The sequence below is a fragment of the Nitrosomonas sp. genome, from assembly GCF_024282095.1.
Classification (GTDB): Bacteria; Pseudomonadota; Gammaproteobacteria; order Burkholderiales; family Nitrosomonadaceae; genus Nitrosomonas.
In genome coordinates this window covers 1-46,094 of sequence record NZ_JAMWZS010000024.1, presented here as the reverse complement: position 1 = coordinate 46,094, position 46,094 = coordinate 1, and the positions used below count along the sequence as shown (strand labels likewise).

General features: G+C 47.0%; 46 protein-coding genes and 1 tRNA gene. 20 read left to right on the top strand and 27 right to left on the bottom strand.

Annotated elements, in window-relative coordinates; all coding sequences use genetic code 11:
• The 4 genes from Q0K92_RS08490 to Q0K92_RS08475 all read right to left on the bottom strand — a co-directional run.
• The coding region (locus Q0K92_RS08490; protein ID WP_297325376.1) for an Hsp70 family protein at positions 1-801 on the bottom strand (801 nt) is incomplete at its 3' end.
• 68 nt (positions 802-869) lie between these two features.
• On the bottom strand, positions 870-1,466 hold the full coding sequence (grpE, locus tag Q0K92_RS08485; RefSeq protein WP_297325375.1) for a nucleotide exchange factor GrpE: 597 nt from the start codon (positions 1,464-1,466) through the stop codon (positions 870-872).
• Between the two features lie 134 nt (positions 1,467-1,600).
• Entirely contained in the window at positions 1,601-2,977 is a 1,377-nt protein-coding gene (gene purB, locus Q0K92_RS08480) for an adenylosuccinate lyase (RefSeq protein WP_297325374.1), read from the bottom strand.
• A gap of 273 nt (positions 2,978-3,250) precedes the next feature.
• On the bottom strand, positions 3,251-3,565 hold the full coding sequence (locus Q0K92_RS08475) for a hypothetical protein (RefSeq protein ID WP_297325373.1): 315 nt from the start codon (positions 3,563-3,565) through the stop codon (positions 3,251-3,253).
• Between the two features lie 352 nt (positions 3,566-3,917).
• On the opposite strand from Q0K92_RS08475, the gene Q0K92_RS08470 reads away from it, so the two are divergent.
• The 3 genes from Q0K92_RS08470 to fghA are packed head-to-tail and all read left to right on the top strand — an operon-like array spanning position 3,918 to position 6,373.
• Positions 3,918-4,415: a low molecular weight protein-tyrosine-phosphatase gene (locus tag Q0K92_RS08470; RefSeq protein WP_297325372.1), complete on the top strand. Its 498-nt coding sequence runs from the start codon at positions 3,918-3,920 to the stop codon at positions 4,413-4,415.
• Positions 4,416-4,421: 6 nt separating this feature from the next.
• Positions 4,422-5,528 carry an S-(hydroxymethyl)glutathione dehydrogenase/class III alcohol dehydrogenase gene (locus Q0K92_RS08465; protein WP_297325371.1) on the top strand — a complete coding sequence of 369 codons (1,107 nt, stop codon included), beginning with the start codon at positions 4,422-4,424 and terminating at the stop codon, positions 5,526-5,528.
• A 5-nt stretch (positions 5,529-5,533) separates the two neighbouring features.
• Complete coding sequence (gene fghA / locus Q0K92_RS08460) at positions 5,534-6,373, top strand: S-formylglutathione hydrolase (RefSeq protein ID WP_297325370.1); 840 nt, start codon at positions 5,534-5,536, stop codon at positions 6,371-6,373.
• A gap of 123 nt (positions 6,374-6,496) precedes the next feature.
• On the opposite strand, the gene rdgB is transcribed toward fghA, so the two are convergent.
• From rdgB to Q0K92_RS08440, 4 genes are all read right to left on the bottom strand, one after another.
• Entirely contained in the window at positions 6,497-7,099 is a 603-nt protein-coding gene (gene rdgB, locus Q0K92_RS08455) for an RdgB/HAM1 family non-canonical purine NTP pyrophosphatase (protein WP_297325369.1), read from the bottom strand.
• Positions 7,092-7,829 (bottom strand): ribonuclease PH, encoded by a 738-nt coding sequence (rph, locus tag Q0K92_RS08450; protein ID WP_297325368.1) that lies wholly within the window; start codon positions 7,827-7,829, stop codon positions 7,092-7,094. The genes rdgB and rph overlap by 8 nt, the downstream gene beginning before the upstream one ends.
• A gap of 24 nt (positions 7,830-7,853) precedes the next feature.
• Entirely contained in the window at positions 7,854-8,708 is an 855-nt protein-coding gene (map, locus tag Q0K92_RS08445; RefSeq protein WP_297325378.1) for a type I methionyl aminopeptidase, read from the bottom strand.
• Between the two features lie 63 nt (positions 8,709-8,771).
• Positions 8,772-9,371, bottom strand: a complete 600-nt coding sequence (locus tag Q0K92_RS08440; protein ID WP_297325367.1) for an SPOR domain-containing protein — start codon at positions 9,369-9,371, stop codon at positions 8,772-8,774.
• A 145-nt stretch (positions 9,372-9,516) separates the two neighbouring features.
• Between Q0K92_RS08440 and Q0K92_RS08435 the strand changes: the two genes are divergently transcribed.
• Positions 9,517-10,164, top strand: coding sequence for a c-type cytochrome (locus Q0K92_RS08435; protein ID WP_297325366.1), 648 nt, complete (start codon positions 9,517-9,519; stop codon positions 10,162-10,164).
• A gap of 70 nt (positions 10,165-10,234) precedes the next feature.
• Here the strand turns inward: Q0K92_RS08435 and hemL are convergent, their stop codons facing one another.
• Genes hemL through thiD form a run of 3 tightly spaced genes read right to left on the bottom strand, consistent with a single transcriptional unit; the run spans position 10,235 to position 13,183 of the window.
• A complete protein-coding gene (gene hemL / locus Q0K92_RS08430; protein ID WP_297325365.1) occupies positions 10,235-11,515 on the bottom strand; it encodes a glutamate-1-semialdehyde 2,1-aminomutase in 1,281 nt (426 codons plus the stop codon).
• A gap of 47 nt (positions 11,516-11,562) precedes the next feature.
• Positions 11,563-12,312: a thiamine phosphate synthase gene (gene thiE, locus Q0K92_RS08425; protein WP_366084225.1), complete on the bottom strand. Its 750-nt coding sequence runs from the start codon at positions 12,310-12,312 to the stop codon at positions 11,563-11,565.
• A gap of 4 nt (positions 12,313-12,316) precedes the next feature.
• Positions 12,317-13,183 carry a bifunctional hydroxymethylpyrimidine kinase/phosphomethylpyrimidine kinase gene (gene thiD, locus Q0K92_RS08420; protein ID WP_297325364.1) on the bottom strand — a complete coding sequence of 289 codons (867 nt, stop codon included), beginning with the start codon at positions 13,181-13,183 and terminating at the stop codon, positions 12,317-12,319.
• Between the two features lie 52 nt (positions 13,184-13,235).
• Here thiD and Q0K92_RS08415 point away from each other — a divergent pair, with 52 nt between their 5' ends.
• Together Q0K92_RS08415 and gloA are read left to right on the top strand one after the other, a co-directional pair.
• Positions 13,236-13,424 (top strand): rubredoxin, encoded by a 189-nt coding sequence (locus tag Q0K92_RS08415; RefSeq protein ID WP_110337009.1) that lies wholly within the window; start codon positions 13,236-13,238, stop codon positions 13,422-13,424.
• A complete protein-coding gene (gene gloA, locus Q0K92_RS08410) occupies positions 13,425-13,814 on the top strand; it encodes a lactoylglutathione lyase (protein ID WP_297325363.1) in 390 nt (129 codons plus the stop codon).
• A gap of 45 nt (positions 13,815-13,859) precedes the next feature.
• Here the strand turns inward: gloA and Q0K92_RS08405 are convergent, their stop codons facing one another.
• Both Q0K92_RS08405 and apaG read right to left on the bottom strand, forming a co-directional pair.
• A complete protein-coding gene (locus Q0K92_RS08405) occupies positions 13,860-14,564 on the bottom strand; it encodes an SAM-dependent methyltransferase (protein WP_297325362.1) in 705 nt (234 codons plus the stop codon).
• 57 nt (positions 14,565-14,621) lie between these two features.
• Positions 14,622-15,005, bottom strand: coding sequence for a Co2+/Mg2+ efflux protein ApaG (gene apaG, locus Q0K92_RS08400; protein WP_297325361.1), 384 nt, complete (start codon positions 15,003-15,005; stop codon positions 14,622-14,624).
• A gap of 149 nt (positions 15,006-15,154) precedes the next feature.
• Between apaG and rpe the strand changes: the two genes are divergently transcribed.
• Genes rpe through trpE form a run of 3 tightly spaced genes read left to right on the top strand, consistent with a single transcriptional unit; the run spans position 15,155 to position 18,091 of the window.
• Positions 15,155-15,832, top strand: a complete 678-nt coding sequence (gene rpe, locus Q0K92_RS08395; RefSeq protein WP_297325360.1) for a ribulose-phosphate 3-epimerase — start codon at positions 15,155-15,157, stop codon at positions 15,830-15,832.
• Positions 15,833-15,877: 45 nt separating this feature from the next.
• The gene (locus tag Q0K92_RS08390; RefSeq protein ID WP_297325359.1) at positions 15,878-16,606 is read left to right on the top strand and encodes a phosphoglycolate phosphatase; all 729 of its coding nucleotides are present in this window, start codon (positions 15,878-15,880) and stop codon (positions 16,604-16,606) included.
• Between the two features lie 12 nt (positions 16,607-16,618).
• Positions 16,619-18,091, top strand: coding sequence for an anthranilate synthase component I (gene trpE / locus Q0K92_RS08385; protein ID WP_297325358.1), 1,473 nt, complete (start codon positions 16,619-16,621; stop codon positions 18,089-18,091).
• A gap of 54 nt (positions 18,092-18,145) precedes the next feature.
• Here trpE and Q0K92_RS08380 read toward each other — a convergent pair whose 3' ends face one another.
• From Q0K92_RS08380 to Q0K92_RS08340, 9 genes are all read right to left on the bottom strand, one after another.
• Entirely contained in the window at positions 18,146-18,736 is a 591-nt protein-coding gene (locus tag Q0K92_RS08380; protein WP_297325357.1) for a CBS domain-containing protein, read from the bottom strand.
• A gap of 130 nt (positions 18,737-18,866) precedes the next feature.
• On the bottom strand, positions 18,867-20,336 hold the full coding sequence (dacB, locus tag Q0K92_RS08375; RefSeq protein ID WP_297325356.1) for a D-alanyl-D-alanine carboxypeptidase/D-alanyl-D-alanine-endopeptidase: 1,470 nt from the start codon (positions 20,334-20,336) through the stop codon (positions 18,867-18,869).
• Positions 20,333-20,641 (bottom strand): hypothetical protein, encoded by a 309-nt coding sequence (locus Q0K92_RS08370; RefSeq protein ID WP_297325355.1) that lies wholly within the window; start codon positions 20,639-20,641, stop codon positions 20,333-20,335. Before Q0K92_RS08370 ends, dacB begins: the two co-directional genes overlap by 4 nt.
• A 34-nt stretch (positions 20,642-20,675) precedes the next feature.
• Positions 20,676-21,551 (bottom strand): succinate--CoA ligase subunit alpha, encoded by an 876-nt coding sequence (sucD, locus tag Q0K92_RS08365; RefSeq protein WP_297325354.1) that lies wholly within the window; start codon positions 21,549-21,551, stop codon positions 20,676-20,678.
• Between the two features lie 36 nt (positions 21,552-21,587).
• A complete protein-coding gene (sucC, locus tag Q0K92_RS08360; RefSeq protein ID WP_297325353.1) occupies positions 21,588-22,754 on the bottom strand; it encodes an ADP-forming succinate--CoA ligase subunit beta in 1,167 nt (388 codons plus the stop codon).
• Between the two features lie 149 nt (positions 22,755-22,903).
• Positions 22,904-23,707, bottom strand: a complete 804-nt coding sequence (locus Q0K92_RS08355) for a formate/nitrite transporter family protein (protein WP_297325352.1) — start codon at positions 23,705-23,707, stop codon at positions 22,904-22,906.
• Positions 23,708-23,804: 97 nt separating this feature from the next.
• Positions 23,805-24,992, bottom strand: coding sequence for a radical SAM family heme chaperone HemW (gene hemW, locus Q0K92_RS08350; RefSeq protein WP_297325351.1), 1,188 nt, complete (start codon positions 24,990-24,992; stop codon positions 23,805-23,807).
• 22 nt (positions 24,993-25,014) lie between these two features.
• Positions 25,015-27,525 carry an FtsX-like permease family protein gene (locus Q0K92_RS08345; protein WP_297325350.1) on the bottom strand — a complete coding sequence of 837 codons (2,511 nt, stop codon included), beginning with the start codon at positions 27,523-27,525 and terminating at the stop codon, positions 25,015-25,017.
• Positions 27,526-27,627: 102 nt separating this feature from the next.
• Entirely contained in the window at positions 27,628-28,314 is a 687-nt protein-coding gene (locus Q0K92_RS08340; RefSeq protein ID WP_297325349.1) for an ABC transporter ATP-binding protein, read from the bottom strand.
• On the opposite strand from Q0K92_RS08340, the gene Q0K92_RS08335 reads away from it, so the two are divergent.
• Positions 28,313-28,960 carry an arylesterase gene (locus tag Q0K92_RS08335; RefSeq protein ID WP_297325348.1) on the top strand — a complete coding sequence of 216 codons (648 nt, stop codon included), beginning with the start codon at positions 28,313-28,315 and terminating at the stop codon, positions 28,958-28,960. The genes Q0K92_RS08340 and Q0K92_RS08335 overlap by 2 nt on opposite strands.
• Positions 28,961-29,002: 42 nt before the next feature.
• Here Q0K92_RS08335 and Q0K92_RS08330 read toward each other — a convergent pair whose 3' ends face one another.
• On the bottom strand, positions 29,003-29,998 hold the full coding sequence (locus tag Q0K92_RS08330) for an RluA family pseudouridine synthase (RefSeq protein ID WP_297325347.1): 996 nt from the start codon (positions 29,996-29,998) through the stop codon (positions 29,003-29,005).
• Between the two features lie 435 nt (positions 29,999-30,433).
• On the opposite strand from Q0K92_RS08330, the gene Q0K92_RS08325 reads away from it, so the two are divergent.
• Positions 30,434-32,998 (top strand): Rne/Rng family ribonuclease, encoded by a 2,565-nt coding sequence (locus Q0K92_RS08325; RefSeq protein WP_297325346.1) that lies wholly within the window; start codon positions 30,434-30,436, stop codon positions 32,996-32,998.
• 51 nt (positions 32,999-33,049) lie between these two features.
• Here the strand turns inward: Q0K92_RS08325 and polA are convergent, their stop codons facing one another.
• Complete coding sequence (polA, locus tag Q0K92_RS08320) at positions 33,050-35,776, bottom strand: DNA polymerase I (RefSeq protein ID WP_297325345.1); 2,727 nt, start codon at positions 35,774-35,776, stop codon at positions 33,050-33,052.
• A 15-nt stretch (positions 35,777-35,791) separates the two neighbouring features.
• Here polA and Q0K92_RS08315 point away from each other — a divergent pair, with 15 nt between their 5' ends.
• From Q0K92_RS08315 to Q0K92_RS08300, 4 genes are all read left to right on the top strand, one after another.
• A complete protein-coding gene (locus Q0K92_RS08315) occupies positions 35,792-36,511 on the top strand; it encodes a TIGR00730 family Rossman fold protein (protein WP_297325344.1) in 720 nt (239 codons plus the stop codon).
• A gap of 57 nt (positions 36,512-36,568) precedes the next feature.
• Positions 36,569-36,955: a DUF2782 domain-containing protein gene (locus tag Q0K92_RS08310; RefSeq protein WP_297325343.1), complete on the top strand. Its 387-nt coding sequence runs from the start codon at positions 36,569-36,571 to the stop codon at positions 36,953-36,955.
• Between the two features lie 80 nt (positions 36,956-37,035).
• Positions 37,036-37,986 carry a homoserine kinase gene (locus Q0K92_RS08305; RefSeq protein WP_297325342.1) on the top strand — a complete coding sequence of 317 codons (951 nt, stop codon included), beginning with the start codon at positions 37,036-37,038 and terminating at the stop codon, positions 37,984-37,986.
• Between the two features lie 45 nt (positions 37,987-38,031).
• The gene (locus Q0K92_RS08300) at positions 38,032-39,009 is read left to right on the top strand and encodes a BPSS1780 family membrane protein (protein WP_297325341.1); all 978 of its coding nucleotides are present in this window, start codon (positions 38,032-38,034) and stop codon (positions 39,007-39,009) included.
• Positions 39,010-39,030: 21 nt separating this feature from the next.
• Here the strand turns inward: Q0K92_RS08300 and Q0K92_RS08295 are convergent, their stop codons facing one another.
• Together Q0K92_RS08295 and Q0K92_RS08290 are read right to left on the bottom strand one after the other, a co-directional pair.
• On the bottom strand, positions 39,031-41,232 hold the full coding sequence (locus Q0K92_RS08295) for a UvrD-helicase domain-containing protein (protein ID WP_297325340.1): 2,202 nt from the start codon (positions 41,230-41,232) through the stop codon (positions 39,031-39,033).
• A 180-nt stretch (positions 41,233-41,412) separates the two neighbouring features.
• Positions 41,413-42,282: a phosphoribulokinase gene (locus tag Q0K92_RS08290; protein WP_297325339.1), complete on the bottom strand. Its 870-nt coding sequence runs from the start codon at positions 42,280-42,282 to the stop codon at positions 41,413-41,415.
• 303 nt (positions 42,283-42,585) lie between these two features.
• On the opposite strand from Q0K92_RS08290, the gene Q0K92_RS08285 reads away from it, so the two are divergent.
• From Q0K92_RS08285 to Q0K92_RS08265, 5 genes are all read left to right on the top strand, one after another.
• A complete protein-coding gene (locus Q0K92_RS08285; protein ID WP_297325338.1) occupies positions 42,586-43,119 on the top strand; it encodes a hypothetical protein in 534 nt (177 codons plus the stop codon).
• 14 nt (positions 43,120-43,133) lie between these two features.
• Positions 43,134-43,673, top strand: coding sequence for a hypothetical protein (locus Q0K92_RS08280; RefSeq protein ID WP_297325337.1), 540 nt, complete (start codon positions 43,134-43,136; stop codon positions 43,671-43,673).
• Between the two features lie 177 nt (positions 43,674-43,850).
• A complete protein-coding gene (locus Q0K92_RS08275; protein WP_297325336.1) occupies positions 43,851-44,372 on the top strand; it encodes a hypothetical protein in 522 nt (173 codons plus the stop codon).
• A 69-nt stretch (positions 44,373-44,441) separates the two neighbouring features.
• Positions 44,442-44,804, top strand: a complete 363-nt coding sequence (locus Q0K92_RS08270; protein WP_297325335.1) for an exosortase system-associated protein, TIGR04073 family — start codon at positions 44,442-44,444, stop codon at positions 44,802-44,804.
• Positions 44,805-45,222: 418 nt separating this feature from the next.
• Positions 45,223-45,298: transfer RNA gene (locus Q0K92_RS08265), tRNA-Lys, on the top strand.
• 248 nt (positions 45,299-45,546) lie between these two features.
• On the opposite strand, the gene Q0K92_RS08260 is transcribed toward Q0K92_RS08265, so the two are convergent.
• Entirely contained in the window at positions 45,547-45,837 is a 291-nt protein-coding gene (locus tag Q0K92_RS08260; protein ID WP_297325334.1) for a transposase, read from the bottom strand.
• Positions 45,838-46,094: the final 257 nt, after the last annotated feature.

Genomic DNA, 46,094 nt, shown 5'->3' with positions numbered 1-46,094 from the left:
TTCTGCGGCATCCTTTAAACGTTGCAATGCCAGCATATCTTTCTTCAGATCAATACCGGTTTCTTTCTTGAATTCATCAACCAGGTATTCAATCACGCGCGAATCAAAATCTTCACCACCGAGGAACGTATCGCCATTAGTCGCCAATACTTCAAACTGATGCTCGCCGTCAATCTCGGCAATTTCAATAATGGAAATATCAAAAGTACCGCCACCCAGATCATATACCGCTATTTTCCGGTCGCCTTCTTTTTTGTCCATACCAAAGGCTAGTGCGGCGGCTGTTGGTTCATTGATAATACGCTTCACTTCCAGACCGGCAATCCGCCCGGCGTCTTTGGTTGCCTGGCGTTGCGAGTCATTGAAGTAAGCAGGCACGGTAATCACAGCTTCCGTCACCGGCTCACCCAGGTAATCTTCAGCGGTTTTCTTCATTTTCATCAACACTTGTGCAGAAACTTCCGGTGGCGCAATTTTCTTGCCGCGCACTTCCACCCATGCGTCATTGTTGTCTGCTTTGATAATGCTGTAAGGCACCATCTTGATATCTTTTTGCACCATGTCTTCGTCAAAGCGGCGTCCGATCAAACGCTTCACTGCGAATAACGTATTCTTCGGATTAGTAATCGCTTGCCGCTTGGCTGAGGCACCTACCAACACTTCATTATCTTCGGTATAAGCAACAATAGATGGAGTTGTGCGCGTACCTTCCGAGTTTTCAATGACTTTGGGTTTGCCGCTTTCCATAACGGATACACAAGAGTTCGTGGTACCCAGATCGATACCTATGATTTTTGCCATGTTTGGATCCTTTTAAAGATTAATTCTGTCTATCAACTGATCTGAAAGTGGAGGTGTTTGAAAAAAATTCAAGTACCTTGTGCTTTTGAAACCGATACAAGTGCCGGGCGAATCACACGATCATGCAGTTTGTAGCCTTTTTGCATGACCTGAACCACCGTATTGGGAGGCAGTTCGGAATCAACAGTGCACATTGCCTGATGTTGATGAGGATCGAACTTCTCTCCCTTGGGATCAATCGCCTTGATGTTGAATTTATCAAGCACATTAATCAGTTGTTTTTGCGTTAGCTCCATACCATTCTTGAAATTCTCCAAACTTGCATTTTCAACCGCCAGCGCTGCTTCCAGGCTATCCATCACGGTCAGCAATTCAGCAGAGAAATTCTCAATGGCATACTTATGCGCATTAGTAACATCGGTTTGAGCGCGTTTACGAATATTCTCCGTTTCCGCCTTAGCCCGTATCCAGGCATCATGATGTTCAGCTGCTCTGATTTCAGCTTCTTTCAGTAAGTGCTCAAGATTAGGCGATGATGAATCTTTTTTTTGCTCAGTCTGAATAGTGGCATCATTGGTTATGCCAGGTATTTTGTTTTCATCGGCAGCATAGGGAATCTCCGCCTGATTCGACTCTGGATTATTTGAATTTTCTGAACTCTGCATCGTACCTCCTAATAATTATCTTGGCGATATGGTGGTCGCCTATCCGAATTTCAAGCATTTAACAGAAATTTATTTATATTGGTTTGAATTTAAAAATCCAGACATTAAATCAACAAATTATTCTATGGAGTTTTTTATCCTTCGATTCTTCGAGCCAGGATGCTTGCTTTGCCAATGTAATTACCGGGAGTCATCGTCAACAGCCGATTTTTTTCTGCATCAGGAATCGTCAAGCCAGCAATAAATTGGTGCAATGTTTCTTTAGTAATGCCCCCCTTGCCGCGTGTCAATGCCTTCAGTTGTTCATAAGGGTTAGCCACGCCATAACGTCTCATCACGGTTTGAATCGGTTCGGCCAGAACTTCCCAGGCATTATCCAGATCACTCAGCATTTGAGCCGGGTTGGCATCCAGTTTATTCAACCCTTTCAGACACGAATCATACGCCAGCAAAGTATGCCCTAACGCAACGCCCATATTGCGTAACACCGTGGAATCGGTCAAATCCCGCTGCCAGCGCGATATCGGTAATTTCTCACTCAAATGACGCAACAATGCATTGGCAATACCCAGATTGCCCTCCGAATTCTCAAAGTCGATGGGATTGACCTTATGCGGCATGGTTGAAGAACCCACTTCATCCGCTTTGGTTTTTTGCTTGAAATAACCCAATGAAATGTATCCCCAGATATCACGATTCAGATCCAACAAAATAGTATTGATCCTTGCATACGCATCAAATAATTCTGCAATGGTGTCGTGAGGCTCAATCTGAGTTGTATAGGGATTAAATTGCAGACCTAATTTTTCAACAAAGTGCTGTGCGAATTTTTCCCAATCCAGATCCGGATAAGCGGATAAGTGCGCGTTGTAATTACCGACAGCACCATTAATTTTGCCTAATATGTCGACTGCTGCCAGCTGTTTTTTACTGCGCTGCAGGCGATAAACCACATTGGCAATCTCTTTGCCTAATGTCGTCGGCGTTGCCGGTTGTCCATGCGTGCGTGCAAGCATCGGCACTTCCGCCAATTGTTGTGCCAGTTCGATCAAGCGGAGAATAATCTTATCGAGCGCGGGTAGCATCACTTGCTCCAGGCTGGCTCTCAACATGAGACCATGCGACAGATTATTGATGTCTTCAGAAGTACAGGCAAAATGAATGAATTCAGCCGCTTTGGTAATTTCAGCGTTATTGGCTAATACTTGCTTTAGCCAATATTCAATTGCTTTCACATCATGATTCGTGGTGGCTTCAATAGCCTTAATCGCTTCCGCGTCGGCAACTGAAAAATTAACCACCAAATTATCAAGCTGAGTATTGGTTGCAGTTGAAAAAGCTGGAATTTCAATAATTCCTGGCTCATTACTCAATGCCTTAAGCCATGCCACTTCGACTTGAACACGATAACGAATCAATGCAAATTCACTAAAATAAAGCCGCAACGGCTCGACCTTAGTGTGATAGCGACCATCCAACGGAGATAATGCGGTAATAGCAGGAAAGTTCATGATATTCGTATTTTTTTGGAGATCGCATTTTAACATGCTGTCTGCATATTAATCGCGCCAAATGATCCATCCAAAAATACAATAAAAAAACCCTCCCCTGCTTAAAACTATGAAAGGTGTAAAGTGAAGATTGGCCTACTGTGGAATGATTCTAAGCTGATATTTCCCAAAAATATCGAGATATTATTTATCTCGTATTAATGGGAATCAATAAAGGGAAATAGCGGGTATGACTACTATTCAGTCTGTAACAAAACTAAAGTGGTACTCATATCAAAACAATATATCTTTGTTCTTACGTCCATCAGGAATACTCTGCGGCTTGTTATTTGATAGCATTGTCGCTCCAGGAAATAGTTTGTTATGTATTTCTTGCAAGGTATAAATTTCCTGTAATGCTGCTAATGGAAATCCTTGTCTGTTCCTGTCTTTGTCAACGACAAGTAATTTATTAATATACAAATGAATTTCTTTATAACCCCAATGTAATTTGATCATTTCAGCGATTCTCTGATAATTCGTATCCAGCAGCGATTCCCGATCACCTAGATAAGCTTTAAATTCCTTAATTGAATTTTTTAATGACATATATCCATTCCTTCCATGCATTTAAGCCAAATCGGATTGGCGTTTATATTAGAAAAAATAATCTGATCATCCATGACCATTTCTGGACTACGGATTTATTTTTATAAAATTCAACAAATTTCAACTCAAGATTTATTGCGTTTAATTTTGTGTGACGATGGGAATATGGTTAGCTATTTTCATTGAGAGATACCGTGATATGAAGCACGTAATTCCCTGCTAAAGAACCTACCATACCCAGAACTGAATTTCGTTTTAGCGGATGTCGTGTTAATCTTTACCTTGTATGATTCAAATTTTTCTATTTTTAAACTTGCTATTTCTGAAATCCGATTACACTCATAGATTTGCCATGAACAAGAATAAAAAAATAAAAGTATTATTTGTCTGTATGGGCAACATTTGCCGATCACCCACAGCCGATGCTGTATTCAGACACCTTGTCAAAGCAGCTGGCGTTGATCACATCATTGAAGTGGATTCCGCCGGTACACACGCTTATCATATCGGCGATCCACCGGATCACCGCGCTCAGAACACAGCACTACAGCGTGGATACAAAATGCACGATCTGCGTGCCCGTGCAGTACAATCCAGCGATTTCGAAGAATTTGACTATATTCTTGCGATGGATAAGGAAAATCTCACATTACTGCAACAACGCAGCCCTCAGCAGCATATCAACAAGATTCAATTATTCATGCAGTATGGCAAAAATGCTGATGCGCATGTTGAAGTGCCCGACCCTTACTTCGGCGGGCACCAAGGTTTTGAACTGGTGCTGGATATGGTTGAAGAAGCCAGCCAAGGTTTACTGACACATCTGCAATCCCAAAACAATAAAGGATAAATTTCAATGAAAACAAGAGCCGCTGTTGCCTGGAAAGCCGGCCAACCATTAACGATCGAACAGGTTGATCTGGAAGGTCCGAAGTCCGGTGAAGTCTTGGTCGAAGTCAAAGCCACCGGCATTTGCCATACCGATTATTACACGCTTTCGGGCGCCGACCCGGAAGGCTTGTTTCCAGCCATTCTCGGTCATGAAGGCGCTGGCGTCGTGGTTGATGTCGGCCCCAGCGTAAAATCCTTGCGTAAGGGCGATCATGTGATTCCGCTCTACACGCCGGAATGCCGTGAATGCAAATTCTGTTTATCCAAAAAAACCAATCTGTGCCAGGCCATCCGCAGCACACAAGGCAAAGGCCTGATGCCGGATAGCACGTCGCGCTTCTCAATCGATGGGAAACCGCTATTTCATTATATGGGCACATCGACCTTCGCAAATTACACCGTTGTGCCGGAAATTGCGTTGGCGAAAATACGCGAAGACGCGCCTTTTGACAAAGTCTGCTATATCGGCTGTGGCGTGACCACAGGCATCGGTGCTGTGCTCTACACCGCCAAAGTTGAAGCCGGCAGCAATGTCGCAATTTTCGGTCTGGGCGGGATCGGCCTGAATGTCATCCAAGGTGCCCGAATGGTCGGTGCCGACAAAATCATCGGCATCGATATCAATCCGCAACGCGAAGCCATGGCGCGCAAATTCGGCATGACGCATTTCATTAATCCGAACGACGTTCCGAACATCGTGGATGCCGTGGTACAACTGACCGATGGCGGCGCGGATTACAGCTTTGAATGCATCGGCAATACCAAGGTCATGCGCCAAGCACTGGAATGTACACATAAAGGCTGGGGGCGCAGCATCATCATCGGCGTCGCTGAAGCCGGTGCTGAAATCAGCACGCGCCCCTTTCAGTTGGTTACCGGTAGAAAATGGGAAGGCTCCGCTTTCGGCGGCGCACGCGGCCGCACCGATGTGCCTAAAATTGTCGATTGGTATATGGAAGGGAAAATTGATATCGATTCGCTCATCACGCACACATTATCGCTGGATAACATCAATGACGGCTTCCACTTGATGAAAACCGGCGAATCGATCCGTTCCGTGGTGATTTACTGATCGTAATGGCACTCGAAACCCGCAGCCAGCATCGCTGCTTTGGCGGCATCCAGGGCTTTTACCAGCATCCATCCAAGACCATCGGCCTGCCGATGCGATTCTCAGTCTATCAACCGCCGCAAGCGGAGCAGCAGCGCGTTCCGGCACTATTTTTCCTGGCCGGACTGACCTGTACCGAAGAAACTTTCATGATCAAAGCCGGTGCGCAGCGCTATGCCGCTGAATATGGATTAATGCTGGTGTCGATGGATACCAGTCCGCGCCAGACCGGTATTGCGGGTGAAACCGATGCTTGGGATTTCGGTGCCGGCGCGGGATTTTACTTGGACGCGACGCAAGCGCCTTGGTCGCAGTATTATCGTATGGAAAGCTACATCACGCAGGAGTTGCGTGAAATCATTATCGAGCATTTTCCTGTTGATAAAAATCGCACGGGCATTTTTGGTCACTCCATGGGAGGTCATGGCGCGTTGACGTTAGCGCTGCGCTATCCGGAAATTTACCACTCGGTATCAGCATTCGCACCAATTTGCGCGCCGATGCAGTGCCCATGGGGACAGAAAGCATTTCGCAACTATTTGGGTGAAGATCAACAAAACTGGCGCCAATACGATGCCATTGCGTTGATCGAAGACGGTCGCCGTGCACCCGATTTATTGATCGATCAGGGTCTGGACGATCAGTTTCTGGCGCAACAGCTATCTCCGGAAGCTTTGGAAAAAGCATGCCGCGAAGCGGATCAGAAGCTCACATTGCGTTTTCACAGTGGATACGATCATAGTTATTACTTCATCAGCACATTTATCGATGATCACCTGAAACATCATCACACTGCGCTGCTGTGATCAGCAGGCCGTTGAAAAACGTTTTGAGGCAAAAACAGGTGAAAACGCGCAGTTTATGTATGATCAATGATTTGAGCCTGTTTTTAACACCGTAGCGGCAACGCAGATAGTTTTAACGACCTGTCAGAATTTTCCAGACTGCAAGATCGCCGATAATTGCGCCAACGCTTTGCCGCGATGGCTGATTAAATTCTTTTGTTCCGCCGACAACTCCGCCGCAGTTTTACCAAACTCGGGCACAAAAAAATACGGATCGTAACCGAATCCGCCTGTACCTTGCGGATGCTCGATAATTTCGCCATGCCAGGATCCATCGACAATAATGGGTTGTGGATCATCAACAGAACGTACCAAAACAATCACACAATAATAATAAGCATGCCGGTCTGATTTATTTTTAAGCGCTTCGATCAATTTCAGGTTATTGCGCTCATCGGATCTCGGTTCTCCGGCATAGCGCGCTGAAGAAACACCCGGCACACCATTCAGCGCATTAACACAAATTCCAGAATCATCCGCCAGTGCCGGCAACCCTGAACAATGACTGGCATGACGCGCCTTAGCCAGAGCATTTTCAACAAAGGTGCTATGCGGCTCGTCAATTTCACCGGCATTAAAATCAGATTGGGGCACTACCTCGATCGCCAAAGGAGCCAGCAGCGCATTAATTTCACGCAACTTGCCCTGATTATTACTTGCAATCACCAATTTTTTCAGCTTATCCATGACTGGCTGCTTCCTGTGCCAGAGCTTCTTTCTGAATTGCAATCAGTTCCTGAATGCCGTGCTGCGCCATATCCAGCATGATATCCAGTTCTTTCCGGTTGAATGCATTGCCTTCCGCCGTTCCCTGTACTTCGACGATTCCCAGGTTCCCGGTCATCACCACATTCATGTCCGTATCACAAGAAGAATCTTCAACATAATCCAGGTCCAGCATCGGAATGCCTTGATAAACGCCTACTGAAATCGCCGCTACATGATCGATGATCGGCGTGGTTTCAATCAATTGTTGATAAATCAACTTCTCGACAGCGTCGTGCAGCGCCACGAACGCTCCCGTAATACTGGCAGTGCGCGTACCGCCATCCGCTTGAATCACATCGCAATCAATTTGAATGGTGCGCTCTCCCAGTTTCTTTAAATCAACAACAGCGCGTAAAGCGCGCCCGATCAAGCGCTGAATCTCCATGGTGCGCCCTGATTGCTTGCCTTTGGCAGCTTCGCGCTGCATACGCGAATGTGTTGAACCAGGCAACATACCGTATTCGGCAGTCAACCAGCCTTGTCCCTGGCCTTTCAAAAACGGCGGGATTTGTTCACTGATGCTGGCTGTGCAGATCACTTTGGTGTCACCGCATTCGATCAGCACCGAACCGTCGGCATGCTTGGTGTAATGACGAGTGATTCTGACGGGGCGGATTTGCGCGGGGATGCGTTGATGGCTGCGTATCATGATTAATAATTTCCGGGTATAAAATTAACTTGCAAAGCGATAAATCGGCTTGGCGGGCGCACCTGCCGATACCGTCAGCACGTCATGGCCGTCTTCGGTCACCAGAATGGTGTGCTCCCACTGTGCGGACAGACTGCCATCCTTAGTGGTAACGGTCCAACCGTCCGGCAGATGGCGGATAGCCGCTTTACCGGCATTAATCATGGGCTCCACGGTGAATATCATACCCGGCTTCAGCTCCAGACCCGTTTTGGGGCGTCCATAATGAAGTACTTGCGGATCTTCATGAAACTTTGCACCGATACCGTGCCCGCAAAATTCCCTGACCACACTATAGCCCACACCTTCAGCCAGTCTTTGAATCGCATGTCCGATATCCCCTAAGTGCTTACCGGGTTTTATTTCATCGATGCCGCGCCACATTGCTTCAAAAGTGACTTCGCATAGACGCCTTGCTTGTATGGATGGCTCGCCAACATAAAACATGCGACTGGTATCACCATGATATTTCTCATAAATGACTGTAATATCGATATTGATGATATCGCCATTTTTTAATGTCTTCTTGCCGGGGACGCCATGACAAATCTGATTGTTTACCGAGGTGCAAATCGATTTGGGATAGGGAGAATGTCCCGAAGGCGCATAATTGAGCGGTGCGGGTATCGTCTTCTGTACATCCACCATGTAATTATGGCAGAGTACATCCAGCTCTTCGGTAGTAATCCCAGCGACAACAAATGGCGTTATGTAATCCAATACTTCAGACGCCAACCGTCCGGCAATACGCATCTTTTCAATTTCTTGCGGTGTTTTTATCGATACCGTCATTATTATCTTGCTTGCTTGTTTGATTAATTTGAGATTTTCACAATGCATGGGCAATGTTGCAACAAATATCCCAAGCCATGCCATCCAATCATTCCATTTTTTAACTGTGCATTATAAGCGTTCACACTGGCTTTGAATCAAACGGGTACCTTCAAATTGTTCGACTAATTTTTGTACCTGCTCTTTCATCGTTGGAGTTGGATTATAAATTACAATTTTCATCAGTGTAACGTCGCGACCCTCAATCGTAGCACCTGTAATCCCCTTTCTTTCTATTTCTTTCAGTTGCCTCAATGCTTCATCGTTATCATGAAACTTACCTAGGGAAACAGCATTTTTCCATTGACTATCCTCCCGTACACGAAAACTGACAATACCGAGATTGCGTAACTTATTGATCATACGATTCGCAGCTTCCTTATTTGGCAAAGGAGGAATATATACCCAATACATTGTCGTGTTAGCAGCTTCTTCCAGGCGATAGGATTGTTCAGGAACGATCTCCGACAGCACTGTTTCACCATACTGCAGCTGTTCTTCATCCAAACCAACCCACTCCAAACAATTTTCATCAATCGGCAATAAAACAATTTTCTCAGGATTCAATACTACCGGTGCTTGCACCATACTTCCCTGGTCGGGATGCAATGTCGTGCCAGTTACGTAAGCAACCATATTAGCAATCAGCAAAAGAATAAAGATTATTTTCATTGAAAAATAAAATTCTAAATTTTGATATTAGCTTAATTTTGTTGTTAACGTGCTTTTGCCTTGCTAAAATATAATAAGTACTAATTGTCAAATACATCTACCCTACCAACATTTAAATGCTTTTTTAAAATACGGAATACGAAATATGAAAATGATTAAGAATACGATCATGCTGATGGCGCTGGTGCTGTCTGCACCCATTGCAGCTGAAACGACAAGCGATGCACCTGCCCCTGCTCCTGCGACAGCTGGAGAAATCGCATCCGGTGTGTGTGCTGGTTGTCACAATGCGGATGGTAACAGCGTCATTCCTATGAATCCTATCTTGGCTGGACAGCGCGCTGAGTATATCACCAAGCAGTTGCTTGATTTCAAGGCAACTGACAGTGCCCCACCCAAACGTAACAGTCCTGTCATGTCTTCGATGGTCGCGACGCTTTCAGCGGAAGATATGAAAAAACTTGGCGAGTATTACTCCAAACAAAAAACTATTCCCAGTCAAGTAGCTGTTGATGATGAGAAATTGGTTGCAACCGGAAAAATTCTCTATCATGGTGGAAATATTGGGCATGGCGTTCCCGCCTGCGCAAGCTGCCATGGTCCTACGGGATCCGGTATTCCACCGCGTTATCCTGCGTTGGCTGGTCAGCACGCAGAATATACAATGACACAATTGAATCTGTTTAACACGGGTGATCGTGCAAACGATAATGATGTCATGCACAAAGTGCTGACTCGCATGAGCGGGGCAGAAAAACGTGCAGTTGCAGCGTATATTTCCACTATGCGCTAAGTTATCAAAATTTGTTCCAGTAAACAGTAAAAAAGGCGGCAGGTGCCGCCTTTTTTATTACTCTCAGTTTTTACCAACTCTTAAATATTTTTTCTGCCGCAGACAATGTCTTATCCAATTCATTGTCACCATGCATGGACGATACAAAACCGGCTTCAAATGCCGATGGCGCAAAATATACCCCCTCTTTCAACATTGCATGAAAGAATCGGTTGAAAGCTGTCTTGTCGCATTGCATCACTTCAGCAAAGCTGGTGGGAATATCCTTGCTAAAATACAACCCGAACATACCACCGATTGATTGCGCACAAAAATCAATACCGTGTTTTTTTGCGATAGCCGTAATACCATCGACTAATTGCTGCGTCCTGTTGCCTAATTTTTCATAAAAACCGGGCGCTTGTACTTGCTTCAGCGTAGCCAGCCCCGCTGCAACCGCCACCGGATTGCCTGAAAGCGTACCTGCTTGATAAACCGGCCCCAACGGCGCCAGACATTGCATGATATCGCGTCGTCCGCCGAATGCAGCCATCGGCATGCCACCACCGATCACTTTACCTAATGCGGTCAAATCAGGTTTGATTTGGTACAGACCCTGCGCGCATCCAAGATCCACGCGAAATCCTGTCATGACTTCATCAAATATCAGCACACTGCCGTGCTGCGTACACAATGTCCGCAGCCTGGTGAGAAAATCCGCCTTGGGAGCGATCAGATTCATATTCCCCGCGACCGGCTCAACAATCACCGCAGCGATTTCCTGTCCCCATTTATTAAATGCGTCTTCAATACCCGCTATGTCGTTGTAATCCAAGACAATCGTATGACCGGCTGTTTCCGCCGGCACACCGGCAGAACTCGGATTACCGAACGTTAATGCGCCGGAACCCGCTTTAACCAGCAAGGAATCATCGTGGCCATGATAGCAACCTTCAAATTTGATGATCTTGCTTCTGCCGGTAAAACCACGCGCCAGCCGAATCACACTCATGCCCGCTTCCGTACCGGAACTGACTAATCTGACTTGCTCAATGGATGGCAGCAACTGACAAATCAATTTTGCGATTTCCAACTCCGCCTCAGTCGGTGCACCGAAAGTCAAACCATTTTGTGCGGCTGTCTGAACCGCTTTAACCACATCCGGATGCGCATGCCCCAGAATCAAAGGACCCCACGACCCCACATAGTCGATGTACGACTTTCCATCCGCATCCCAAAAATAGGCGCCTTCCCCGCGTTGAAAAAAAATGGGGTCACCGCCCACCGATTTAAAAGCGCGCACAGGAGAATTAACTCCGCCGGGAATATAGTGTTGAGACTGTTCAAATAATTGATGATTGCGTGAAGTCATTGCATTACTCATGATAAGAATTTATAAAAATACAGGATGTATACACGTTAAATAGTCACTGCGAATAATTGTGCAAATTGTGCCGCCTTTACTTTGCTATTCTCAGTATGAAACAAATCATTGCAAACGGCGATTGCAGCACATTCGCTTTGAATAACCGCTGCGGCATTGGTCAAGCGAATGCCGCCGATCCCCACGATGGGAATCGCTATTTTCTTTCTGACGCTGGCCACCAAATCCGCCGTAACAGATAGTGCGTCCGGTTTGGTTAGCGAAGGGAAAAAGGCACCGAAAGCAACATAATCAGCGCCTTGTTTTTCAGCCCGGAGCGCCAGATCGCCATTGTTATAGCACGACGCACCCACAATTTTATCGCGCCCCAGCTGTTTCCGCGCATGAGTAACGGCCGCGTCGTTCTGCCCCACATGCACGCCATCCGCGTCAATTTCCATTGCCAAATCAACATGATCATTGATAATCAAAGGGACTTGATGCTTTCTGCACAACTGCAGCAATGATTCGGCTTGTTCTCTCAGCAAAACCTTGTTCGCTGATTTATTGCGATATTGCACGAGCTGCGCTCCTCCTTCCAGCACTTGCCGCGTTTTATCCAGCAGATCGTCCGTACTTTCAAAATCCGGGGTAATCGCATACAACCCGCTAACAGGTCGCTGAAAAACTATCTGCGTTGCCGCTGCGGTGTTAAAAGCAGGCTCAGAATGCTCATTGATTACGCATAAACTGCGCTTTCTCGCCTGTTTTCGCCTGGTATCGGCTGCCTCGAAAACGTTTTTCAACGGCCTATTCATCGTTGGGTTTTGCAATGACTACCCCTGCATTTTCGTTTGCGACATCTTCACTTTCCTTAGTCCAGAAAAGTCTGTTAGGGATATATTGTCCCATGCCGGGGCGAAATCCTGCTTGCAAAGTGTGCCAGGTGTAATCCTGCGCTTCAATGACGCTTTCGCTGATCGATAATCCATTGGCTAGTGAAGCGGCTATCGCCGAGGCTAATGTACAACCCGAACCATGATAAGTATGCTCAAGGCGCTCCCATTCATCGGCACGCACAACACCATCTGCAGCAAACAGTGTGTTGGTCACGTGCGCAGTATTCTCATGCGTGCCTGTTATCAACACATATTCGCATCCCATGCTCAGTAATCGCTGCGCGCACAGACTCAAATTCAGTTGAGTGCCGTGACTGTCATTTTCCTGCTGGGCGAGATGCCTGGCTTCCAGGCTATTGGGCGTTAATATCGTGACTTGCGGTAATAATAATTCGCGCATCGCATCGATCATTTCTTCGTCAGCCAGCTCATCTCCTCGCCCCGAAGTCAGCACGGGATCCATCACTAAAGGAATATGCGGGTAATCAGAAATAATTTCTGCAATAGCGGCGATAATTTCAACGCTGCCTAATAAGCCGATTTTAAATGCATGAACGGGCATATCTTCCAATACCGCCCGCGCCTGATCGACAACCCATTCGGCATCCAACGGCATCACATCATCCACTCCAGCCGTATCCTGAACGGTAATCGCTGTCACGATGGATAACGGATGGCACCCCATACTGGCAATAGTAAGCATATCGGCCTGAAGACCGGCTCCACCGCTGGGATCATTGGCTGCAAAAGAAAGTACAATTGGGGGTGGCTGTAACATGCATTAATACCGTAAAATGTCATTTTAACCTAAAAGGAAATTGCTATCTATCATGCCTACCGAAGAGAATCGCGAATACAATCGTTATATGTGTTTAATTTGCGGCTACATCTATGATGAAGCCTTGGGATCTCCTGACGAAGGCATTGCACCGGGCACGCGTTGGGAAGATGTGCCGATCAATTGGACTTGCCCGGAATGCGGCGCTCGTAAAGAAGATTTCGAAATGGTAAAAATATAAATGCGGATATTGCACACGATGCTTCGAGTTGGCGATCTCGAAAAATCCCTGGCGTTTTATACGCAAGTATTGGGTATGAAACTACTACGCCGCAAAGATTATCCCGATGGCAAATTTACCCTTGCTTTTGTGGGCTACCAGGACGAAGCGAGCGGTACTGTTCTGGAATTAACGCACAATTGGGATACTCCCTCCTATCACCTTGGCGAAGGATTTGGGCACATTGCCATTGAAGTGGATGATGCCTATCAGGCGTGTGAAAATACCAAAAAGCTCGGTGGAAAAGTGACGCGCGAAGCGGGCCCGATGAAGCACGGCGCAACGGTTATCGCGTTTATAGAAGATCCCGATGGCTATAAGATAGAATTTATCCAGAAAAAAACCGTTTGATCTCAAAAAGGTGCGCATCACAGCTCGGTGACACACTTTCTCAAGCTATCCATGCAGTAAGAAAATGGTTGGTATTTTATTGATATCCGGTAAAGAACGGCGCCATTGTTGAATGGGCTTGGTAGCAATCAGTTCACTGGAGAATGTTAAGTGGCTTGCAATACACAAATCGGTATTATCGGAACACACTGACATCAACTGCCCTAACAATTTTTGATTGCGATACGGTGTTTCAATAAATATTTGTGTTTGATCTCGGCTTATCGATAATTTCTCGAGTTCCAGTATTTTGCTTGTACGCGCCGCACTCTCAATGGGCAAATAGCCATGAAAGGCAAAGCATTGGCCATTCAAACCCGATGCCATCAAGGCCAGCAATATCGATGAAGGTCCGACCAGCGGCACCACCGTAATATTGTTCTTGTGCGCCAACCGGATTAACCCGGCACCGGGATCTGCCACTGCCGGACAACCCGCTTCAGATAATAAACCTACATCGTGTCCAGCCAATAACGGATCCAGCAAGGCCAACAAATCCTGAGCGAGTGTATGCTCGTTCAAAGTCTGCATGTTTAATTCTTGTAGTGCATACTTGGAATTGATCTGCTTAAGAAATTGCCTGGCAGTTTTAGGATGCTCAACAATGAAATAAGCAATTTCCGCAATACGCTGCTGTACTGCCGGCGGCAATACCCACGCGATATCTTCTGAGCTGATGGGTGCCGGAATCAGATACAGTTTGCCTGTCATCGCAATACCTGCAATTCTAAGGCAGCGCGCATAACAACCCGTCGAACCCCAAGTACATTAGTGCAGAATTCTGGGTACACTCAGAATAAACTCCGGTATGGCGACATCAAAATGAACGCCATCCTCTGCTGCCATCTGATAGCTTCCTTTCATAGATCCCACCGGCGTTGAGATCACTGTTCCACTGGTGTACTCAAAGCTATCGCCCGGTTTAAGCAATGGTTGCTCACCGACAACGCCTAATCCACGCACTTCCTGAATGGTGCCATCACCGTTATTGATAATCCAATGCCTGCTGATTAGTTGAGATGCCACCGTACCTGTATTTGCAATGGTTATGGTGTACGCAAACACATGCCGATCAGCCTCTTCATCGGACTGGTCAGGTAAATATACCGTGCGGATACTGATATTAATGTCGTATTTTTTATTTTCAGTCATTCTTTAATTTCACGCTATTTTTGGGTACTGTACCAAGAAAAAGTGAAAAAGCGTACTTTAAGATTAATTTACTGATAAATCTTTATCTCTTTTACGCGCAATCCGCCATTTGCGGTTAAAATAACAGCTTTGCTTATTGAGAGGCTGTCATGTATCGCATCGCACCCAGTATTCTTTCCGCTAATTTCGCCAAACTTGGCGATGAAATCACCGCCGTTATTGATTCAGGCGCAGACATCATTCATTTTGATGTCATGGATAATCATTACGTTCCGAATCTCACCATCGGTCCCTTGGTATGCGAAGCTATTCGCCCTGTCACGGATGCAATGATCGATGTGCATTTGATGGTTGAACCTGTTGATCGCATTATTCCGGATTTTGCCAAAGCCGGCGCCAATATCATTTCATTTCATCCGGAAGCATCCAATCATATTGATCGCACCATCGGATTGATCAAGGAACAAGGTTGCAAAGCAGGTCTGGTATTTAACCCAGCCACACCGCTGCATTATCTGGATCACGTGCTCGACAAACTGGATCTGATTCTGATTATGTCGGTTAACCCTGGTTTTGGCGGGCAAAAATTTATCCCTGAAGCATTCAACAAACTGCGTGCAGTGAGAAAACGCATCGACGCCAGCGGTAAAGACATCCTGCTGGAAATTGATGGCGGTGTTAAAGTAGATAATATTGCTGAAATCGCTCGCGCCGGCGCCGATACGTTTGTCGCAGGATCAGCCATTTACCAAGCCGGCAAAGATACTGACCCGCATCGTTATGACACCGTACTGGCAGCATTTCGCGCTGAATTAGCAAAAGTATAATCCACCGACAAACCTTTAGGCTGATCGCTATTTCCCATTATTCAAATGAACCATAGTCTTTTTAGCAACGCAAATGCCTCGGTAAAAAAAATTGAATTGCCGTTGTCCGTCAAAGTGATCATGATCGATCTGGACGGCACACTGCTGGATACAGCCGAAGATTTGGCATTAGCCGCAAACCTGATGTTAAAAGATTTAGGCATGCCGGAACAATCAACGTCGACGATCCGCTCCTATATCGGCAAAGGCATCCACAAGCTGGTAAAACGCACATTAACCGGCCAACTCGACGGTGAGCCCGATGCTGCGTTATTCGCCAAGGCATTGCCCATTTACGAGAAACATTACGCCGACCATTTAAGTGTCAATACGCGCCCGTATCCAGGTGTGGTGGAAGGCATCAAAGCCATGCAGCAGGCAGGTTTCAAGCTGGCCTGCATCACCAACAAAGCGGCAGCATTCACGCTACCGTTGCTGCATGCAACCGGACTGTATGACCAATTCGAAATTGTACTATCCGGTGACAGTCTGCCGAAGAAAAAGCCGGATCCCATGCCACTGACGCATATCTGCAAACACTTTGATGCACAACCGCATGAAGCGTTATTAATCGGCGATTCACTGAATGACGCCATCGCCGCCAGAGCCGCCGGTTGCCACGTATTCTGTGTGCCCTATGGCTATAACGAGGGACGCAATGTGTACGAGCTTGACTGCGATGCGATCGTAGAATCCTTGCTGGATGCATCCAAGCTGATTCAAAGATTATCCTAGCAACCGCCCAAAATGACCGAAGCGGAATTCAACCAGCTCGCGCAACAAGGATACAATCGCATTCCGGTCGTACTGGAAACTTTTGCCGATCTCGACACGCCCCTGTCCATTTATCTAAAACTGGCTAATCAGCCCTATTCCTACTTATTGGAATCGGTACAAGGCGGGGAACGTTTCGGTCGATTTTCATTCATTGGCTTACCTGCAACAACGCGCATCGAAGCGCGCGGCAACACAGTGACCACGGTAAATCACGATAAATCGGAAACAATCATCGTTGACGACACTTTGTCTTTTATCGAATCTTATTTGTCGCAATTCAAGGTAGCGCCCTGCCCCGCAGGAATATCGCGTTTTTGTGGCGGATTGGTGGGTTATTTTTCATACGATACCGTACGGTATATCGAGCATAAGCTCAAAGGCCATGCAAAGCCCGATACCTTGAACACACCGGATGTCTTGCTGTTACTGTCGGAAGAATTGGCAGTAGTGGATAACCTTTCCAGCAAGTTGTATCTGATTGTTTATGTGAATCCGCAAGATAAAGATGCCTATCAATCCGGACGCAATCGCTTAAAAACTTTATTGTCAAAGTTGCGCCAATCCATAGCGATTCCAACAGAACAGGCCGTTGCTTCCAGTGCCGCAGTTTCCGAGTTCCCGGAAGCGGATTTCAAAGCCGCGGTTGAGCGGGCGAAGCGCTATATATTTGATGGCGACATCATGCAAGTCGTGCTGTCTCAGCGCACCAGCAAGCCCTTTAACGCATCTCCACTGGCACTGTATCGCGCGTTGCGCAGCCTCAATCCGTCACCCTATATGTTCTTCTATCACTTCGATGATTTTCATATCGTGGGCGCTTCGCCGGAAATATTGGTACGTCTTGAAGGTGATACGGTTACTGTTCGCCCGATTGCGGGTACGCGCCCCCGTGGCAAAAACCCTCAGCAAGATGCCGAACTGGCTGCGGATCTGTTAGCCGATCCGAAAGAAATTGCCGAACACGTCATGCTCATGGACTTGGGTCGTAATGACATTGGCCGCGTCGCACAGACCGGAACTGTGAAAGTAACGGAAAAAATGCAGATAGAAAATTATTCGCATGTCATGCACATCGTTTCCAATGTGGAAGGTAAGTTAAAACCCGAACTCAGTGCGATTGACGTGCTGCGCGCCACGTTTCCGGCAGGAACCGTCAGTGGCGCCCCCAAAGTTCGCGCCATGGAAATCATTGATGAACTCGAAGTTTCCAAACGTGGCGTTTATGCCGGCGCAGTCGGTTATCTCGGTTTTAATGGCGACATGGATCTGGCGATTGCAATTCGTACCGGGGTAATCAAGGATGACCAGTTACATGTCCAGGCAGGCGCGGGAATCGTCGCCGATTCGATCCCACAGAACGAATGGATTGAAACGCAGAATAAAGCCAAAGCATTACTGCGTGCCGCAGAAATTGCCGAGAATGGATTGGATAGTAAGATCTAGCGTACACGCCGCCAGCCGTGATTGAATTCACGAACTGGCTTGTTTGCTTCACTGCTAACTTGCGATTAATGTGGATTCAATTTCCGCAAAGCTCTTGGCGACATTCGTCGGTGTAATGACGGTGCCGAGCTGCTTCTCGATTTGCGTCCAGGAGAAAATACCGCATATCCTGGGCAGCCCGATGGCAATATCGTCTATCACCAGCGCATGCAAACGGTCGCTTTCACGCAAACTGGCCACAATATTACCGACTCTGGCATGCATCACTTCTTCCAGAGGAATGGCTTCCAACTTATCCAACGGTGTCATCATATCCATCACCAGAATCTCGTTGTGCTTGACGCCCCTTTCTTGAATAAAGCGCATGGGTTTCTCGCCCAGGATATCGGTTGCCGTGATAATTCCAGCCAAAGAATTGTCGTCATTCATCACCAGCAATGTGCGCACACCACGTTGCATCATGTAGGTATTGGCAATTTCCATTGTGATACTTGGTGCGATGACCGCTGCCTGTATTTTACGCAAATCAGTCATCACTTCAGAAGCGGGTGAATCAAATGTCACCGGATTTGGCGATGCAGGTTTGGAAATCTGTACGGTACCCGCCAAATACTGTACAGCAAGAGATTTATATTCATTCATCATGTTATGCACTCCTCAATTTAGAGTTGAAGGAAATCGCCTGACTTCAAAATAGATCATCTACCTTGAGTTGGCACTCTACGCTGAAAAGAATTTTGAATCAATAGGCCCCACAGTATCGATAGGGAAGTAATCATGGCCGATCATAAACCCAGTGCACCAGGGTATCCATCGCAGCACGGGATTGTCCGGCTTGATCGTGATTGACAAAAAACACCACAACAACACGTCGCCCCTTTTTATCCAGCAGATAGCCTGCTAATGCACGCACATTATTCAAAGCGCCTGTTTTCATATGTGCCAGCCCTTTGACCGGCGTATCGGCAAAGCGATTTTTCAAAGTTCCATCGACGGCGGCGATCGGCAATGACGAAATAAATTCCGGCATCACCGGACTGTTAAAAGCGGCCAGCAACAGTTGCCCCATGTGGCGCGCGCTGATTCGTTCCTTGCGCGATAGTCCGGAGCCGTTTTCCACCACCAATTCCGGGAAATTTAATTGCTTACCTGCCAACCATCGTCGGATTGCCGCATCAGACTTGGCCAACGTCGCCGGAGAATTATTAACGACCGCATCACCCGTTCCCAACGTTAAATACAATTGGCGTGCCGCAATATTATTACTGAATTTATTAATGCCGCGGATGATATCCGCCAGCGGCGGGGATTGATACATTTTCAGCGGCGTCAGACCTTGCGGTGCCTGGCCCACGACCACATCGCCGTGAAACAAACCGCCCTGCTGCGCCCATAGCCGTTTAAACAAATCACGGGTATAGATCGCGCTGTCTTGCAGGCTCAGCATGACCGACTGCTCTGCGCACTGCCTGGAAAAATTTCCACTCAGAACAACCGTAACATTATTTTTGTCGTCTTTATCGGCTATGACGTCAATCGCCAACAAATTGCGCCAATCGCCACACGCGCCTTGCGTAAGCTTTAAATGATTCTGTACGTGTAAAGAATCCGGCAGCGGATCAATCACAACACGCACTGCATTCTTTTCAGGTTGTGGAAACAGATGGATAGTGGATGCACGGTAATTGACCAGCAGTGCTTCCGGAAGGATGTTATAGGTGCGGTAAGGTTGTCCGTCAAACTCGCCCGGATCATCATTGGGAATATCATAATGCGTAGGATCCAGAATCAGATTACCTCTGATTTCGTGCAGTCCGGTTTGACGCAAACGATGCATCAGCAACCAGAAATTTTCCAGATCCAGCTTGGGATCGCCATACCCTTTGATGACCAGATCGCCGTGTAAAACACCGTCAGCCAGCTTGCCGTTGCCATACAGCATGGTCGGCCAGGTATACGCCGGCCCCAGTAACTCCAGCCCGGCATACGTTGTCAGCAATTTCATCACCGACGCAGGATTCATGGCCGCATCCGCATTGACCGCCACCGTCGGCTCGCTTGCACCGATTTCCTGAACATACACACCCATTGCGGTTTCCGGAATGGCCAGTTGGTGCAGTTTTTGTTTGACGATGAACGGCAATTCACCGGCACATAGGGTAGCCGTGAATCCAAGCAATAGAATTAATGAACCGAGATGTTGATAAATCCGAGGCACGCTAAACAATACCTCCGTGCGCATCATTTCTTCAGCTTGCACATCGCAAACCCGTCATCCCACCCCATGCGGTATTGATCGTCCTTGTCATAGCGATTGAGGTCTTTAAAGGCCCAACTCGTTCTTTTGGCGGTTTCACAGCCATCGATATAGCCTTGCTGGGTGCTCACCGGATAGCCGGTCAGATTGTATTTCGGTTTTGCACTTTCAGGTAGCGGGCCAGTCTGGCGTTCGGGTTTCTTGGCGGGAAGCGGTTGTTTGGTTGGTATTCCGCTACACGCAGAAACGATTAACACGATCAGAATGATAAAAAACGATAAACGACAACGCATATTCGATACCCTCAAAAATTACCCGGAAACCAGACTATAAAACCGACTGCAATAACTTGCCCATTTCAGCGGGATTGCGTGTGACCTTGATACCGCATGACGCCAGCACCTCCAGTTTTTCCTGCGCTGTGCCCTTGCCGCCGGAAATAATCGCGCCGGCATGCCCCATACGTTTACCGGGTGGTGCTGTTACGCCGGCAATGAATCCGACTACCGGTTTTTGCATGTGATCTTTTATCCAGCGCGCGCAGTCCTCTTCATCGGTACCGCCGATCTCGCCCACCATCAGCACGGCATCGGTTTCATCATCAGCATTGAATAACTGCATCACATCAAGGTGCTTGAGCCCGTTGACCGGATCGCCACCGATCCCGATACACGTGGATTGTCCCAATCCGAGTTCCATCAACTGCGCCACAGCTTCATAAGTCAACGTGCCGGAACGTGAAACCACACCGATGCGGCCTTTTTTATGGATGTATCCCGGCATAATGCCGATCTTGATTTCGTCCGGCGTAATGATTCCAGGGCAATTCGGGCCAATCAAGCGAGTTTTCTTGCCCTGCATTTTATAGCGCGTGCGGATCATATCCCGCACCGGAATGCCTTCAGTGATACAAATCACCAAGTCCAGTTCGGCCTCGACCGCTTCATCAATGGCCGCAGCAGCAAACGGCGGCGGCACATAAATGACCGAAACATTCGCACCGGTTTGTTGTTTAGCTTCCTTGACCGACGCATACACCGGAATGCCCTCAAAATCCTCGCCCGGTTTGCGCGGATTGACGCCGGCGACAAAACACGCTTGGCCATTTGCATATTCACGGCACATACGGGTATGAAATTGCCCGGTTTTACCGGTAATGCCTTGCGTCATGACACGGCTGTTGCGATTGATCAGGATGGACATGACTGACTACTCCTTCAATGGATAATCACGCGAAAATTATTGAACTTTGGCGGCATTGACCGCTTTTTGTGCCGCATCGGCCATGTTATCCGCCGAGATGATGGTCAAACCAGAGTCTGCCAGAATTTTTTTGCCCAGGTCCACATTGGTGCCTTCCAGTCTCACTACTAACGGTACTGCGAGTTTCACATCACGGGCCGCCGCCACCACGCCTTGCGCAATGACATCGCACTTCATGATACCGCCGAAAATATTCACCAGAATGGCTTGCAATTTGGGGTTACGTAACATCAATTTAAACGCTTCGGTGACTTTCTCAGCGGTCGCGCCACCGCCGACATCGAGAAAATTGGCTGGGTTACCGCCATACAATTTGATGATGTCCATGGTCGCCATCGCCAAACCCGCGCCATTGACCAGGCAACCAATGTTGCCGTCCAATGGAATATACGATAACTCATGCTTGGATGCCTCAATTTCAACCGGATCTTCCTCATCCAGATCACGCAGCGCGATAATCTCGGGATGGCGGAATAATGCGTTATCGTCAAAATTCATTTTGGCGTCAAGCGCGATCACCTGTTTCTCAGCGGTCAATGCCAACGGATTGATTTCCAACAACGACGCATCGGATTCATCAAAAGCCTGATATAGCCCTTGCAATAGTTTGATGGCTTGCGGCAGACTTTGTTCAGGTATGCCAATTTTTATGGCAATGTCTTGCGCTTCCTGTGCGCGCAGTCCCGCAACCGGATCAATAAACACTTTATGGATCTTCTCCGGCGTTGCAGCTGCCACTTGTTCGATTTCCATGCCGCCTTCCGAACTCGCCATCAAACACACGCGCTGTTGACGCCGGTCCACCACCATGCCAACGTAAAATTCCTTCTCAATACGCACGCCCTGCTCGATAAAAAGCCGATGCACCACCTGGCCTTCCGGGCCGGTCTGATGCGTCACCAAGCGCATATTTAAAATCTCGCTCGCACGCTGCCGCACTTCATCCAATGACTTGGCTACTTTCACCCCGCCACCCTTGCCGCGCCCGCCGGCATAAATCTGCGCCTTGACCACCCACACCTCGCCGCCCAGTTGCTGCGCAGCATTTACCGCATCGTCAACGCTGAAGCAGGCGATGCCTCTCGGTGTCACAACCTCATATTTTTGCAAAATCTCTTTTGCCTGATACTCGTGAATTTTCATAGGTACGTCCTCATCAATATGGCGGTCAGATCCTAATATTAACAGTATATCCTAATCATTTATCCTGATTATATTGGCACCCAAGCTATCAGCAGGTTTGCCTGTTGATCGCCCCAAGGTTTCTAATCGATTCATGCATGCCAAAAATATTAAGATGGATGATTTGCTTTGCTATAAGCCCAATACAACATAAATCCGGTAAACATCATCCCGCCAAACAGATTACCTGCAATCACCGGCAATCCATTCCATAACCACCAATCGGCGAAGGTGATATTCGCACCCAGCCACATGCCGGCCGGGATCACGAACATATTGACGATGGCGTGTTCATAACCTAGGCCAAAAAACGTCATGATCGGCAACCACATGGCGGCGATCTTGCCCATGGTTGTAGTGGAGGTGAACGCCATGACGGCACCCAGGGTCACCATCCAGTTGCACAGCACAGCGCTGGTGAAAGCGGTAATCGTGCCGTCCCAGCCAAGTTTCATATATTCGAGCGTTTTGATCTCTGCAATGTTGATGGTTCGTTGCAGTGCGGGAATGGTAGCCGGATCGATCGTTCCCATTTTGGTTGCCACAACGCAATATAAATAGGCATACGTGACGCTGCCGATCAGGTTACCGATCAGTACCCAGGTCCAGTTGACGAGTAAGCGGTTGAATGGAATTCTTTTATCTTTGACTGCGATCGGAATCAGCGCGAAATTGCCGGTTGCAAGCTCCAGTCCGAGCAGCACGATCATGACAAAGCCGACTGGAAACACCAGCGCACCGGCGATACCCCAGCCGGTTTGTGTTGCCGTCAGAATAGCCAACGTGGTGGCATAACCGAGAAAAGCACCCGCCAGAAAGCCACGGATCAGTAGCTGTTTGACCGGCAAACTCGCTTTCTTGGCACCCGCCTGCAACATATTTTCGACGATTTCTTCCGGTTTCACGTACGCCACGTTATGCACTCCTTGGGTCAGCCATTCTCAAATCCGAGGTATGCGATTCTAGCGCATAATCAGGCCGAATTTGCTTTTGAATGTATGGAAAGTGGTGTTATTTCGAACCTGTTTCAAGTAAGAAAATTTGCAGCAGATCATTGAGAAAGCGCCTGCCCAGCACAGTGGGTTTGATGCGGTGATGATCATGCACCAGTAGTCCGCGGTGTTCGGCCTCGTCCAGTTGTTGCTGTACGGCAGTGATGGGCAAGCCCGTGCGTTCCTGAAACAGCGCCGCATCAAACCCGCCATTGAGTCGCAATGCATTCATCATAAATTCAAAACTACGATCATTCGGGGTCAATTCATGCTGCGTCTGGGTCAATGATTGGTGCGCATTCGCTTTGGCCAGATATTCTTTGGGTTGCTTGTAGCGCATCTGGCGCACGATTTTATCGGCAAAGCTGATTTTGCTGTGTGCACCCGCGCCAATACCCAGGTAATCCCCAAACAACCAATAATTCAGGTTATGGCGTGATTCCTTTCCTGCCTGCGCAAACGCTGACGTTTCGTAGTTGCGGTACTGATGACGCGCGGTGGTTTGCTCGATCATGTCCTGCATTGCCGCCGCCTGCTCGTCATCGGGCAAATTGGGTGGAAAGCGATGAAACAGCGTATTGGGTTCCAGCGTTAAATGATAGGCGGAAATATGCGTAACCCCCAGACTGCACGCGGTTTCAATATCCGCCCGTGCTGCCGTCAGTGTTTGCCCGGGCAATGCGTACATCAGGTCGAGATTGATATTGTCGAAATTCTTGCGCGCGATTTCCACTGCACGATGCGCTTCCTGATCATCATGCACACGGCCCAATGCCTTCAGGTGTTGCGGATTAAAACTTTGTATGCCGATCGACAAGCGATTGATGCCTGCGGCACGGAAATCGGCAAATTTTTGCGCTTCAAAGGTGCCGGGGTTGGCTTCCATCGTGACTTCGGCAAAATGTTCCAGCGGCAACAATGTGCGCACAGCCGTCAAGATCGTATCAATCGCCTTGGCACCGAATAAACTGGGTGTGCCGCCGCCAAAAAACACGCTGCTCAAGCGCCGCCCCCAGACATCTGCCAGCGCGAATTCGAGATCGCGTATCAGTGCGGCAACATATTCGTCCTCGGGTGCCTGACTGCTCTCCCCGCGAATTTCATGCGAATTAAAATCACAATAAGGACATTTTTTTAAGCACCACGGAATATGAATATACAGGCTCAGTGGCGGCAGTGATTTGAGCTTAGGTGATTGTGAGTCCAATGATATCGCGGCCGGAAATGGCTTATCCAATCTTACGTAAGGTCAATAACGGCGGGCTTGACAGTGCCGAACGCGTGCCCAGCAAGCCGGCCACCAAAACACCGATCACGCCGGCGGCCGTACCAACCAGCCAGATCCAGGGATTAAACGTGTAATCGAGATGCAGAACATGTTTACCGATCACATAACCGAGCGCGCTGGCACCGGCCGAAGCAAATAATCCGGACAGTCCGCCCAATATCACAAATTCAGCCGCCCAGGCGCGCGACAATTGCTCGCGTCTGGCACCCAGCGCTCTGAAAATAGCTGCTTCATAAATGCGCTCATCCTGCGTGGAAGCAATCGCCGCATACAACACGGCAAAACCAGCCAGCATGGTAAACAGAAAAACAAATTCAATCGCTTGGGAAACTTGTCGAATCATTTGCTGCACCTGATTGATGACCACGGCCACATCAACCACCAGAATATTCGGAAAAGTCCTGACAAGCTCATGAATCATGGCGACTTCTGTCGGCGGCACATAAAAACTGGTGATATAACTGACCGGATAATTCTCCAACAAGCCGGGCGGCACCACAACAAAAAAATTAACCCGGAAAGTATCCCAGTCCACTTTTCTCACGTTGGTGATTCTGGCCGAAAAATGACTGCCTGCAATATCGTAAGTCAATTCATCGCCCAGCTTGACACCAATCGTTTTGGCAATACCCTCTTCAATCGACAACACCGCTTCGCGCGTATCTTCTTTCCACCAGGAACCCTGAACAACCTGATTATCCAATGCCAACCGGTCCGCCCATGACAAGTTGAACTCGCGCCGGATATGCCTTTCGGCATGCGGATCATTTGCGTAATCTTCCGGCGACACATTCTTGCCGTTGATCTTGATCAAACGACCTCTGATCATTGGAAACATGGGCGGATGTTCAATGGCATATTGCTGAAAAAATTCTTCCAGCGGCTCCAATTGGTCTGCCTGGATATTCACCAGAAAATGATTCGGTGCATTGGGTGGTAAGCTGGCATGCCAATCCTCAATCAGATCATCCTGAATCAGCGTCAGCACCAGCAATGCCATCAACCCCAATCCCAGTGCCACCGCTTGCAATACACTTGAAGCTGCGCGGCGCCGGATGCTGGCCAGGCCGTATCGCCACGCACCGCCGGCCTGATGACGCAGGCTCGATAAGATTTTGATCAGTAACCAGCCCAGGCCGCTAAAAATGGCAATGGCCGATATAAATCCAGCAACGATATACAGCCCCAATTTCAGATCTTGCGCTTTCCAGATGAACAACAGCGACAAAGCTGCCAGCCCCAACAAGTAGCCCGCCATGCTATGCGCGTTAGATAAGCCGATATCTCTGCGCAATACCCGTAACGCGGGAACACTGCGTAAATTGAGCACCGGCGGCAATGCAAAACCTACCAATAACACCAAGCCGACCAGCAGGCCGTGCAACGCTGGCAACCATGTGGGCCAAGGCAGAGCGGTGTCGACAAGACCCGTTAACCAATGCGTCAGAATCTCCTGCGCTGCAAAACCGATCAAGCAGCCGATACTGCTGGCGATAACACCCAGTGCAATAAAATAATATAAATACAGACGAAACAACTGTTGTTGGCTGGCTCCCAGACTACGCATCACTGCGCACCCATCCAGATGACGCTGGGTAAACCGACGCACCGCCAATGCAATCGCCGCCGCTGCCAAGACAACACTGGCCAGCGCCGCCAGACTCAAGAATTTTTCCGCACGCTCCAATGCGGCTTTAATCTCAGGACGCGCATCCCGAATACCTTCGGTTCTCTGCGCTTTGGTCAGTTGGGTTTTTGCCCAGTCACGAAATTGCTGCACCCCTTTAACGTCGCCGGCTACCAGTAAATTATAAGAAATGCGACTGCCCTGTTGTATCAATTCAGTTTCCGGCAAGTCGACTGCATTCATCATGACGCGCGGCCCCATATTGATGAATCCCACCGAGTGGTCCGGTTCACGCACAACTAATTCGGCCACGGTCAATTGCGTGGCACCGACATCAACTACGTCACCGCCTTTAAGATCCAGTCGTGTCATGACTTTCTCATCCACCCAGATAGTGCCCGGTTGTGGAATCCCGGTCGCCGCCTGAATTTGCGGTTGCGACATCAGGTTTTTTGATGATCTGCTGGCCAGGTGAACGCGCCCACGCAATGGATAGCCTTCCGTGACTGCTTTAATCTCAGTCAGCAGATTGTTATCTCCATTGGAAATCATGCTGGGAAATTTGGTCACGGATGAAACAGTCAATCCAAGTTGACGGGCTTTATCAGCATAATGCTCAGGGAGAGGCTGGCTTGAAATAACCAGCAGATCTGCTCCCAACAGTTGATTGCTCTCGCGCGCAAGTGCCATTTCTACGCGATCCGCAAAAAATCCTACCGTCGTCAACCCACTAATTGCGATGACCAATGCAAAAACCAAAACATTGAGTTCACCTGCGCGCCAATCACGACGCAGCATACGAAATGAAAGTTTAAAATAACTCATGAACAAAAACGCTGCCTTGTTGAGGATATATGATGCTATTTATTATAGATGCTGTAATTCTGTGCCACTCCCGATGCGATCCCGATTGCCCACAACGATTGCCTATTTCACCAGCTTACCATCCGCCAACCGAATTTGCCGCGAACATCGCTGCGACAATGCTTCATCATGGGTAACCAGAACCAATGTCGTGCCATGTTCACGATTGAGTTCGAACATCAGTTCGATAATTTGAATACCGGTTGCCGAATCAAGATTTCCCGTCGGTTCATCCGCCAGCAATAATTTCGGATCTGTCGCAAAAGCCCGTGCAATCGCAACCCGCTGCTGTTCACCACCGGATAACTGTTTGGGGTAATGATGCAAACGCATTGCCAATCCAACACGGTCCAGCAATCGCCGTGCTGTCGCTTCCGCATTGCCGGCAGCAGTGAGTTCCAGCGGTAACATCACATTCTCAATGGCTGTCAGCGCAGGAAGCAATTGAAACGATTGGAATACAAATCCCAGAATCTTGCCTCGTAGAGCAGCCCGACTATCCTCATCCAAGGTAAAAATATCGATATCATCCAACTGAACTTTCCCCGATGTCGGCAAATCCAACCCGGCAAGTAGTCCCAATAAAGTTGATTTACCTGAGCCCGATGCACCGATAATCGCAACTGCTTCACCCGCGTTCACCTGTAAATCGATATCCTGTAATATCGTTAACTGTTTGTCGCCCGTATTGACTTGTTTGGTAAGTGCCTGGGTCCAGAGAATCGGTTGTTTAACAAGATGGTCTAACATGAAAAAAAATTTCCTTATTATTCTGATTTTCTTTTTTACTTTCACTACCCCTGTCGCAGCAACGACGACAAAAACCGTTATGGTTTTTGGTGATAGCCTATCTGCCAACTATGGCATACCAATCGAAGCTGGCTGGGTTGCATTGCTGACGCAGCGACTTCAGCCTGAATTCGCTGATTATCAAATCATCAATGCAAGTATCAGCGGTGAAACGACGCTTGGAGGACGCAAGCGAATTGAACAAGCGCTTGAAAAACATCGCCCTGAGATTGTTATTCTCGAGCTTGGCGCTAATGATGGCTTGCGCGGCGCATCTATAAAATCCATTTACGAGAATCTGGAAGCTATTATAAAAACATGTCAAAAAAACAATGCGTTGGTTTTACTTGCCGGTATGCAGCTACCTCCCAATTATGGTATTACCTACACACAAAAGTTCCAAGCAATTTTTCCGCAGCTAGCTGAAAATTATCACATCAAATTAATACCATTTCTACTCGCTGGTTTCGGTGACAAGAATGATTTTTTTCAATCTGATGGTATTCACCCGAATGAAATCGCTCAGAAAAAAATTGCAGAAAATGTTTGGGAAGTTTTGCAAACTATGTTTAAAAATGAACAGGTCGCTGCCACACCCGATATTTGACACGCAGTATTATATCACTTCATTCTATTAAGGCTAACCCGATTAAGCTTGCAATGGATGATCCAATTGATCCACAAATTTCTGCAAATCTTTCGATAAAGGGGATTGTAGTGCCATGCGTTCCATCGAAACCGGATGCGTTATTTGCAGCGCATGCGCATGTAGAAACATTCGCGTTAAATGATTTCGGCCATTTGCTTTCGCAAGTTGCTTGTTCATCTCGAAATTGCCATATTTATCATCACCAATGATAGGAAATCCAAGATGCGCAAGATGCACACGAATCTGATGTGTGCGACCGGTTTTCAATTCGGCGTCGAGTAGACTGAAGTTTTTCCATGATTTCTGCAGCTTAAATATGGTGTGCGCCGGCATTGCTTTTGTACCCGTATTCTCACCGTTTGATATCGCAACACGCCGTTCACCTGTAGCAGTTACATATTTATTTAAAGCCAGTGTGACATGTTGCTTGGCGTTGCGCCATTCACCTTGAACCATCACCCAGTAATGTTTTTCCGTTAAGCCTTCGCGAATTTGCCGATGCAGCTCAACGAGTGCACTGCGTTTTTTTGCAAGTAACAGGACACCGGATGTTTCTCTGTCAAGACGATGCACCAATTCAAGAAATTTCCAGGATGGATTTTGTGCGCGCAATTGCTCAATGACACCAAAACTGATGCCGCTTCCGCCATGAACTGCCATGCCACCGGGCTTATCAATTACCAGCAATGCATCATCTTCAAATATTTTCTTGAATGTAAAAAAATTTGCGGGGACAACGGAGGGTTTATAAGAAACGCTTTTTTCAGCAATTTTAATCGGCGGAATTCGTACGATATCACCCAATCGCAAACGATAACTGGCATTTATTCGCTTACCGTTAATACGTACCTGGCCACTTCTCAGCAATTGATATATGTGGCTTTTCGGTACATTTCTGTAACGTTTAAACAAAAAATTATCAACCCGCTGATCCCATACCTCTTCTTCAATGTATAATTTTTCCACCGAGGGAGCAGAGAAGTCTTTTGTGTGCATAATTTCTGTTTTAGTTATAATCGTGCATTAATTTTCGTTAAAAATGTATTCTGCTTATTTCTTTTTAGAATCCATACTGTAGAATTCATCTGTTAGTAAACAAGTAGCTTGTTTTTATTTTAAAATTCTTTGATACCAATGAAGATTGACATAACGCAAAGTTCTATTTGGAACTTTATGTAAAATCTGGTACCTTAAACGAATAAATAAAGCAAGCATAGAAGGTTTCCCAGTTCAGGCATTACAAAATAAAAATTCTATACAGAAATAAAAGCAAAACAATATACTAACAAAAAGAAATATATAATTGACAAACAAATATTACAATAAAACCACCAAGCCCAAACCTCGTCATTACAACTACGTATACCACAAAAATCTATCCGATAATTTTATGGATAGTGTATTTATAAATAGAACACGTAAGGTTTGTAAATGAAACGAATGTTATTTAATGCGACACAGCCAGAAGAGCTACGAGTCGCCATAGTCAACGGTCAAACACTGGTTGATCTCGACATAGAATCTATCAGTAAAGAGCAACGTAAAAGCAATATCTATAAAGCTGTCATCACACGCATAGAACCTAGTCTGGAAGCTGCATTTATAGATTACGGTTGTGAGCGCCATGGTTTCTTGCCATTTAAAGAAATATCCACGTCATGCTTTGGCGAAAATGCCAATTCTACAAACAGCCGTATTCAGGACCTGATCCAAGAAGGTCAAGAACTCATTGTTCAGGTTGATAAAGATGAACGTGGCAATAAAGGCGCTGCACTTACAACTTATATCTCACTCGCGGGCCGATATCTGGTTTTAATACCCAATAATCCCAATAGCGGCGGTGTATCACGTCGCATAACCGGTGAAGAGCGCAATGACCTGCGCGAAGTGATTGCAAAACTTGAAATTCCGGAAGGCATGAGTATTATCGCCAGGACTGCGGGAATTGGCCGCAGCACCGAGGAATTGCAGTGGGATTTGAATTACCTGACACAGCTGTGGTATGCCATTGAAGAAGCGGCCAATAATCAGGATGGCGTTTTTCTAATCTATCAAGAAAGTAGCTTAGTTATCCGTGCCATTCGCGATTACTTTAACCAGGAAATCGGCGAAATTCTGATCGACAGCCGTGACATCTATGAACAGGCCAGCCAGTTTATGGCCCATGTCATGCCTGCAAATGTGGATCGCCTCAAATTCTATCACGATGATGTGCCGTTATTTTCACGCTTTCAGATCGAACATCAAATAGAAACCGCTTACTCAAGGCAAGTTTCGCTACCATCAGGTGGCGCGATTGTTATTGATCATACAGAAGCGTTAGTATCGGTTGATGTCAACTCAGCACGCGCCATCCGGGGATTGGATATTGAGCACACCGCACTGAATACCAATCTTGAAGCAGCGGATGAAATCGCGCGTCAATTGAGATTACGTGACTTAGGCGGACTCATCGTCATTGATTTCATTGACATGGATGTACAGCGTAATCAACGCGAAGTCGAAGCCAGATTACACGAAGCATTACGCCAGGATCGCGCCCGTATTCAAGTAGGAAAAATTTCGCGCTTTGGTCTGCTCGAATTATCACGTCAACGATTGCGCCCTTCGCTGGGTGAAAGTAACTATATCTCATGTACGCGTTGCAGCGGCACAGGATTTATTCGAGGAACCGATTCTTCGGCACTGCATGTGTTAAGAATCATCCAAGAAGAAGCCATGAAAGAAAATACCAGCGCATTGCATGTTCAGCTTCCGGTTGATGTAGCGACCTACCTGCTCAATGAGAAACGCGCGGAAATCTATGATATTGAAATGCGGCAAAGAATAAATATCATTCTTATACCTAATATTCATATAGAAACGCCTAATTACAGCATCACACGCTTACGTCATGATGATATAAGACCCAATGAATCAGTAGCCAGCTATAAAATGGTTGAGCGAAATACAGAAGAAAATAATTTAGTATTTACCGAACAAAAAGCTAAGCCTGTGCGCCCTCAAGCTGCAGTTCAAGGTATAACACCCGCTCAGCCGGCACCTAACCGAGATGATAAACTACGCGACACATCTTTATTGGATAAGTTTTTTAGCTGGTTTAAACCTGCCAGCACAGAAGAAACAAAAACCGATGCGGAGGCCAAACAATCCAGCGACAAACCCAAGGCATCGCAAGATCGCGGGCGTGTACGCAGCCGTCGCGGACGCAATCGGAATGAACGTCCTAAAGATACTTCCGCTAGTAAGCAAGCCAAGCAAAGCAACTCCGCGGATGCTCACAATAACGCCACTTCTGAACAACCTTCTCACCCAATGGGCGCTACAGAGCAGATAAGCGCGGCAAGAAAACCTGTTCAACAATCCGATTCGAACCGCCTGGATACCGCACTGACAGAAGATTTGCCAGTAATAGAAAAAGACAATCCGACTTCTCAAAGTAGTTTATCAAGACCAGATGGACAAAGACGTGTGCGTAGACATCGTGGTGGTAATAAAAACAGGGAACAATCTGCCCGCGATAAAAGCGCTACTGAAACTCAGGATGCAGAATTTGAGCACGTATCAAGCAGTACTGCTGATCGTGACAATGATTCGCTCAGTTCTCAACCAAGCACAGAAAAACCACTATCTGGTAATGTGGCAGGGATTGATAATATTTCCGAACAAACTGCTGCGCATGATGATTCAACAGAAATTACCACTAAAAAACATCACAATAAGAGAACCAAAACCGAAACGCCATCGATTGATCATCATTCAGATACCGCTGAGCAACCGATCGCTATTGTCTCCACACCGTCAATACCTAAACCCAGTCTTATTCAAGAGCTTCCGGATCTGCAGAAAAGTGGACTCGTGATGATAGAAACGCCACCTGAGAAGGTTGAAATGGCTACAGAAGATATCATCACCCCTAAACGACCCAGAAGAAAAACCAAAGAAGCTGTTGCGGCCGAAGCCGAACCTTTAATGCAAGTCGAAACACGCGAATAATTTGCTCGAACACTACCACGGAATACACGATATCGTCAGGCGCATGTCATCTCAATGTGCCTGTTCCCAATTATCTCCGACACCAACCTGTATCAATAGCGGCACATCCAACTGCATTACCTGACTCATATAGTCAGGCAATGCATTTTTCATTAACACAACTTCATCATCGGGCACCTCCAGCACCAACTCATCATGAACCTGCATGATCAACTTGCTGTGCAATTGCTCCTTATGCAACCAATCACGTACGGCGATCATCGCCAGCTTGATAATATCCGCCGCCGTTCCCTGCATGGGGGCATTAATGGCAGCCCGCTCCGCGCCTTGCCGACGATTTCCATTGGCGTTATTGATCTCAGGCAACCATAGTCTGCGCCCCAAAACGGTTTCAACATACCCCAGTTGTCTGGCTTTTTCCCGGGTTTGCTGCATATATTTTTCCACCCCCGGATAACGCGCAAAGTACCGCTCCATATAAGCACGGGCAGCACTGCGTTCAATGCCCAATTGTGCCGCCAGACCAAACTCCGACATACCGTAGATCAAGCCAAAATTAATCACTTTGGCGTAGCGACGCTGTTCTTGGTCCACTTGATCCAACGGAATCCCAAATACTTCCGCAGCAGTCGCCCGATGGATATCCTCACCGGCTGCGAAAGCTTTCAGAAGACCGTCATCCTGAGAAATATGCGCCATGATTCGTAACTCAATTTGCGAATAGTCGGCTGAAATAATCCTGTAACCCGGCGGTGCAATAAAAGCTTCCCGGATTCTCCGGCCTTCACTGGTGCGCACCGGAATGTTCTGCAAATTCGGATCCGAGCTGGCTAAGCGTCCTGTTACCGCCACCGCTTGCGCATAATTGGTATGTACCCGTCCGGTATTGCGGTCCATCATTAATGGCAATTTGTCGGTATACGTCGACTTCAACTTGGCGAGGCTACGATAATCAAGCAGTAGCTTGGGCAATGGATAATCCAGCGCCAGCTGCTGCAACACATCTTCATCGGTAGAAGGAACACCGGTGGGTGTTTTTTTGATGACCGGCAATTTGAGCCGGTTAAACAGAATTTCCTGTATCTGTTTGGGCGAATTCAGATTGAATGGTTGTTCGGCGATGACATAAGCTTGTTGTTCCAATATGTATAATTTCTCACCCAACTCGTGACTCTGCTTTTGCAACAACTTGTAGTCCAACAAAACGCCGTTACGTTCAATTTCAAACAGCACATCCAGAATCGGCATTTCTATTTCACGGTAGATGTAATGCAACCGATCATCACTTTGGATACCGGGATATAAGACCTGATGCAATTGCAATGTGATGTCCGCATCCTCCGCGGCATACCGGGTCGCGGTATCAATCGCCACTTCGTCAAAACCGATGCGGTTAACGCCTTTCCCCGTGACCTCATCATAGCTGATCGTTTTAATATCCAGATGACGCAGCGCCATACTGTCCATATTGTGCGGGCGATGGGATTCCAACACGTAGGATTGAAGCAACGTATCATGCACAATGCCATTCAATTGAATGCCATGATTGGCAAATACATGCTTATCGTATTTTAAATTCTGCCCCAGTTTAGGTTTCGTCGCATCCTCCATCCATGGCTTAAGTTTGCTTAATACCATCTCCAACGGAAGTTGCTGCGGCACACCGGCATAGCTGTGCATCAGCGGCAGATATGCCGCATGGTGGCTTTCAATACACAATGAAATGCCCACCAGTTTTGCCTGCATCGGATTTAGACTGGTTGTTTCAGTATCCACTGATACCAGTTGCGCCGCATCCAGCCGGACTAACCAATCATTCAGTTCGGCTTCTGTAAGGATCGTTTGATAAGTACCTGCATGGGCGCTTTCGTTATTCGTCACCGTCGTTTGACTGTCGTTCGCGATCATTGCTGCGGATTGATCCGCAGTTATCTGCTGGCGCAGTTCACGTAACGATGCTTTCATATCGAGTTGTTCGTATAGCCGGATAAGTTGCTCGGTATCCTGAGGTTGATACGCAAGATCGGTTATTTTAACCGGCAGATTCACATCACATTTAATCGTGATCAACTGGCGCGCTGTATCAAACCAATCCAACGCGGCGCGCAAATGCTCACCCACAGTTCCTTTAATCTCATTGGCATGCGCAATGAGATTATCCAGTGATCCATACTGTGTAAGCCACTTGACGGCTGTTTTAGGTCCCACTTTCTGCACACCCGGAACATTGTCAGCCGTATCACCAACCAGCATCAGGTAATCCAGCATGCGGGCCGGCGGCACGCCAAACTTGGCAAGTACATTCGCCTCGTCCAGCATCTCATTGCTCATGGTATTTACCAGCGTAATATTTGCGTTTACCAATTGCGCAATATCTTTATCACCGGTTGAAATGATGCAGCGCATATCCGCTTCGACTGCTTGTTGCGCCAAGGTGCCGATGACATCATCCGCTTCCACGCCGTCAATAATCAGCATCGGCCAACCCAGTGCGCGAATACAAGCGTGCAAGGGTTCAATCTGTACAGCCAGATCATGTGGCATGGCAGGTCTGTGCGCTTTATATTCAGGATATAGCGCATCGCGGAAAGTTTTACCTTTTGCATCAAACACACACGCGCTATAATCAGCGTGGTAATCCTTGTGCAAACGTCGTAGCATATTGAGCACGCCATGAATTGCACCCGTCGGTTCGTTGTTGCGATTACGCAAATCAGGCAATGCATGAAAAGCGCGATATAAATAGGACGAACCATCAACCAACAACAATGTTTTCATTTATAAGATATTCCTATGAGTCTACAAGATAAACCAGCCACTCACTTATCTGTAGATAAATCCTGGTCAGCAAAAGAGTCATGGCGCTTATTTGGAATTATGGCAGAGTTTGTCGAAGGAACGGAGCGTCTTGATGCCATTCAACCCGCCGTGAGTATTTTCGGCAGCGCACGCACCACGCCGGATAGTCCACACTATCAATTAGCCGAGCAGATTGCCAAGCAACTCTCTGATGCCGGATTTGCGGTGATTTCCGGCGGTGGCCCCGGCATCATGGAAGCTGCTAATAAAGGTGCTTACTTTGGTAAATCACCCAGCATCGGTTTAAATATTCAACTGCCCCACGAGCAGCATCGTAACGCTTATCAGGACATCAGTCAGACGTTCCGTCATTTTTTTGCACGCAAATACATGTTTGTTAAATTTGCTACTGCTTACGTGGTATTACCAGGCGGTTTCGGCACATTGGACGAATTGATGGAAGCATTGACATTGGTACAAACCGGAAAAACCCGCAAAATGCCCATCATCCTGGTCTACTCGGAATTCTGGCGGGGATTGCTCGACTGGTTCCAGAAAACATTAATTTCCGAAGGCTGTATCTCACGTGCAGACATGAACCTCATCCAAGTCATTGATGAACCGAATCAAGTAGTCAGTGCAATCTTTCAGTATTATGAAACCAGCGGGTTTGAACCCACTGCCGCTGAAAAAGAAGTTCAGCTCAATCTTTAACCGTCACCTACGATTTTAGGTAGAATACAAAATAATCCTGACCCACCGGGAACCAACATGTACCAACTTATTCTTATACTGTTCCTCAGCGCTGCGATCCCTGTTATGGCGCAATCCGACCCTCCCAAACAGTCGAAAAAGTCTTCGCGGCCGGATAATTTGATACCATTACCCGAAATACCTGAATTACCGCCGGATCCCGATCAACCGCTTCCGCCGGATATTCAACCTGACCCTGAACTGGAAACACAAGTTACCATTATAAAACGCGGAGAAGACACGATTGAAGAACACCGCATCAACGGCGAATTACTGATGATCAAAGTCATTCCACGTATTGGTCCGCCTTATTATCTGAAGAAAAATACCACCAGAGAGTATCACACGCATCCCGAGGCCGGCATCGATGTCAGTCCGCCGATGTGGCAATTCTTCAAATTCTAACGTTAATAAAGCGCACAAGAACACACTACGCAATGAAATCTCCCTGTTTCCATTTTTACGCTTGCTTATCCTGCTAATACATGTCTGTTTTTACACCCGTTACCGATAGCCAGCTCGCAGCTTGGCTAACAGATTACGCACTGGGCCAATTGGTCAATTTACAGGGCATCTCCTCGGGTATTGAAAATACCAACTATTTTGTCACGACGACGCAAGGCAAGTTTGTATTGACGCTGTTTGAAAAATTGACCAGCCGCGAATTGCCTTATTATCTGAATCTGATGGCGCATTTATCCGGGCATGGTATTCCTTGCCCTGCGCCGATCCCCAGAGTCGATCACAAATTGCTGGGTACACTGAACAATAAGCCGGCCACGATCGTCACCTGTTTACCCGGACAATCAGTCACACACCCAACCGCAGCACAATGTGCGGAAGTCGGCACAGTATTGGCAAAAATGCACTTAGCAGGCAGTTCCTATCACGATACAATGAATAATCCGCGCGGCTTAACATGGTGGCAAGCTAAAGCACCGGAAATCATTCCTTTCCTGTCAGCCGATGAGAAATCGTTACTGACCGCCGAATTGAATTTTCAGGCAACGCAACAATCCATTGTGTTACCTCATGGCGTTATCCATGCCGACTTATTCCGTGACAATATCTTGTTCACAGGCAACACAATCGGTGGCGTCATCGATTTTTATTTTGCCTGTAATGACACTTTCTTATACGATCTGGCGATTACTGTGAATGACTGGTGCATGACTGAAGGCAAAACACTGGATGAGACATGTACACTTTCACTGATTGAGGCGTATCATGCCATTCGACCGCTATCCTCGAGTGAACACGGCGCATGGTCGGCCATGTTGCGTGCCGGCGCATTACGCTTCTGGATTTCCCGATTATATGACTATCATTTGCCGCGTCCGGGAGAACTGACACATGCCAAGGATCCAACGCATTTCAGAGAAGTATTAAAGAATCATGCTACAGACATAGCCAACATAGAAAAGCTGTGGATTTGAATCATCATTAGAAGCTGATATACCGATTTAATTGGAGAAACACTCATGGAAATTCATCAAGTCAACGCCAAACAGGGATTACAATGGATCTTAAGCGGCTTCTACCTGTTCCGTAAAGCACCACTGGCTTGGATAATGGTTTGCTTTACCTTGGTATTGATCGCTATGAGCATGTCGTTCATACCATTACTTGGGAAATTTATTTTTACTTTGATCTCTCCAGTATTCTTGGCCGGAATCATGCTGGGCTGCAAAGATATGGAACAAGGTAAGTCGCTTGAGATTGCGCATTTACTGGCTGCTTTCAGAACCAACTCGGCGCCGCTCATTACCATTGGTGGCGTCTATCTGATCGGACAAATTTTAATCATCGGACTGGTCATGCTGATCGGCGGTTCGCAGATGACTGACATGTTGTTATATGGAAAAAGGGTCGACGAAAGTGAACTGATGGGCGTAATGAGCAACATGCTGACATCCTCATTGATTGCACTGACACTTTCCATTCCGTTGATGATGGCCTCCTGGTTTTCTCCCTTACTCGTGGTATTTCATAACGTTCCGCCGATCGTTGCCATGCAAAGAAGCTTTTTTGCTTGTTTGAAGAACTTCATCCCGTTCCAAGTCTATGGCATTACGCTCATCGTGCTGACGATTCTTTGCCTGATGCCCTATGGCATTGGGTTGATCGTTCTGATTCCCGTCATGTTCGCTTCCATTTATGTCAGTTACAAAGATATTTTTCTCGCTGAGCGACTTCAGTTCAAATACAGCCAGACTGATCAGAATTATCAAAAAGCCAACTGGAGTAATGGCGACGAAACATCTATGGAGAATGAAAACGAAACAAAACCGGATGCTGTCACCACAGAAAATAAACCAAAAGACGCAAGCGAACGCGTTCAATGCGCGCAATGTAATTTGCTCATCCCGAAAAATGAGTCCATCGAAGATAAAGGACGATTCTTTTGCAGCGAGGAACACCGCCAGCGCTATCAAGATGCCGATCAATCAACCCAATAAAATCTGTTTAACGGGGCCCTGCTAAACCGCGGTCAATTTCGCATACTCAAGCAGCAACCACTTCGTTCCGGCATCATTAAAATTGACTTGTACGCGCGCTTCGCTGCCGCTGCCTTCATAATTGATGATGACGCCCGTGCCAAACTTGGCATGCAGCACAGCTTGTCCGATTCTCCATGCACCGCCGACTGATCTCTTCTGGCTATCGGTTGTTGTTCTTAGCGTGGCTGCTGTGGCTTGATTGGCGGTATTTGCATAGTAGGGATTCAGATCCATTCTAGGCACCGATTGCAGCCATTTCAAACAGCTTTCCGGAATTTCATCGAGAAAACGCGATGCGATGTTATAGCGGGTTTGGCCATGCAACATGCGGCTTTGCGCAAAGCTTACATATAACCGGCGGCGGGCGCGTGTCATGGCCACATACATCAATCGCCTTTCCTCCGCAATGCCATTGGCTTCATTTAAGCTGTTTTCATGTGGAAAAAGCCCTTCTTCCAATCCGCTTAAGAATACACTATGAAATTCCAGTCCTTTGGCCGCATGGACTGTCATCAGCTGCAACGCATCCTGACCGTTGCCGGCTTGATGCTCGCCGGCTTCCAGCGAAGCATGCGCAAGAAATTCCGCCAGACTGTCATTTTCTGCTTCATGTACAAAACTGGTTGCCGCATTAATCAGTTCGTTCAGATTCTCCAGCCTGTCTGCACTTTCACGTTCTTTGGCATAGTGCGCGAATAGCTCACTGTGCGTCAGCATGTGTTCAACAATTTGAGGTAATGGCAACGTGCTACAGCCTTGCCGCATCGTCATGATCAAATGCACAAATGCGCAAATGCCTTTTAAGGGTTTCTCCGGTTGCTGTGCAATGGCTGCTTCACCACCGCATTTCTGCAGTGCGGCCGCCCATAAACTTGCGCCTTGTACTTTGGCATCATCCTGCAATTGTTCCAAACCGCGTGCGCCAATGCCGCGCGCCGGGAAATTAATGACGCGCAATAGCGCGCTGTTATCGTCCGGATTGGCGATCAAGCGCAGGTAAGCCAATGCATGCTTGATTTCCTGGCGATCAAAGAAACGCATACCACCATAAACGCGATACGGTATCGCGGCATTAAACAAACTGTGTTCGAGCACCCGCGATTGTGCATTGGAGCGATAAAGCAGTGCGATTTCCGATAAGGCGATGCCTTCAGCATGCAAAGTTTTGACTTCACCGGCAATAAACGCAGCTTCATCGAAATCGTTCGGCGCATTGTAAACACGTATTGGCTCGCCCTTCCCTTCGGCAGTCCAGAGATTCTTCCCTAAACGTTCGCTGTTGTTTTCAATCAGCGCATTGGCCGCATCCAGAATATTGCCGTGTGAACGGTAATTTTGCTCCAGTTTAATCACCTTGGAGATGCCAAAATCACGCTCAAAATCTTTCATATTGCCGGTATTCGCACCACGGAATGCGTAAATGCTTTGATCATCATCGCCAACCGCAAATACTGCCGCGGCACGCTCAGTGCCTACGCCAGCCAGTAATTTGAGCCACTGATACTGCAATCGATTCGTGTCCTGGAACTCATCCACCAGAATATGGCTAAAACGTTCACGATAATGCTGGCACAGAATTTCATTGCGACTCAGCAATTCATAACTACGCAATAGCAATTCAGCGAAATCAACAACACTTTCCTTGTAACATTGCTGCTCATAAGCCTGATAAAACTCCAGCATGCGACGCGAAAAGGCATCTTCCACCGTAACATAGGCAGCCCGTAGCCCCGCTTCCTTGGCGCTATTGATAAACCACTGCACCTGACGCGGCGGGAATTTTTTCTCGTCAACCGATAAATCTTTCAGAATACGTTTGATCAAGGCCAGTTGATCAGCAGAATCCAGAATCTGGAAAGTTTGTAATAACCCTGCATCCTGATAATGCGTACGCAACATGCGATGACACAATCCATGAAATGTGCCGATCCACATACCACGCGGATTGATCGGCAACATCGCAGTAATGCGTGTCAGCATTTCTTTGGCGGCTTTATTGGTAAACGTCACCGCCAGAATACCGTGCGGACTTACCTGTCCCGATTGAATCAAATAGGCGATTCGCGACGTCAATACTCGGGTTTTACCGCTCCCGGCACCGGCCAATACCAATACGGATTGATGCGGCAATGTAATGGCTTCAAGTTGCTGTGGATTCAGGTCGGATAGTAGCGAAGTCATGTAACCAATATGGAATGGATACCGTATAGAATTGTTGCGCGCTCAGGCCGAGCAGGAGCCACAAAGCGTGTGATGCAAGTTGCTAACTTGCCGATTAATTCCGAATCAGATCAATGCGTATGGACATTTATCATGATTCATGAATTAACAGGCTGTCAACCGAAGATTAGCCAGATGTTGCTACGCTTTGGTTCTCGCGACAATGTCCAGAATCAGTGGAGTCAATATCAACTCGATCGCCATACCCATTTTTCCGCCTGGAACCACAATGGTATTCGGGCGAGACATGAATGAGTCATGAATCATATTCAACAAGAAAGGAAAATCTATTTTTTCAGGATTCCTGAAACGGATCACTACAAGACTTTCATCCAGTGTTGGAATTTCACGTGCGATAAATGGATTGGAGGTATCGACCGTAGGCACACGCTGGAAGTTGATGTGGGTGCGCGAAAACTGTGGTGTGATGTAATGTACATAATCATGCATGCGACGCAAAATAGTGTGCGTTACTGCTTCTGCTGAGTAACCGCGTGCATTGGTATCACGAAATATTTTCTGAATCCATTCCAGATTAACGATAGGCACAACACCAACCAACAAATCCACATACTTGGCCACATCGGCCGTATCGCTTTTTGCACCACCGTGCAGCCCTTCATAAAACAGCAAATCGGAGCCGGCTGGAATCGGCGACCAGGGCGTAAAAGTGCCCGCTTTTTGCTGCCACGGTTGTGCTTCTTCATCGTTATGCAGATACAAACGTGTCTGACCGCTGCCCTTTTCACCGTATTCCTTGAATAAGGCTTCCAGTTTCTCGAATTCATTGGCTTCCGGACCGAAATGGCTGATTGCACGCCCACCGTTTTCTTCTGATTTTGCCACTGCTTGTTTCATTGCTTCGCGATCGTAACGATGAAAACTATCGCCTTCCACAATCACAGCTTTCAAATGTTCGCGACGAAAAATATGTTCAAAGCTGGTCTTTACCGTTGAGGTACCTGCACCTGAGGATCCGGTAACGGCGATAACCGGGTGTTTTTGCGACATTCTGATTTTCTCCTAAAATAAAATATGACTATTAAAATTCTGTATCCGTATGATACCTTTTTTCTACTCAGCTTTGGCGCAGGTGATTGACTTGTATCCGGCACCGCCGCTCAAAATTTTGCGCAACACTACAGCGGGACTTTTCCGGAACTTACAAAGCTTAATCCAGGTCACAGTGATTGCTTAAATAACATGCGTATTGTATATCAAGAATACACGCAAATTGTCGTCGATAGCCGCCCAAGTCGGCACGAAAGTAAAAAATTTCTTGTTGTTGCTTGATTGATCCAAGGTTGAGTTCGTATGAAAAATATACAATATCTATTCACCATTTCATTCCTGGCATTCACGCTAAATACCTTGGTATTCGCTGAAGGGGATGGCGGTGGCGGCGATGGTGGTGGCGATAGCGGCGGAGACGGCAGTGGCGATTATGATGGTAGCGGTCACCACGATGGCGATGGGCATCATCATGATCATGGCCATCATCACAATAATTTTATTCTCGGTATCGGCGGTTTTTATGACCCTTGGTTGTGGGGCGGTTACTACGGTCCTGGAATGTGGAGAAGTTACTATGGTCCCGGTTTTTGGGGACCTTACGGCTACCGCGGCTATGGTTATGCCGATCCTTTTTTCAGGCCTTATTATACCTACCCGCCTGCTGTTGCAGTTCCCTCACAACCGCCTGTTTACATTCAACAGCAAGAACCTAAACGCGTTCAACCGAAGATCGATTATTGGCACTATTGCCAAGATCCGCAAGGATATTATCCCTATATCCGGGAATGTCCGGGCGGCTGGCTACAAATCGCCCCCCAACCCAATACTCAATAAGTGAGAACAGTACCATGAAAAAAACCCGACAATTAGTAATACCCGCGCTGATCTGCACACTGACGGCATGTGTCAATTTGCCAACCGGCCCCAGCGTCATGACTTTGCCGGGTTCCGGCAAAAGTTTCGAGCAATTCCGTTATGACGATTACGACTGTAAACGTTATGCATACGAGCAAGTAGGCGGTCAAACGCCCCGTCAAGCAGCGCAATCGAGCGGCATCGAAAGTGCTGCTATCGGCGCCGGACTCGGCGCTGCTACAGGTGCGGCGATTGCCGGTGGCGGAGGTGCTGCAGTCGGTGCCGGTGTCGGCTTATTAGGCGGTGGGTTGGTAGGATCGGGCACTGCCAGCACTTCCGCGTATGTCAATCAGCAACGTTATGACATCAGTTATATTCAATGCATGTATGCCAAGGGTCATCGCGTCCCGATATCGGGCAGAATTACCGATGATGCGCCAGCAAGCAGCAATAGAAACATCGCGCCGCCGCCTGCCAATTTTAATCCGCCACCGCCGCCACCCGGCAATCCGCCACCACCGCCGCCTCGGTAATTTTTCCGGTATCGCCATCATCGACCGACTTATCAAACAGATAATAACTCAGTATCATATTGCGCTAGAATATGCACACAAATAAAGCGGTGATTCATCGGTATGATCGATAATCACCGCTATTTAGGATTGTAAACTGCAACTGGACTTTAAGATAAGAACATAGGAGTAAAAACTGTGCACCCGATTGTACCCATCATTATGGCACTTGGTGCCATTCTGTTCTTCGTAGGAATAGGCGTCCAAGCCCGGCTTGGCGTACAACGAATCAACAGTATAAAACTACGCGGAAAAGAATATAAGCTCTGGCACTTTGTAGTTGTCACTGTGGGATCAGGCGTGGCATTGATCATGCTATCGGTTTTAATACCCAAGTATGTACCTTACCAACCTGAATCAACTCAGCAATCATCACAACCGTTGATATCCAGCAATTTGAAATATGAATTGGACTCGATCCTATCCAGCATGCGTCTGAATGACGATGCAATGATGAACGCTATCAGCAGATTTCAAGTGGAATATCAGAAAGCATCACAAAATAGTGACAAAAATACAATGGACTTGCTTGTTCTGGAAATCGCTTACCGCATTAGAACCGAACTACAGAATCGAAGCTATCCGGAAAACCAAGTGGAACGTGAAGTGGAGAGAATTACCGGCATTCTGAAGCAATCTATCAAACAAGAAAACAAATAATCATCAATAGAAGAACCATCTGATATTTCTGTAGAATTAATTGGTTTATTAATCACTCAAGGACTTTTTATGAAAAAAATGATGCAAGCATTACTGATCATAGCCATCATGTTTCTGGCAGCGCCCAATGTAGTATTTGCCGATCAGTATCCTGATAAAGTTGTCGAAAAGCTTGGCAACGGTCTTGCGAACGCCGTGACCGGTGTCGTTGAAATACCCAAAACAATAACGATCATTGGTAACAGGGACGGCGTTATCCATGGCATGACCATCGGATTCCTCACCGGCATTGCCAATGCTGTCGGACGCTCATTAAGTGGTGCTTTCGATATTGCAACATTCCTCATACCCACCACACCCTTTGTCAAACCGAGCTATATCTGGGATGATTTTAATCGCGAAACAACCTTCGTCGAAGCACACATGCGTTAATTGCTTTCTTTTCCCATTGCATTATTCATTGATGCCTTAAAATGCTCGCTCAAACTTAATCTGATCAGCTCATAGTATAAAAATATGTGCTTGTCAAATGATACAGTTTGAGCGGGCACAATTTATTCCTTGCATGCTCTTCCCAGTGCACTGTGTAGCCAAGGGACGAAGAATTGAATTCGACGAGATTAAATTTTATAGCATTATTATATGCTTACAGATAATTATCTTTTCGAATTCCTTCTCCAATAAATGTGGGATAGACGCTTCTTCAAGCATGACTAGCCACGCTATCTTCTAGGATAAAACAAGAAATCGATCATTTCTAAACATTTATTTGATCATTCTATAAATTTGAGTTTCTAATCCAACAAAGCCATTTCTATCACTAATTAAATCAGGTATAATTTCGCGCTTTGGGTCGTTAGCTCAGCCGGTAGAGCAGCGGACTTTTAATCCGTTGGTCGCCAGTTCGAATCTGGCACGGCCTACCAAATAGAACAGGGGTTAGCTTAAACGCTAATCCCTTTTTTATTTCTGAACGAGACAAAAACTTTTTTATCATACTGTTAGTGGGAGACATTTTTTTCGATTTTTTCCAGAAATTAAGCACAATGTGGATTGACGATCAGCTCTGAGCCCTTCCTACGCCAATCATAATAAGCGCTGCTGCTTACGCTCATTACCCTGCAAAGCATAACTACTGGATAATGACTTTTCCGAGCTTGAATGAAACCATATTTCACTTCATTTCTTGCGCAAAGAAGGCGCTCGCCTTTTTTAGGATTTCTTTCTCCATGCGCAGTGTTTTTATCTCTCGCCTGAGACGCTGCAGTTCTGCACGCTCATCAGCATCCAGACATTCACCATTTCTTTCCTGCGCTTGCTGCTTAACCCACCGTTGCAGATTCTTCTCACTGGTATAAACCACTTGAGCCGCTTGCACTATGGTGTAGCCGTACTCTGTAACCAGTGATACCGCTTCCTTTTTAAATTGCTCTGAATAGAGCCTTCGCCTTCCTGATTCTTTCATCCTTCACCTCGCTAATTAGTTGTCCTACTACCTTAACAAGATATCCGGCTTTATTGAACCACAACAAAATCAATGGGTTCACGAGAATAACACTATCAGACCCCATAGCTCATTAGGTTATAAACCACCAGCTCCTGAAATCTTAGAGACTCCATTATCACGAAATTTACATCCTTTCATGCATTAGCTTATGATACAAATCACTGAAGTGGTCCCCTACAACTGTACAACCTGAAGGTAGAATTAAGCTCTGCCAT

What these genes read in the sequence shown, in the direction of transcription:
- Q0K92_RS08315 (WP_297325344.1), top strand. Translation starts at nt 35,792, where the DNA reads ATGAGTCTACAAGATAAACCAGCCACTCACTTATCTGTAGATAAATCC.
- Q0K92_RS08435 (WP_297325366.1), top strand. Translation starts at nt 9,517, where the DNA reads ATGAAAATGATTAAGAATACGATCATGCTGATGGCGCTGGTGCTGTCT.
- polA (WP_297325345.1), bottom strand. Translation starts at nt 35,776, where the DNA reads ATGAAAACATTGTTGTTGGTTGATGGTTCGTCCTATTTATATCGCGCT.
- purB (WP_297325374.1), bottom strand. Translation starts at nt 2,977, where the DNA reads ATGAACTTTCCTGCTATTACCGCATTATCTCCGTTGGATGGTCGCTAT.
- Q0K92_RS08390 (WP_297325359.1), top strand. Translation starts at nt 15,878, where the DNA reads ATGAACCATAGTCTTTTTAGCAACGCAAATGCCTCGGTAAAAAAAATT.
- Q0K92_RS08475 (WP_297325373.1), bottom strand. Translation starts at nt 3,565, where the DNA reads ATGTCATTAAAAAATTCAATTAAGGAATTTAAAGCTTATCTAGGTGAT.
- dacB (WP_297325356.1), bottom strand. Translation starts at nt 20,336, where the DNA reads ATGATGCGCACGGAGGTATTGTTTAGCGTGCCTCGGATTTATCAACAT.
- rpe (WP_297325360.1), top strand. Translation starts at nt 15,155, where the DNA reads ATGTATCGCATCGCACCCAGTATTCTTTCCGCTAATTTCGCCAAACTT.
- Q0K92_RS08415 (WP_110337009.1), top strand. Translation starts at nt 13,236, where the DNA reads ATGCCTACCGAAGAGAATCGCGAATACAATCGTTATATGTGTTTAATT.
- hemL (WP_297325365.1), bottom strand. Translation starts at nt 11,515, where the DNA reads ATGACTTCACGCAATCATCAATTATTTGAACAGTCTCAACACTATATT.
- trpE (WP_297325358.1), top strand. Translation starts at nt 16,619, where the DNA reads ATGACCGAAGCGGAATTCAACCAGCTCGCGCAACAAGGATACAATCGC.
- Q0K92_RS08380 (WP_297325357.1), bottom strand. Translation starts at nt 18,736, where the DNA reads ATGATGAATGAATATAAATCTCTTGCTGTACAGTATTTGGCGGGTACC.
- Q0K92_RS08370 (WP_297325355.1), bottom strand. Translation starts at nt 20,641, where the DNA reads ATGCGTTGTCGTTTATCGTTTTTTATCATTCTGATCGTGTTAATCGTT.
- Q0K92_RS08285 (WP_297325338.1), top strand. Translation starts at nt 42,586, where the DNA reads ATGAAAAATATACAATATCTATTCACCATTTCATTCCTGGCATTCACG.
- Q0K92_RS08345 (WP_297325350.1), bottom strand. Translation starts at nt 27,525, where the DNA reads ATGAGTTATTTTAAACTTTCATTTCGTATGCTGCGTCGTGATTGGCGC.
- map (WP_297325378.1), bottom strand. Translation starts at nt 8,708, where the DNA reads ATGCATTGTGAAAATCTCAAATTAATCAAACAAGCAAGCAAGATAATA.
- sucC (WP_297325353.1), bottom strand. Translation starts at nt 22,754, where the DNA reads ATGAAAATTCACGAGTATCAGGCAAAAGAGATTTTGCAAAAATATGAG.
- apaG (WP_297325361.1), bottom strand. Translation starts at nt 15,005, where the DNA reads ATGACTGAAAATAAAAAATACGACATTAATATCAGTATCCGCACGGTA.
- Q0K92_RS08300 (WP_297325341.1), top strand. Translation starts at nt 38,032, where the DNA reads ATGGAAATTCATCAAGTCAACGCCAAACAGGGATTACAATGGATCTTA.
- Q0K92_RS08305 (WP_297325342.1), top strand. Translation starts at nt 37,036, where the DNA reads ATGTCTGTTTTTACACCCGTTACCGATAGCCAGCTCGCAGCTTGGCTA.
- grpE (WP_297325375.1), bottom strand. Translation starts at nt 1,466, where the DNA reads ATGCAGAGTTCAGAAAATTCAAATAATCCAGAGTCGAATCAGGCGGAG.
- rph (WP_297325368.1), bottom strand. Translation starts at nt 7,829, where the DNA reads ATGATACGCAGCCATCAACGCATCCCCGCGCAAATCCGCCCCGTCAGA.
- Q0K92_RS08405 (WP_297325362.1), bottom strand. Translation starts at nt 14,564, where the DNA reads ATGACAGGCAAACTGTATCTGATTCCGGCACCCATCAGCTCAGAAGAT.
- Q0K92_RS08330 (WP_297325347.1), bottom strand. Translation starts at nt 29,998, where the DNA reads ATGCACACAAAAGACTTCTCTGCTCCCTCGGTGGAAAAATTATACATT.
- Q0K92_RS08340 (WP_297325349.1), bottom strand. Translation starts at nt 28,314, where the DNA reads ATGTTAGACCATCTTGTTAAACAACCGATTCTCTGGACCCAGGCACTT.
- Q0K92_RS08465 (WP_297325371.1), top strand. Translation starts at nt 4,422, where the DNA reads ATGAAAACAAGAGCCGCTGTTGCCTGGAAAGCCGGCCAACCATTAACG.
- Q0K92_RS08280 (WP_297325337.1), top strand. Translation starts at nt 43,134, where the DNA reads ATGAAAAAAACCCGACAATTAGTAATACCCGCGCTGATCTGCACACTG.
- Q0K92_RS08270 (WP_297325335.1), top strand. Translation starts at nt 44,442, where the DNA reads ATGAAAAAAATGATGCAAGCATTACTGATCATAGCCATCATGTTTCTG.
- rdgB (WP_297325369.1), bottom strand. Translation starts at nt 7,099, where the DNA reads ATGGATAAGCTGAAAAAATTGGTGATTGCAAGTAATAATCAGGGCAAG.
- thiD (WP_297325364.1), bottom strand. Translation starts at nt 13,183, where the DNA reads ATGTTACAGCCACCCCCAATTGTACTTTCTTTTGCAGCCAATGATCCC.
- sucD (WP_297325354.1), bottom strand. Translation starts at nt 21,551, where the DNA reads ATGTCCATCCTGATCAATCGCAACAGCCGTGTCATGACGCAAGGCATT.
- Q0K92_RS08295 (WP_297325340.1), bottom strand. Translation starts at nt 41,232, where the DNA reads ATGACTTCGCTACTATCCGACCTGAATCCACAGCAACTTGAAGCCATT.
- gloA (WP_297325363.1), top strand. Translation starts at nt 13,425, where the DNA reads ATGCGGATATTGCACACGATGCTTCGAGTTGGCGATCTCGAAAAATCC.
- Q0K92_RS08290 (WP_297325339.1), bottom strand. Translation starts at nt 42,282, where the DNA reads ATGTCGCAAAAACACCCGGTTATCGCCGTTACCGGATCCTCAGGTGCA.
- Q0K92_RS08470 (WP_297325372.1), top strand. Translation starts at nt 3,918, where the DNA reads ATGAACAAGAATAAAAAAATAAAAGTATTATTTGTCTGTATGGGCAAC.
- Q0K92_RS08440 (WP_297325367.1), bottom strand. Translation starts at nt 9,371, where the DNA reads ATGAAAATAATCTTTATTCTTTTGCTGATTGCTAATATGGTTGCTTAC.
- Q0K92_RS08335 (WP_297325348.1), top strand. Translation starts at nt 28,313, where the DNA reads ATGAAAAAAAATTTCCTTATTATTCTGATTTTCTTTTTTACTTTCACT.
- fghA (WP_297325370.1), top strand. Translation starts at nt 5,534, where the DNA reads ATGGCACTCGAAACCCGCAGCCAGCATCGCTGCTTTGGCGGCATCCAG.
- Q0K92_RS08325 (WP_297325346.1), top strand. Translation starts at nt 30,434, where the DNA reads ATGAAACGAATGTTATTTAATGCGACACAGCCAGAAGAGCTACGAGTC.
- Q0K92_RS08260 (WP_297325334.1), bottom strand. Translation starts at nt 45,837, where the DNA reads ATGAAAGAATCAGGAAGGCGAAGGCTCTATTCAGAGCAATTTAAAAAG.
- Q0K92_RS08310 (WP_297325343.1), top strand. Translation starts at nt 36,569, where the DNA reads ATGTACCAACTTATTCTTATACTGTTCCTCAGCGCTGCGATCCCTGTT.